The sequence below is a fragment of the Caulobacter sp. GW821-FHT09B11 genome (assembly GCF_059418205.1).
In genome coordinates this window covers 171,190-220,352 of record NZ_JBWKPK010000004.1, presented here as the reverse complement: position 1 = coordinate 220,352, position 49,163 = coordinate 171,190, and the positions used below count along the sequence as shown (strand labels likewise).

General features: G+C 69.5%; 55 protein-coding genes and 2 tRNA genes (1 of these 57 running past the window's edge). 22 read left to right on the top strand and 35 right to left on the bottom strand.

Features of this window, described 5'->3' with window-relative positions; genetic code table 11:
* Positions 1-76 precede the first annotated feature (76 nt).
* From AC07N1_RS04570 to AC07N1_RS04550, 5 genes are read right to left on the bottom strand one after another with little or no spacing between them, the layout of a single operon-like run.
* Positions 77-979 (bottom strand): polysaccharide deacetylase family protein, encoded by a 903-nt coding sequence (locus tag AC07N1_RS04570; protein WP_494670725.1) that lies wholly within the window; start codon positions 977-979, stop codon positions 77-79.
* A complete protein-coding gene (locus tag AC07N1_RS04565; RefSeq protein WP_494670724.1) occupies positions 966-1,910 on the bottom strand; it encodes a polysaccharide deacetylase family protein in 945 nt (314 codons plus the stop codon). The genes AC07N1_RS04570 and AC07N1_RS04565 overlap by 14 nt, the downstream gene beginning before the upstream one ends.
* 12 nt (positions 1,911-1,922) lie before the next feature.
* The gene (locus AC07N1_RS04560) at positions 1,923-2,783 is read right to left on the bottom strand and encodes an isocitrate lyase/PEP mutase family protein (protein ID WP_494670723.1); all 861 of its coding nucleotides are present in this window, start codon (positions 2,781-2,783) and stop codon (positions 1,923-1,925) included.
* Positions 2,780-3,268, bottom strand: a complete 489-nt coding sequence (locus AC07N1_RS04555) for a LeuD/DmdB family oxidoreductase small subunit (protein WP_232793070.1) — start codon at positions 3,266-3,268, stop codon at positions 2,780-2,782. The genes AC07N1_RS04560 and AC07N1_RS04555 overlap by 4 nt, the downstream gene beginning before the upstream one ends.
* Entirely contained in the window at positions 3,268-4,563 is a 1,296-nt protein-coding gene (locus AC07N1_RS04550; RefSeq protein ID WP_494670722.1) for an aconitase/3-isopropylmalate dehydratase large subunit family protein, read from the bottom strand. Before AC07N1_RS04550 ends, AC07N1_RS04555 begins: the two co-directional genes overlap by 1 nt.
* A 118-nt stretch (positions 4,564-4,681) precedes the next feature.
* On the opposite strand from AC07N1_RS04550, the gene AC07N1_RS04545 reads away from it, so the two are divergent.
* Both AC07N1_RS04545 and AC07N1_RS04540 read left to right on the top strand, forming a co-directional pair.
* A complete protein-coding gene (locus tag AC07N1_RS04545) occupies positions 4,682-5,872 on the top strand; it encodes an acyl-CoA dehydrogenase (RefSeq protein WP_494670721.1) in 1,191 nt (396 codons plus the stop codon).
* Positions 5,873-5,883: 11 nt separating this feature from the next.
* Positions 5,884-6,606 (top strand): hypothetical protein, encoded by a 723-nt coding sequence (locus AC07N1_RS04540; protein WP_494670720.1) that lies wholly within the window; start codon positions 5,884-5,886, stop codon positions 6,604-6,606.
* Positions 6,607-6,876: 270 nt separating this feature from the next.
* Here the strand turns inward: AC07N1_RS04540 and AC07N1_RS04535 are convergent, their stop codons facing one another.
* The 10 genes from AC07N1_RS04535 to AC07N1_RS04490 all read right to left on the bottom strand — a co-directional run bounded on the left by AC07N1_RS04535 (position 6,877) and on the right by AC07N1_RS04490 (position 17,911).
* Entirely contained in the window at positions 6,877-7,659 is a 783-nt protein-coding gene (locus tag AC07N1_RS04535) for an enoyl-CoA hydratase/isomerase family protein (protein WP_494670719.1), read from the bottom strand.
* Positions 7,656-8,987 carry an amidase gene (locus tag AC07N1_RS04530; protein ID WP_494670718.1) on the bottom strand — a complete coding sequence of 444 codons (1,332 nt, stop codon included), beginning with the start codon at positions 8,985-8,987 and terminating at the stop codon, positions 7,656-7,658. The genes AC07N1_RS04535 and AC07N1_RS04530 overlap by 4 nt, the downstream gene beginning before the upstream one ends.
* Before the next feature lies 1 nt (position 8,988).
* Positions 8,989-10,386, bottom strand: a complete 1,398-nt coding sequence (locus AC07N1_RS04525) for a phenylacetate--CoA ligase family protein (RefSeq protein WP_494670717.1) — start codon at positions 10,384-10,386, stop codon at positions 8,989-8,991.
* A gap of 18 nt (positions 10,387-10,404) precedes the next feature.
* The gene (locus AC07N1_RS04520; RefSeq protein ID WP_494670716.1) at positions 10,405-11,760 is read right to left on the bottom strand and encodes an MmgE/PrpD family protein; all 1,356 of its coding nucleotides are present in this window, start codon (positions 11,758-11,760) and stop codon (positions 10,405-10,407) included.
* A gap of 346 nt (positions 11,761-12,106) precedes the next feature.
* Entirely contained in the window at positions 12,107-13,216 is a 1,110-nt protein-coding gene (locus tag AC07N1_RS04515) for a CaiB/BaiF CoA transferase family protein (RefSeq protein WP_494670715.1), read from the bottom strand.
* Positions 13,213-14,370, bottom strand: coding sequence for a CaiB/BaiF CoA transferase family protein (locus AC07N1_RS04510; protein WP_494670714.1), 1,158 nt, complete (start codon positions 14,368-14,370; stop codon positions 13,213-13,215). Before AC07N1_RS04510 ends, AC07N1_RS04515 begins: the two co-directional genes overlap by 4 nt.
* Positions 14,370-15,551, bottom strand: coding sequence for an acyl-CoA dehydrogenase family protein (locus tag AC07N1_RS04505; RefSeq protein WP_494670713.1), 1,182 nt, complete (start codon positions 15,549-15,551; stop codon positions 14,370-14,372). Before AC07N1_RS04505 ends, AC07N1_RS04510 begins: the two co-directional genes overlap by 1 nt.
* 1 nt (position 15,552) lies before the next feature.
* Positions 15,553-16,074: a MaoC family dehydratase gene (locus AC07N1_RS04500; RefSeq protein WP_101715660.1), complete on the bottom strand. Its 522-nt coding sequence runs from the start codon at positions 16,072-16,074 to the stop codon at positions 15,553-15,555.
* Positions 16,075-16,170: 96 nt separating this feature from the next.
* The gene (locus tag AC07N1_RS04495; protein WP_494670712.1) at positions 16,171-16,974 is read right to left on the bottom strand and encodes an HpcH/HpaI aldolase/citrate lyase family protein; all 804 of its coding nucleotides are present in this window, start codon (positions 16,972-16,974) and stop codon (positions 16,171-16,173) included.
* Positions 16,975-17,026: 52 nt separating this feature from the next.
* Positions 17,027-17,911, bottom strand: a complete 885-nt coding sequence (locus AC07N1_RS04490; RefSeq protein ID WP_494670711.1) for a polysaccharide deacetylase family protein — start codon at positions 17,909-17,911, stop codon at positions 17,027-17,029.
* 120 nt (positions 17,912-18,031) lie between these two features.
* Here AC07N1_RS04490 and AC07N1_RS04485 point away from each other — a divergent pair, with 120 nt between their 5' ends.
* Positions 18,032-18,346, top strand: coding sequence for a RedY/HapK family protein (locus tag AC07N1_RS04485; protein WP_494670710.1), 315 nt, complete (start codon positions 18,032-18,034; stop codon positions 18,344-18,346).
* 2 nt (positions 18,347-18,348) lie between these two features.
* Entirely contained in the window at positions 18,349-19,188 is an 840-nt protein-coding gene (locus AC07N1_RS04480; RefSeq protein ID WP_494670709.1) for an SDR family NAD(P)-dependent oxidoreductase, read from the top strand.
* Between the two features lie 130 nt (positions 19,189-19,318).
* Here AC07N1_RS04480 and AC07N1_RS04475 read toward each other — a convergent pair whose 3' ends face one another.
* Positions 19,319-20,320 (bottom strand): zinc-binding dehydrogenase, encoded by a 1,002-nt coding sequence (locus tag AC07N1_RS04475; protein WP_494670708.1) that lies wholly within the window; start codon positions 20,318-20,320, stop codon positions 19,319-19,321.
* A complete protein-coding gene (locus tag AC07N1_RS04470) occupies positions 20,317-21,957 on the bottom strand; it encodes an FAD-binding oxidoreductase (RefSeq protein ID WP_494670707.1) in 1,641 nt (546 codons plus the stop codon). Before AC07N1_RS04470 ends, AC07N1_RS04475 begins: the two co-directional genes overlap by 4 nt.
* A gap of 82 nt (positions 21,958-22,039) precedes the next feature.
* Here AC07N1_RS04470 and AC07N1_RS04465 point away from each other — a divergent pair, with 82 nt between their 5' ends.
* Positions 22,040-23,038: a zinc-binding dehydrogenase gene (locus AC07N1_RS04465; protein ID WP_494670706.1), complete on the top strand. Its 999-nt coding sequence runs from the start codon at positions 22,040-22,042 to the stop codon at positions 23,036-23,038.
* A gap of 183 nt (positions 23,039-23,221) precedes the next feature.
* Here the strand turns inward: AC07N1_RS04465 and AC07N1_RS04460 are convergent, their stop codons facing one another.
* The 3 genes from AC07N1_RS04460 to AC07N1_RS04450 all read right to left on the bottom strand — a co-directional run bounded on the left by AC07N1_RS04460 (position 23,222) and on the right by AC07N1_RS04450 (position 25,084).
* The gene (locus AC07N1_RS04460) at positions 23,222-24,550 is read right to left on the bottom strand and encodes an MFS transporter (RefSeq protein ID WP_494670705.1); all 1,329 of its coding nucleotides are present in this window, start codon (positions 24,548-24,550) and stop codon (positions 23,222-23,224) included.
* Positions 24,551-24,744: 194 nt separating this feature from the next.
* Positions 24,745-24,820: transfer RNA gene (locus tag AC07N1_RS04455), tRNA-Lys, on the bottom strand.
* A gap of 188 nt (positions 24,821-25,008) precedes the next feature.
* A tRNA-Lys gene (locus AC07N1_RS04450) sits at positions 25,009-25,084 on the bottom strand.
* Positions 25,085-25,168: 84 nt separating this feature from the next.
* Between AC07N1_RS04450 and AC07N1_RS04445 the strand changes: the two genes are divergently transcribed.
* Positions 25,169-25,507, top strand: a complete 339-nt coding sequence (locus tag AC07N1_RS04445) for an Hpt domain-containing protein (RefSeq protein WP_487289511.1) — start codon at positions 25,169-25,171, stop codon at positions 25,505-25,507.
* 4 nt (positions 25,508-25,511) lie between these two features.
* On the opposite strand, the gene AC07N1_RS04440 is transcribed toward AC07N1_RS04445, so the two are convergent.
* On the bottom strand, positions 25,512-26,324 hold the full coding sequence (locus tag AC07N1_RS04440; RefSeq protein WP_494670704.1) for an AraC family transcriptional regulator: 813 nt from the start codon (positions 26,322-26,324) through the stop codon (positions 25,512-25,514).
* A 149-nt stretch (positions 26,325-26,473) separates the two neighbouring features.
* On the opposite strand from AC07N1_RS04440, the gene AC07N1_RS04435 reads away from it, so the two are divergent.
* Positions 26,474-27,208 (top strand): siderophore-interacting protein, encoded by a 735-nt coding sequence (locus tag AC07N1_RS04435; protein WP_494670703.1) that lies wholly within the window; start codon positions 26,474-26,476, stop codon positions 27,206-27,208.
* Positions 27,209-27,298: 90 nt separating this feature from the next.
* Here the strand turns inward: AC07N1_RS04435 and AC07N1_RS04430 are convergent, their stop codons facing one another.
* The 3 genes from AC07N1_RS04430 to gcvA are packed head-to-tail and all read right to left on the bottom strand — an operon-like array spanning position 27,299 to position 28,922.
* A complete protein-coding gene (locus AC07N1_RS04430; protein ID WP_494670702.1) occupies positions 27,299-27,583 on the bottom strand; it encodes a hypothetical protein in 285 nt (94 codons plus the stop codon).
* Positions 27,580-27,915, bottom strand: coding sequence for a chorismate mutase (locus AC07N1_RS04425; protein WP_492856157.1), 336 nt, complete (start codon positions 27,913-27,915; stop codon positions 27,580-27,582). The genes AC07N1_RS04430 and AC07N1_RS04425 overlap by 4 nt, the downstream gene beginning before the upstream one ends.
* A 50-nt stretch (positions 27,916-27,965) precedes the next feature.
* A complete protein-coding gene (gene gcvA / locus AC07N1_RS04420; RefSeq protein WP_110120251.1) occupies positions 27,966-28,922 on the bottom strand; it encodes a transcriptional regulator GcvA in 957 nt (318 codons plus the stop codon).
* 223 nt (positions 28,923-29,145) lie between these two features.
* On the opposite strand from gcvA, the gene cobA reads away from it, so the two are divergent.
* Genes cobA through AC07N1_RS04395 form a run of 5 tightly spaced genes read left to right on the top strand, consistent with a single transcriptional unit; the run spans position 29,146 to position 33,293 of the window.
* Positions 29,146-30,009, top strand: a complete 864-nt coding sequence (cobA, locus tag AC07N1_RS04415; protein ID WP_494670701.1) for a uroporphyrinogen-III C-methyltransferase — start codon at positions 29,146-29,148, stop codon at positions 30,007-30,009.
* Entirely contained in the window at positions 30,006-30,374 is a 369-nt protein-coding gene (locus AC07N1_RS04410; protein WP_494595535.1) for a DUF2849 domain-containing protein, read from the top strand. Before cobA ends, AC07N1_RS04410 begins: the two co-directional genes overlap by 4 nt.
* 9 nt (positions 30,375-30,383) lie before the next feature.
* Positions 30,384-32,042, top strand: a complete 1,659-nt coding sequence (locus AC07N1_RS04405) for a nitrite/sulfite reductase (protein ID WP_494670700.1) — start codon at positions 30,384-30,386, stop codon at positions 32,040-32,042.
* Positions 32,026-32,550 carry a DUF934 domain-containing protein gene (locus AC07N1_RS04400; protein ID WP_494670699.1) on the top strand — a complete coding sequence of 175 codons (525 nt, stop codon included), beginning with the start codon at positions 32,026-32,028 and terminating at the stop codon, positions 32,548-32,550. The genes AC07N1_RS04405 and AC07N1_RS04400 overlap by 17 nt, the downstream gene beginning before the upstream one ends.
* Positions 32,550-33,293 (top strand): phosphoadenylyl-sulfate reductase, encoded by a 744-nt coding sequence (locus tag AC07N1_RS04395; RefSeq protein WP_494670698.1) that lies wholly within the window; start codon positions 32,550-32,552, stop codon positions 33,291-33,293. Before AC07N1_RS04400 ends, AC07N1_RS04395 begins: the two co-directional genes overlap by 1 nt.
* Positions 33,294-33,296: 3 nt before the next feature.
* Here the strand turns inward: AC07N1_RS04395 and AC07N1_RS04390 are convergent, their stop codons facing one another.
* From AC07N1_RS04390 to AC07N1_RS04370, 5 genes are all read right to left on the bottom strand, one after another.
* Positions 33,297-34,730 (bottom strand): glycosyltransferase family 2 protein, encoded by a 1,434-nt coding sequence (locus AC07N1_RS04390; protein ID WP_494670697.1) that lies wholly within the window; start codon positions 34,728-34,730, stop codon positions 33,297-33,299.
* A gap of 2 nt (positions 34,731-34,732) precedes the next feature.
* Positions 34,733-35,776, bottom strand: a complete 1,044-nt coding sequence (locus AC07N1_RS04385) for a HEAT repeat domain-containing protein (protein ID WP_494670696.1) — start codon at positions 35,774-35,776, stop codon at positions 34,733-34,735.
* Positions 35,777-36,862 carry a YaiO family outer membrane beta-barrel protein gene (locus tag AC07N1_RS04380; RefSeq protein WP_494670695.1) on the bottom strand — a complete coding sequence of 362 codons (1,086 nt, stop codon included), beginning with the start codon at positions 36,860-36,862 and terminating at the stop codon, positions 35,777-35,779.
* Positions 36,859-37,266 carry a response regulator transcription factor gene (locus AC07N1_RS04375; RefSeq protein WP_494670694.1) on the bottom strand — a complete coding sequence of 136 codons (408 nt, stop codon included), beginning with the start codon at positions 37,264-37,266 and terminating at the stop codon, positions 36,859-36,861. Before AC07N1_RS04375 ends, AC07N1_RS04380 begins: the two co-directional genes overlap by 4 nt.
* Positions 37,267-37,455: 189 nt before the next feature.
* Positions 37,456-37,947 carry a 3D domain-containing protein gene (locus tag AC07N1_RS04370; protein WP_492856147.1) on the bottom strand — a complete coding sequence of 164 codons (492 nt, stop codon included), beginning with the start codon at positions 37,945-37,947 and terminating at the stop codon, positions 37,456-37,458.
* Positions 37,948-38,136: 189 nt separating this feature from the next.
* Between AC07N1_RS04370 and AC07N1_RS04365 the strand changes: the two genes are divergently transcribed.
* Genes AC07N1_RS04365 through AC07N1_RS04355 form a run of 3 tightly spaced genes read left to right on the top strand, consistent with a single transcriptional unit; the run spans position 38,137 to position 40,225 of the window.
* A complete protein-coding gene (locus tag AC07N1_RS04365) occupies positions 38,137-38,724 on the top strand; it encodes a glutathione S-transferase family protein (RefSeq protein ID WP_494670693.1) in 588 nt (195 codons plus the stop codon).
* Between the two features lie 17 nt (positions 38,725-38,741).
* Positions 38,742-39,773 carry a phospholipase C/P1 nuclease family protein gene (locus AC07N1_RS04360; protein WP_494670692.1) on the top strand — a complete coding sequence of 344 codons (1,032 nt, stop codon included), beginning with the start codon at positions 38,742-38,744 and terminating at the stop codon, positions 39,771-39,773.
* A 5-nt stretch (positions 39,774-39,778) separates the two neighbouring features.
* Positions 39,779-40,225 (top strand): NUDIX domain-containing protein, encoded by a 447-nt coding sequence (locus tag AC07N1_RS04355; RefSeq protein WP_494670691.1) that lies wholly within the window; start codon positions 39,779-39,781, stop codon positions 40,223-40,225.
* Between the two features lie 3 nt (positions 40,226-40,228).
* Here AC07N1_RS04355 and AC07N1_RS04350 read toward each other — a convergent pair whose 3' ends face one another.
* Entirely contained in the window at positions 40,229-40,645 is a 417-nt protein-coding gene (locus AC07N1_RS04350; RefSeq protein ID WP_494670690.1) for a hypothetical protein, read from the bottom strand.
* A gap of 3 nt (positions 40,646-40,648) precedes the next feature.
* On the bottom strand, positions 40,649-40,978 hold the full coding sequence (locus AC07N1_RS04345; protein WP_494670689.1) for a hypothetical protein: 330 nt from the start codon (positions 40,976-40,978) through the stop codon (positions 40,649-40,651).
* 102 nt (positions 40,979-41,080) lie between these two features.
* Between AC07N1_RS04345 and AC07N1_RS04340 the strand changes: the two genes are divergently transcribed.
* On the top strand, positions 41,081-41,434 hold the full coding sequence (locus AC07N1_RS04340) for a (2Fe-2S) ferredoxin domain-containing protein (protein ID WP_494670688.1): 354 nt from the start codon (positions 41,081-41,083) through the stop codon (positions 41,432-41,434).
* A gap of 24 nt (positions 41,435-41,458) precedes the next feature.
* Positions 41,459-42,190, top strand: coding sequence for a TlyA family RNA methyltransferase (locus AC07N1_RS04335; protein ID WP_494670687.1), 732 nt, complete (start codon positions 41,459-41,461; stop codon positions 42,188-42,190).
* Here the strand turns inward: AC07N1_RS04335 and phhA are convergent.
* Together phhA and hspQ are read right to left on the bottom strand one after the other, a co-directional pair.
* Positions 42,187-43,062, bottom strand: a complete 876-nt coding sequence (gene phhA, locus AC07N1_RS04330) for a phenylalanine 4-monooxygenase (protein ID WP_494670686.1) — start codon at positions 43,060-43,062, stop codon at positions 42,187-42,189. The genes AC07N1_RS04335 and phhA overlap by 4 nt on opposite strands.
* 81 nt (positions 43,063-43,143) lie before the next feature.
* Complete coding sequence (gene hspQ / locus AC07N1_RS04325) at positions 43,144-43,473, bottom strand: heat shock protein HspQ (RefSeq protein WP_494606580.1); 330 nt, start codon at positions 43,471-43,473, stop codon at positions 43,144-43,146.
* Between the two features lie 160 nt (positions 43,474-43,633).
* On the opposite strand from hspQ, the gene AC07N1_RS04320 reads away from it, so the two are divergent.
* Both AC07N1_RS04320 and AC07N1_RS04315 read left to right on the top strand, forming a co-directional pair.
* Complete coding sequence (locus AC07N1_RS04320) at positions 43,634-44,755, top strand: Ppx/GppA phosphatase family protein (protein WP_110120269.1); 1,122 nt, start codon at positions 43,634-43,636, stop codon at positions 44,753-44,755.
* The gene (locus AC07N1_RS04315) at positions 44,752-45,459 is read left to right on the top strand and encodes an RlmE family RNA methyltransferase (RefSeq protein ID WP_199228478.1); all 708 of its coding nucleotides are present in this window, start codon (positions 44,752-44,754) and stop codon (positions 45,457-45,459) included. The genes AC07N1_RS04320 and AC07N1_RS04315 overlap by 4 nt, the downstream gene beginning before the upstream one ends.
* 3 nt (positions 45,460-45,462) lie before the next feature.
* On the opposite strand, the gene AC07N1_RS04310 is transcribed toward AC07N1_RS04315, so the two are convergent.
* Both AC07N1_RS04310 and AC07N1_RS04305 read right to left on the bottom strand, forming a co-directional pair.
* Entirely contained in the window at positions 45,463-45,750 is a 288-nt protein-coding gene (locus AC07N1_RS04310) for a type II toxin-antitoxin system RelE/ParE family toxin (RefSeq protein ID WP_494670685.1), read from the bottom strand.
* Positions 45,747-46,022: a type II toxin-antitoxin system ParD family antitoxin gene (locus AC07N1_RS04305; RefSeq protein ID WP_494670684.1), complete on the bottom strand. Its 276-nt coding sequence runs from the start codon at positions 46,020-46,022 to the stop codon at positions 45,747-45,749. Before AC07N1_RS04305 ends, AC07N1_RS04310 begins: the two co-directional genes overlap by 4 nt.
* Positions 46,023-46,171: 149 nt before the next feature.
* Here AC07N1_RS04305 and guaB point away from each other — a divergent pair, with 149 nt between their 5' ends.
* The 3 genes in view from guaB to AC07N1_RS04290 are tightly spaced (at most 5 nt apart) and all read left to right on the top strand, a layout consistent with a single transcriptional unit that may run on beyond the window.
* Complete coding sequence (guaB, locus tag AC07N1_RS04300) at positions 46,172-47,635, top strand: IMP dehydrogenase (RefSeq protein ID WP_494670683.1); 1,464 nt, start codon at positions 46,172-46,174, stop codon at positions 47,633-47,635.
* A gap of 3 nt (positions 47,636-47,638) precedes the next feature.
* Complete coding sequence (locus AC07N1_RS04295) at positions 47,639-48,034, top strand: MAPEG family protein (RefSeq protein ID WP_494670682.1); 396 nt, start codon at positions 47,639-47,641, stop codon at positions 48,032-48,034.
* Positions 48,035-48,039: 5 nt separating this feature from the next.
* A protein-coding gene (locus AC07N1_RS04290) for an RsmB/NOP family class I SAM-dependent RNA methyltransferase (protein WP_494670681.1) crosses the window boundary here: on the top strand, positions 48,040-49,163 show its 5' portion. The gene runs 154 nt beyond the window's last position; only the first 1,124 of its 1,278 coding nucleotides appear in the window; it begins with the start codon at positions 48,040-48,042; the stop codon falls past the right edge of the window.

The following is a 49,163-nucleotide window of genomic DNA, read 5'->3' as shown; positions in this document are numbered from 1 at the left end:
GATCTAGTCAGCGGATCAAGATGCTCCCCCTCTGGGGGAGCTGTCGCGGAGCGACTGAGGGGGCCGCCGCAGGCGGCTACGCCCCGGCCATCTCGCTCGCCGTCATCGCCCGCACGCCCAAATCCCCCACCCCCGCCAACAACCGCCGCAAGGCCGAGATCCGGAACGGTTGCCCTGTCACATAAGGCGTCAGGGTGAACCCCAGCACCCGCCCGCCGAACCGTCCGGCGCCGTCGGCCAGATAAGAAGCCGCCTCAAGCACCTGACCCGCCCACTCGTCCTCCGTCTGGCGGCGGTCGATCATCAGCGCGCGGTCGTCGAGTTCGTTGGACAGCGGCAGGCCGATCACCTCGCCGGCGTCGGTCTTCATCGCCACCGGGACCTCGTCCTGTTCCCAGTCGAGGCAGATGTCGAAGCCGGCCGCGCGGATCAGGTCGAGCGTCGCGAACGACTGCTGCCGGGCCGGGCTCAGCCAGGCGCGCGGCTTCAAACCGGCGGCATCGAACCGCGCCCGGACCTCGGAGACCCAGGCGGCCTCCGTCTCGCGATCCAGCCCGCCCCAGTGGATGTGGGTGGTCGACAGGCCATAGGCGGCGATCTCGTGGCCGTCGGCCAGGATCGCCTCGACCAGCGGCTTCAACCGCTCCAGCTGGTCGGCGTTGATCGGGAAGGTCGCCTTCAGCCCAGCCGCCTTCAGGGCGTCGAGGATGCGGTAGACGCCCACCCGGTTGCCGTAGTCGCGCGTCGTGTAGTGGCGCAGGTCCGGATAGGGCGTGACCATCGCGCCGGGGTGCTTGAACGGCTTGCCGGGCGGATTGAGCGGATGGTGCTCGATCGGCACGACGATCATCGCCGCCACCGCCGCGCCGCTCGGTAGAGCGATTGGCGCGCGCGCGGTCGAGGGGCGCCAGGCGTAGCGGTCCTGGTCCATGCCATAGGAGCGGTGCGGATAGGTCAGGTGTTCGTCAGGCAGCGGCATGGGTAAACCCCGTTCCCGGCGTGGCCAGGCCGCGCGCGGCGATGTCGGCTACGGTCTGGTCGAAGTAGTTATCGCGATAGTGCTGCGCGATCTCGCGGGCCGTGGTGATCCACACCTCGTCGTGGCCGGCGATGTGGCGCAGGGCCTCCTCGAACGGCCGGATGCGGTGCGGCTGGCTGACGAGATAGGCGTGCAGCGGAATGCACATCACCGTGCCCGACTTTTCGCCTTCTTTCAGCAACTGGTCGAAGTGGCGCTTGAGCACATCGGCGTAGCGCCAGGGGCTCATCGACAGCGCGCCGTAGGTGATGACGTCGTTGACCTCGAGCGAATAGGGCATCGAGATCAGCTTGCCGGTCTTGGTCTTCACCGGCTGGGGCTGGTCGTCCTGGAAGAGGTCGCAGGTGTACCAGAAGTCGTTTTCGGCCAGCAGGTCGAAGGTCTTCTCGGTGTGGGTCAGGGCAGGGGCCAGGTAGCCCCGGATCCGCTGGCCGGTGGCGGCCTCGACCGAGCGGATCGAATCCTCGATCACCGCCCGCTCCTGAGCCTCGTCCATGCCGTATGAGAAGCGGGTGTTGTAGATGCCGTGGCTGAAGAACTCCCAGTTCCGCGCCACGCAGGCCTCGATGATCTCCGGATGGTGATCGAGCAGGCCCACCGACAGCGAGATCGAGCCGCGCATGCCGTACTTGTCGAGCAGCTCCATCAGCCGCCAGTGGCCGACCCGGTTGCCCCAGTCGCGCTGCGAGTAGCCGACCACGTCCGGCGAGGGCTTGGGCCAGCCGGGACGCTGCGGGTTCTTGGGCGGATCGAACTCGTAATATTCGATGTTGGGCGCGATCCAGAAGGCCAGCTTCTTGCCGTCCGGCCAGACGATCTTGGGCCGGTCGCGATAGGGCCAATGGTCGTAGAGGTTGGGATCGGCCTGCATCTGACGCTCCACTCAGCCGGCGGCGTAGGCCGCGCCGGTCCGGGCCATTTCAGCAAGCCCGATGCGGTCGTTCACCCCGCCCATGTCGATCATCCGCTCTGCGAATGGACGGGTCGCGCCATTGGCCTTCAGGCTGGCCAGGAAGGCCTCGGCCGTCGGCACCAGGGCGCGCACGAGGGCGCCGGGCGAGATCACCAGCTTGAAGCCGATATTGCCAAGCTCCGTCACGTCGAGCAGCGGGGTCTTGCCGCCCTCGACCATGTTGGCCAGCAGCGGCACCCGCCCGGCGAAGGCGTGGGCGATGGCGCTCATCTCGCCGATGGTGCGCGGGGCCTCGACGAACAGCACGTCAGCGCCGGCCTCGACATAGGCGTGGGCGCGGTCGAGCGCGGCCTCGAAGCCCTCGACGCCGATCGCATCGGTGCGGGCGATGATCAGGGTCTGGTCGCTGGCCCGCGCATCGAGCGCCGCGCGGATCTTGCCCGACATCTCCTGGGTCGAGACTAGGCCCTTGTCCGACAGGTGTCCGCACTTCTTGGGGAAGGTCTGGTCTTCCAGCTGGATGGCCGAAGCCCCCATGCGCTCGAATATCCGCACCGTTCGCTGCACGTTGACGGCGTTGCCGAAGCCGGTGTCGCCGTCGACGATCAAAGGCAGAGAGACGCGCTCGGACACCCGCCCGACCACGTCGGCCACGTGATCGAAAGACACCAAGCCGATGTCGGGCCGGCCCAGCTGGGTGTAGGCGATCGAGGCGCCGGAAAGGTAGATGGCCTCGAACCCGGCCTGCTCTATCAGCAGGGCCGACAGGGCGTCGTAGGCGCCGGGGGCCAGCAGCGGCGTGTCTTGGGCGAGGCGGTCGCGCAGGCTCATGCGGCGGCTCCCTTCAGGCGTCGTTTCAGGTGTGGGATCAGGCCGCCGTCGTCGATCATCGCCATCAAGTGCGGCGGGATCGGCGTCAAGGCGTAGGTCTTGCCCGTGGTGATGTTCTCGAGGCGTCCAGCGACCGGATCCAGAAGGATCCGATCGCCGTCCGTCATCTCGCCGACCTGGGGAAACACGAAGGCCGGCAAGCCGAGGTTGATGGCGTTGCGGTAGAAGATGCGGGCGAACGAAGTCGCCAGCACCGCAGAGACGCCAAGGAGTCGAAGGGAGACGGCCGCCTGCTCGCGCGACGAGCCGAGGCCGAAATTCGCGCCGGCGAACACCACGTCGCCGGGCCGCACGGTGCTGGCGAAGTCGGGCGCGATCGCCTTGAGGCAATGCTGCGCCAGCTCGGCCGGCGGCAGCTTCATCAGGTTGCCCGGGGCGAGCAGGTCGGTGTCGATGGCGTCGCCGAAGACGAAGGCGCGGGACATCAGGCGGCTCCCGTCAGATAGGGGCGGGGATCGACGATACGGCCGGCCGTGGCGGCGGCGGCCACGGCGTAGGGCGAGCCGAGATAGACGTTCGCCCCCGCATGGCCCATCCGGCCCTGGAAGTTGCGGTTGGTCGACGAGATGCAGGTCTCGCCCTCGGCGAGGATTCCCGCGCCCATGCCTGCGCAGGCCCCGCAGCCCGACGGCATCAGCACCGCGCCGGCCGCCAGCAGGGTCTCCATCACGCCTTCGCGCGCGGCGAGTTCTGCGGTGCGGGCCGAGCCCGGCGCCACCAGCAGCCGCACGCCGGGGGCCACGCGGCGCCCCCGCAGCACGTCGGCGGCCATTCGCAGGTCCTCGATCTTGGCCCCGACGCAGGCGCCGATATAGGCTTGGTCGATGCGGACCTCGCCGAACTCGGTGGCGTCGCGGGTGTTGGCCGGCGAGTGCGGGGCGGCGATCTGCGGCGAGAGGCTCGACGCGTCGAAGCGGTGGATGGCGGCGTAGGTCGCGTCGGGATCTGAATGCAGCGCCAGGGCCGCTGCCTCGTCGGTCACCGGCGCGCCGCGGGCGGCCAGATAGGCGAAGGTTACGGCGTCCGGCGCCACGACCCCAGTCTCGGCGCCCAGCTCGGCGGCCATGTTGGCCAGCACCATGCGCTCGGCCATCGGCATCGCCTTGACCAGCGGGCCGGCGAATTCCACCGCCTTGAAGGCGTTGTCCATGCCCAGTTCCCGGCACAGGAACAGCATGACGTCCTTGGCCGTCACCCCGGGCTGGAAAGCGCCGGTCCATTCGATGCGGATCGTCTCCGGCACGGCCAGCCAGGTCTCGCCGGTCGCGGCGATGGCGGCCATGTCGGTAGCGCCGTAGCCGGCCGCATAGGCCCCGAAGGCCCCGGCCGTCGGGGTGTGGCTGTCGCCGCCGGCGATGAAGGCGCCCGGCCGGATCAGGCCGTGCTCGGGAAGGACGAGGTGGCAGATGCCGACCATGTCGAAGAAGGCCGACACACCATAGTCGCGGGCGAAGTCGCGCGTCCCTTTCAGGATCGCAGCCGATTCCGCGTCCACGGCCGGCACGTAGTGGTCGGAGACGATGGCCACCTTGGACGGGTCCCATAGGCCCACGCCCAGCTCTTCCAGCAGCGGACGCCAGCGGCGCGGGCCGCTGCTGTCGTGCGCGAAGGCGAGATCCACCTTGGCCGTCACGAGGTCGCCGGCGCGCACGCTCGGCAGGCCCGCGGCCTTGGCGATCACCTTCTCGACGAGCGTCTTGCCGCCCACTTGGCCACCCAACCTAATCGCCTCCCGGTCAAATCCAGCGGCGACCGGGGTAGGCGCGAGGCCCCCGGCTAGAAAGGCGGAAGTTCAGATCAATTGCTGTGCGGTCATTTCCGGCCGCCGGAGGACTACGATGCCCCTCGACGCCGCTCCCCAGACCGCCGCCTTCGACTGGAAGGATCCGCTCGCCCTCGACGCCCGCCTGACCGAGGACGAGCGCCTGATCCGCGACGCCGCCCGCGCCTATGCGCAGGAGCAACTGCTGCCGCGCGTGGTCTCGGCCTATGCCGACGGCCGCTTCGATCGCCAGATCATGACCGAGATGGGCGAACTGGGCCTGCTCGGCTCGACCCTGCCTGAGGAATACGGCGGCGCTGGCGTCAGCCACGTGGCCTACGGCCTGGCCGCCGCCGAGATCGAGGCCGTCGACAGCGGCTATCGCTCGGCGATGAGCGTGCAGTCGTCGCTGGTCATGTACCCGATCTACGCTTTCGGTTCGGAAGAGCAGAAGCGCAAGTGGCTGCCGGGCATGGCGCGCGGTGAGCTGATCGGCTGTTTCGGCCTCACCGAAGCCGACGGCGGCTCCGACCCCGGCTCGATGCGCACCGTGGCCCGCAAGGTCGATGGCGGCTACGTGCTGAACGGCGCCAAGATGTGGATCACCAACAGCCCGATCTCCGACGTCGCCCTGGTCTGGGCCAAGCTCGACGGCGAAATCCGCGGCTTCCTCGTCGAGCGCGGGACCGAAGGCTTCACCACCCCGAAGATCGACGACAAGCTCAGCTTGCGCGCCTCGATCACCGGCGAGATCGTGCTGCAGGACGTGCTGGTGCCGGCTGACGCCATACTGCCGAACGTCAAGGGCCTGCGCGGGCCGTTCTCGTGCCTCAACAAGGCCCGCTACGGCATCGCCTGGGGGGCGATGGGCGCGGCGCGCTTCTGCCTGGAGACCAGCGCGGCCTATGTCGCCGATCGCGTCGTGTTCGGCCGTCCGCTGGCCGCCCGCCAGCTGATCCAGAAGAAGCTGGCCGACATGCAGACCGAGATCGCCCTGGGCTTCGAAGGCGCGCTGGCCCTGGGCCGCCGCCTCGACGCCGGCGACTGGGTGCCGGAAGCCATCAGCCTGCTGAAGCGCAACAACTGCGGCAAGGCCCTGATCATCGCCCGCGAGGCCCGCGACATCCACGGCGGGGCCGGCATTTCCGGCGCCAGCCACGTGATGCGCCACGCGGCCAACCTCGAGACGGTCAACACCTACGAAGGCGCGGCCGACGTCCACGCCTTGATCCTGGGCCGGGCGATCACCGGCCTGGCGGCGTTCTGAGGAGCGGGGCGATGAAGCACCAGACCATCCGCGGCAAGATCCTCTACACCTCGCGCAAGCCGGGCCGCGAAGGCCAGGAGCGGGGCCGCGAGCACTTCTCCATGACCCGCCACACCGACGGCAAGGTCACCATCCGCGCCCAGTGCGAGATCGAGGAGCCGGATCCCACCGTCCTGCGCGACGCCGTCTACTCCCTCGACGAGAACAACCGGCCGATGGATTTCCACCTGCGCCTGACGGTCGGGGACAAGTTCATGGGCTCGGGCTGGTTCCGCTTCGGCGAGGACTTCATCGAGTGCGAGAGCTACGGCCCGTCGATCGGCCGCCTGTCGCAGCGCGTGCCGATGAACGGCCATTTCGACGGCTTCGGCACCCACCCGATCATCGGCGACGCCTACATGTGCAAGGTGATCGACGTGTCCAAGGGCCCGCACAAGCGCAAGCTGCGGGTCTTCCTGCCCTCGGTCGATCACCGCGGCGCCACCCCGCCGCAGATCGTCGAGAGCGGCATCACGCTGGAATATGTCGGCGACGAGGAGGCGACGACGCCGGCCGGAACCTTCGCCTGCCGCCACTTCCGCTTCCTCGGCGAGGACGGCGGCATGGTCAGCAAGGACGGCGAGCACCCGACCTACGACATGTGGGTCACGGCCGACGATGACTCGCTGTTCGTCAAGGGTGGCGTCGGGGGGTACATGCAGACCTGGTACGAGCTGGTGGAGCTGCAGCGGTAGGGGCGCAAACCAAATCCCTCTCTCTTAGAGAGAGGGAGGGGCCCGCCGCGAAGCGGTGGGAGGGTGAGAGGTTTCACCGCTTGCAGGTAGATCCCAATGCGATGCGGCCGGCTTCAATAGAGCACCACATCGCTCTGAAAAGTCAAAGGTTCTGCCAGCCAGGAATACGCTGAACGACCGCGCCTCATCCGGTGAGAGTGTAACCTCTCACCCTCCCACGCCTGCGGCGCGGGCCCCTCCCTCTCTCGATGAGAGAGGGACGATAGGGGCTCACCGCTCCGGAAACACCGGCTTCCGCTTCGCCAGGAACGCCGTCCGGCCCTCGATGAAATCCGGCCCCGAAACCGAGGCCACGAAAGCCGCCCGTGTCGCCGCGTCGTCCTCGACGGCGCCGGCGAGGATCGCCCGGATCGTCGCCTTGATCGCCCGCACCGAATGCTGCGAGGCCGCCGCGATCTCGGTCGCCTTGGCCGCCACCGCCGCCGGAACATCCGCCTCGACCGCATCGATCAGGCCCAGCCGCAGCGCCTCCTGCGCCCCCAGCAGCCGTCCTGTGAACAGGATGTCCCTGGCCGCCGAGGCGCCGACGGCGTCCACCAGCCGCTTGGTGTCTTCCAGGCTGTAGGTCAGGCCGAGCTTGGCCGGGGTGATCGCCAGCCGTGCGTCCGAGGCGGCGATGCGCAGGTCGCAGGCCAGGGCCACGGCCAGGCCGCCGCCGACGCAGGCGCCTTCGATGGCGGCCAGCACCGGCTTTTCCAAGCCAGCGATCGCCCCGATCCCGGCCGCGATGGCGGCGTTGTAGTCGGCCGCGCTCTGCGGTGTTGCATAGACCGCCTCGAACTCGCCGATGTCGGCGCCGGCTGCGAAATGGCCGCCCCGACCGGTGATGATCAGCACCTTGGCGTCCGAGGCGGCGAAGGCCGCGCAGGCGTCGGTCAGGGCGCGCCACATGGCCAGGCTGATGGCGTTGCGCTTGGCCGGGCGGTCGAAGGCCAGGGTGGCGACGTCGCCGTCGATGGTCAGGGTCAGCGCCCCGTCGGCGAAAGCGGTCATCGGAAGGCCTCCGGAACGGCGGCTGAAGGCAGGGCTTCGGAAAGCCGTGCGGCCAGCGCCTGGGTAGCGCCGTCGGTCATACCGATCACCTGTAGAGACAGCGGCAAACCGTCGGCCTCGCCGGCCGGCAGGGCGAAGGCCGGCGCGCCCAGCACATTACCCAGCGCCGTCAGGTCGGCCTGGTTGGCGGGAACCGCGCCGTCGAAGGCGAAGGCCTGCTGCGGCGTCGTCGGCGTCAGAAGTCCGGCATAGGGCGCTGTCGCAGCGAGGATTTTTTGCCTGGTCTCAGTCAGCAGGCGATAGGCCTCGGCCAGCTTGGCCGGCGTCTGGCGCGCGCCCCAGGCCAGCAGCGAGCGGAGCTCTGGCGTAAAGCCCTCCGGGTCCAACGCCAGGGCGCGGCGATGCTCGACGCCGCCCTCGACCTCGCTGATCAGCAGGCCGGCGCGGCGCTGGGCGCCGAGGTCCAGGTCGTCGATCCGCAGCTTCTCCAGCCGCCAGCCGGCGGCCGTCAGGGCTTCCAGCGTGCGGGCGAAATTCTCCGCCACCGCCGGCTCCAGCTGCACCAGGCCGTCGAGGTCGAGCACCGCCAGCGGCCGCTCGTCTCGCGCTGGCGTGGCCTCCACGCCGCAGGCCTGGGCGACCAGGGCCGCGTCTGTCGCCGAGCGGGCGTGGACGCCCACGTGGTCCAGCGTCCAGGACAGGGCCGTGACCCCGTCGGTGGCGATCGCGCCCAGGGCCGGCTTATAGCCGACCACGCCGCAATAGGACGACGGCAGCCGCACGCTGCCCATGGTGTCGGTGCCCAGGGCCGCGGCGCACAGCCCCGCCGCCACGGCCGCGGCCGAGCCCCCCGACGAGCCGCCGGGCGTCAAGCCGGCGCGGTGCGGGTTCTCGCAGCGCCCCAGGAAGACGTTGTCGTTGGTCGCGCCCAGCGCGGCCTCGTGCATGTTCAGCGTGCCGAGGATCACCGCCCCGGCGGCCCGAAGCTGCGCGACGCAGGCCGCGTCAGCCGGCGCGACGTTGCGGGCGTAGGCCTTGATCCCGGCGCTGTGGACCAGACCCTCGACGGCGATATTGGCCTTCACGGCGACCGGTGCGCCGTCGATCGGCGACAGCGGCTTCCCCTCGGCCCAGCGCTTGGCGCTGGCCCGGGCCTCGGCGCGAGCGCCGGCGGGGTCCAGCTCGACCACGGCGTTGATCGCCGGGTTCAGCCGCTCGATGCGCGCAAGGTAGGCCTCGGTCACGTCGACGGGGCTGACGCCCGACGCATAGAGCGCCGGCAGGCCCGCCACGCCGGCCGCGAGGATGGGGTCGGAAAAGCCGGCCACCTCAGTAGCGCTCGTCGATCAGGCGGATCGGTTTCTGGCGCACGTCGATCTGGGTCAGGCCCGCCGTCGCGCCCTTGGGAGCTAGCTCGACCTCGACCTCGATGCCGATCTTGCGCTTGAGGATTTCGCCGTAGAAGCTTGCGATATCTCGCCATTCGGCCGTATCGGCCGTGGTCTCGGCGGTCACCGCGAAGCTGTCGCGGCCGGTGGCGTCGCGGCGGGCGCGGCAGATGAACTCGCCCGCGAAGGCGGGCGCGTGCTCCAGCATCGCCCCCACGCCCTGCGGGAAGATGTTGATCCCCCGGATCTTGACCATGTTGTCCGAGCGACCCAGGAAGCCCTCGATGCGCTGGAACACCACGTCGATCGACGAGAGCTTGGGGATCGCCCGGGTCACGTCGTGGGTGTTGAAGCGGATCAGTGGATAGAGGTCGTCCTTGAACAGGCAGGTGACGATCATGTCGCCCAGCTCGCCCGGGGCCACGGCCGCGCCGGTGTCGATGTCGCAGATCTCCAGGTAGTGGGCGTCCTCGTGCACATAGAGGCCGTCGCGGTCGGGGCCTTCGCCGGCGATCAGGCCGGTGTCTCCCACGCCGTACCAGTCGAAGCACTTGGCGCCGCCCCAAGCCTTCTCCATCGCCGCCCGGTCCTCGCGGCCCAGGTGCGCCGAGATCAGCCGCACGGGAATGTCGCGGCCCGGCTCGATGCCCATCTCCAGCGCCGTGTCGGCCAGCTTCTTGAGGTAGTCGCCGAAGCCGACCAGCACGGTGGCCCCGAAGCGCTTCATCACCTCGACCTGCTGGGCCGAGCGGGTCTCGACCCCGGTGCCGGCCGACAGGAAGGTGGCGCTGGTCCAGCGGGTGACGGCCTCGCGCACATAGTGGCCGCCGTTGATCATGCCGTGGCCGTAGACCGAGTGGATCACGTCGTCGGGGCGCAGGCCCTGGAACTGATAGTTGCGGGCCAGCAGCAGGTTCTGCACCTCGCGGCTCTTGGGGCCGAACAGCAGCACCTGGGGCGAGCCTGTGGTGCCCGAGGTGGTGTGCAGCATCACCGGCGGCCGCTGGCCTTCCGGATAGCTCTCGAAGCCGGCGAAGTCGCCGAACGGGGGCGCTCGCTCCAGCGAGGCCATGATGTCGGACTTGTCGAAGCTGGGCAGGCCCGGCAGATCGTCCAGCGAGCCGATGTCGCCGGGCTGGACGCCCGCCGCACCCCACAGACGCTGGTAGAAGGGCGTCTTCCAGGCCCGCTCGACGCAGCGCAGGAACAGGCGGTTCTGCCGCCAGCGCAGCTCGTCGCGGCTGGTGGTGGTGGCGAACTGGGTGAAGTCATCGCCGATCGGGTGGTCGGCGACGAGGGCGGGGTAGTCGAGCGACTGCCAGTAGGTCTGGTGGGACATGGATAACCTTGGGGGAGCTCAGCCGCCGCTGGCGAGGAGGAAGGCCTCGCGGGCGTCGGCCAGGGTGTCGAAGCGGTCGAAGAGGTCGGTCAGCGGGGCGTGGACGGCCTCCATGCCGACGAAGGCCAGGCACGAGCGGGCCTTTTCCAGGTGCTCGTTGCGGCTCATCGGGAAGTCGGGTGAGCCGAGCTGGGCGGTGACGTCGAGCACGATCTCTCGACCGTCCTTCAGCTTGGCGATGGCGCGGGCCGGCACGAAGGCGGCGGGATCGGGATTGCCGTCGCTCGTAACGACGATGCGGGCGGCCAGAGCCAGCACGTCGGCCTCGTTGAGGCGCTGCGGCGTGTAGTCGTCCAGGCCCACGCGGCCGCGGGTCAGCATGACGGCGGCCAGATAGGGCAGGCACAGGCGGGCGTAGGCAGTGTCCATCTCCGGCTTGGCGACGCGGCCCACCAGGTGGCGGATCAGCGGCGGGGCCGAATAGGTCAGGTTCTCCAGATCGTCCGGCCCGACGCCGTTTTCGGTCGTCAGCTTGCGCACGGCCACCAGCCCGCCGTGGCAGGCGCGGCCCGTGGGGAAGGGCTTGCAGGACACCTCGGCGATGCGGCGGCGGGTCTTCAGGTCGGCCAGCACGGGTTCCAGATCGAACCCGGCCTCGAACAGCGGCAGGTAGCCGAACGGCCCCTCCAGCCAGTCGCGCGGTCCGGGCAGGCCGATCTCTGCGATATCGATCGCTTGCAGGGCCGAGCGGGCGGCGGCGGCGATCTGGACGGGCAGGGCGGGCTTGCCCTCGGTGTGGGCCTGCATGGTGCCGCTGCTGAAGGCCAGGGCGTAGCCCATGGCGTCCAGAGCCGTCTCGCGCGGCAGGTGCTTCAGCCGCGCCAGCGCCGCCGTCGCCCCGAACACCCCCGCCGTCGCCGGCCGGAAGAAACGCAGGGCGGTCGTGGCGGCGACCCCCAGGGCGATGGCGACATCGACGCCCGCGACCATGGCCGCCAGCACCTCTTCGCCGCTGTAGGGACCCGAGCGGTCCAGCTCTGCGATCAGGGCCGGCACGATGGTCGGCAGTGGGTGCAGCACGGCCTTCTCGTGGACTGAGTCGTACTCCTGGCCGTGCAGCTGGAAGGCGTTGACGAAAGCGGCCTGGGCCGGCGGCAGGCGCACGCCAGGGCGGCCCAGAACAAGCCCCTGGCCTTCACCGCCCCAGCCGCGCGCGGCGGCCAGGATGGCGTCGGAATAGGCCGCGCCGGCCCCGGCGGCGCACACCGCCACGGCGTCGTGCAGCAGCCGGCGGGCGTCGGCCTGGACGGCGTCCGGCAGGGCGTCCCAGCGCAGGGAAAGGGCGTGGTCGACGAGGGCTTCGGCGGCGATCATGCGACGACGCTAGCAGCGGCGCCGGCCGCCTTTGGACGCGGCGTTCTGGTTTGCGCGCACAGCGGACAACGGTGCGGCTGTCCGCCAGTCGGCCAAACGCGAAATCCCCGTCGCGCGCGGCCGGGACGGGTTCAGCCTTCCTTTCGCGGACTGTCGGGGGACGGTTCGCGAGGCAGGAGAGCCGCCATGCTGATGCGTGTTCTGTTGTTACTGACCAGCGCGTTTCTGCTGATGGAAGCCGGACCGATGCTGCTCGACCAGATGGAGCGCGAGCGTACGGGTTCCTGACGTCTTCCGCGACTGAACGTCATCCCGGAGCTCTGGCCGGGATGACGTCCTTTGGCCGTCAGCGGTTCAGCCAGCCGGCAGGGCCGGCGCCCAGCGCGGGCGGGACCGGGTCGATCACCGCCGGTTCGTTGCTGAACAGGATCGGCGTACCGACAATCTCGGCGCCATCGGCGTCGCGCGACAGCATGCCCCGCACGGCCAGGGCCGGATCGTCGAAGGCCTCTTTCAGGGTCCGCACCGGCGCGAAGCAGACGTCGCGGCCGTCGAACCAGGTTTCCCATTCCGCCCGGGTCTTGGTGACGAAGGCCTCGCGCAGGAAGGCTCGGAGCGGCTCCTGGCCGGGGCCAGGCTGAAGCTCGGCGTAGGGCAGCAGGTCCAGGCGCTCCAGGCCCGCCAGCAGGTTGCGGGCGAACTTCACCTCCGAGCCGCCCAGGCAGATCCACGCTCCGTCGGCGCATTCGTAGAGGCCGTACATGGCGTTGCCGCCCCAGGAGCGTTCGTCCTTAGGCGCGTGAGCCTCGCCGGTGGCGAAGATCTTGCCGGTGACGTTGGGCGTCCAGGCCAGCACGCTGTCGTACATGGCGACATCCACATAGTCGCCCAGGCCCGTCTTCTCCCGTCGCAGCAGCGCCATCAGCACGCCCGACAGCGCGGTCAGCGAGGCCAGGGCGTCGGCGGCCGGCATGTTCGGCGGCGTCGGCTTGCCGTCGAAGCCTTCGCTCAACGACACCATGCCGGCCAGGGCCTGCACCGCGATGTCGTGGGCCGGCTTGTCGCGATAGGGGCCGGTCTGGCCGAAGGCCGAGATGGCGACATAGACGATGCCCGGATTGCGCGCCTTCACGGCCTCGTAGTCGAAGCCCAGCCGCTGGATGACGCCGGGCCGGAAAGCCTCGACCACCACGTCGGCCTGCGCGGCCAGGTCGAGCAGCAGGGCGCGGCCCTCGGCGGACTTCAGGTCCACCTGCAGGCTGCGCTTGCCGCGGCTGGTGTTGCGGAACCAGACGCTTGTCCCGTTCTTGCGATAGCCGATCTCGCGGGCCGGATCGCCTTCGCCGGGCGGCTCGATCTTCAGCACGTCCGCGCCGTGGTCGGCCATCATCAGGGTCAGCATCGGCCCTGGCAGGAAGAACGACAGGTCGAGGACGCGGACGCCTTCCAGCTTCACGAGATCGCTCCCAGCACTTCGTCGGTGTGTTCGCCGAGCTTCGGCGCGCGTGCGCCCGGCATCCGCTCCCCGTCGATCTTCACGGGGCAGGCCAGCATCGCCAAGCCTTCCGCGCGGTCAGGATGGGCGACGACGTCGCGCATGCCGACCTCGGCCACGAACGGGTTGTCGAGCGCGTCCATCATTTCCAGGATCGGCGCGAACGGAACCTTGCCGCCGAGCAGGGTGGTCCAGTCGGCCGTGGTCCGCGTCCCAAACAGCACGTCCATCGCCTCGCTCAGGGCCGGTCGGTTGGCGTGGCGGCTGGGGATGTCGGCGAAGCGCGGATCGGCCTTCAACTGCGCGGCGCCGGCGAGATCGCACAGCGCCTCCCAGAACTTCGGCGTCTGGCACATGACCAGGCCCCAGCCGTCGGCCGTCTTAACCGCCTGAGACGGCGCGATCGACGGGTGAGCGCCGCGCGGCAGGCGCTTGACCTTGTAGCCCTCGTTCATCGCCCAGACGGCCGGATAGGACAGCTGGTGCAAGGCGACGTCGAACAGCGAGACGTCGACGTCGCAGCCTTGCCCCGTCGTCCTCGCCGACAGCAGGGCGCTGACAACGCCGAAGGCCAGCATGGTCCCGGTCATGAAGTCGACCATCGACACGCCCAGCCGCGCGGGCGGCGCATCCGGCTCGCCGGTCAGGCTCATCAGCCCGGCCTCGGCCTGCATCAGGTAGTCGTAGCCCGGCCAGCCGGCCCGGCTGTTGCCGCGCCCGTAAGCGGAAAGGTGCCCGCAGACGATGGCCGGATTGACGGCCTTCAGGTCGTCATAGGTCAGCCGCATCTTGCCGGGCTGGTCGCCGCGCAGGTTGTCGACCACCATGTCGGCGGCGGCCACCAGACGCTCGAAGGCCGCGCGGCCCTCGCTTGTCTTGATGTCCACGGCGATGGACTTCTTCGACCGCGAGAAGGTCTGGAAGAACTGGCTGTCGGCCGCGCCCAGAAAGAACGGACCGGTGGCGCGGCTGACGTCGCCGCCCATGGCCGGAGCCTCGATCTTGACGACCTCGGCGCCCAGCTCGGCCATCAGCTGGGTGGCGTAGGGGCCGGCGCCGTATTGCTCGACGGCCAGCACCTTGATCCCGGCGAGCGGGCGGCGAACGTCAGCCATCAGACCGGGTTCCGAGCCACGAGCTGGCGGGCGATGATGATCCGCTGCATCTCGTTGGTGCCTTCGCCGATGCACATCAGCGGGGCGTCGCGGAACAGCCGCTCGATCGGATATTCCTTGGAATAGCCGTAGGCGCCGTGGATGCGCATGGCCTCGGTGGCCACCTCCAGCGCCGTCTCCGACGCGAAGTACTTGGCCATGCCGGCTTCCATGTCGACGCGCTCGCCGCGGTCGTAGGCCTTGGCGGCGTCTTCCACGAGCAGCTCCGAGGCGCGGGTCTTGGCCGCCATCTCGCCGAGCTTCAGCTGGATGGCCTGGTGCTGGGCTATAGGCTTGCCCATGGTCTTGCGCAGCTGGGCGTATTTGACGCTTTCCAGCAGCGCGCGCTTGGCGATGCCGACCGAGCGGGCCGCGACGTTGATGCGGCCGATCTCCAGGCCGCCGGTGGCCATGACGAAGCCCTGGCCTTCCTCGCCGCCGACCAGGCACAGCTCGGCGTCGCAGCGATAGTCCTCGAAGATGAACTCGCCGCTGTCGATGCCCTTGTAGCCCAGCTTCTCCAGCTTGCGGCCGTTCGTGACGCCGGCGATGGGCGCGCGGGTTTCGGGATCGATCTTCGGGGTGATGAGCATGCTCATCCCCTTGTGGCGCGGCTGGGCTTCCGGATCGGTCTTCACCAGCAGGGCCGAGACATGGCCCTCGATGGCGTTGGTGATCCAGGTCTTGGTGCCGTTGACCACGTAGTCGCCGCCGTCGCGCCTGGCGACGGTGCGGATGCCCTGCAGGTCGGTGCCGGCGTCCGGTTCGGTGAGGCCGAGGCACCCGCGCATCTCGCCGCTAGCGAAGCGGGGCAGCCAGAAATCCTTCTGCTTCTGCGTGCCGAACTTCTGGACCACCATGGCCATCATCAGGTGCGAGTTGAAGACGCCCGTCAGGCTCATCCATTCGGCGCTGATCTTGGTGACGATCCGCGAATAGGTCAGGGCCGACAGCCCCAGGCCGCCGTATTCCGGGTCGATCAGGGCCCCGAACAGACCCAGTTCCTTCATGTCCTCGACCAGGGCATGGGGATACTCGTCGTCGTGCTCGAGCTGCATCGCCACGGGGGCGACCTTCTTCTCCAGCCACTTGTCGATGGCGTCGAGGATGGCGCGTTCGTCGGCTTCCGAGATCTCGCTCATCCTAGTAGTTCCCGACCTTGTCCTCGACGGCGTGGCCGCGCGCCGGGATCAGCATGTTGCGCTTGAAGGTGCAGACGACCGTGCCGTCCTGGTTGATGCCCGTCGTCAGGATCGTGACGATCCCCTGGCCGGGGCGCGACTTGCTCTCGCGCTTGGCCAGCACTTCGCTCTCGCCATAGATCGTATCGCCGGCGAACACCGGGGCGCTGAACTTCACCTCGTCCATGCCGAGGTTGGCGATGGCCTTCTGCGAGACGTCGGTCACGCTCATGCCGATCAGCAGGGCCAGGGTGTAGGGGCTGACCACCAGGTTCTTCTTGAACTCCGAGGCCTTGGCGAACTCGGCGTCGAAGTGCATCGGGTGGGTGTTCAGCGTCAGCAGCGTGAACAGGTGGTTGTCGTACTCGGTCACCGTCTTGCCGGGACGGTGCTCGTAAACGTCGCCGACGATGAAGTCCTCGAAATAGCGGCCGAAGGTCTCGCGGTAGCGCTGCGGACCGACCTCTTTCCAGTTCTGCGACACGGGGGAGTCTCCTAGGTCTAAGCGCGGCAGGAATTTCCCGAAGGGAAATTCCCACCTAAAATTGAGCGTGGCGGACGCTGAAACCGGCATCCACTTTCAGCTGCCACGCTCCAGAACGCGCCGGGCGGCGCGGATGACCGGCAGTTCGATCAGCTTGCCGTCCAGCAGGGCGGCGGCCCCGCCGGCGGCGTCGAAAGCCTCGACCACGCGCCGGGCGCGCTCGATCTCGGCGGGCGAGGGGGTGTAGGCGGCGTTCACCGCGGCCACCTGGGCCGGGTGGATGCAGGACCGGCCGGTGAAGCCCAGGGCCTTGGCCCGCAGGGTCGAGGCGGCCAGGTTGTCCGGGTCGGAAAGGTTCAGGTGCGGTACGTCCAGCGAGGCGACGCCGGCGCGGGCGCAGGCGGCGACCAGCGTGCCGCGCCCCAGCAGCAGGGCGTCCCAGTCCATGGTCGAGCCGAGGTCGGCCGACATGTCCGCTCCGCCGAACAGGGCGCCGGCCACGCCCGGCGCGGCGCAGATCTCGAAGGCCCGGCGCAGGCCCTCGGCCGACTCGACCACCGGCCACAGCGCAAGGCCCGGCAGGATCTCGCCGGCGGTCAGCAGGTCTTCGGGCGCGGCGACCTTGGGGATCATCAGGAAGTCGGGACGGGCGCCGCTGTCGGCCAGGGCCACGAGGTCCTTCAGGCCCTCCAGCGTACGTACGCCGTTGATCCGCAAGCCGACCACGGCGGTGCGCGGCTGGCCCAGGAAGGCGAGGGCGGCTGCCCGCGCCTCGACCTTGCCGGCCGGCGGCACGGCGTCTTCCAGGTCGATGCAGACCGCGTCGGCGTCGGCGTCCAGCGCCTTGCCGAAGCGGTCCGGACGCGTGCCGGGCACGAAGAGCAGCGAGCGATAGGTCATGATCGGCTGGGCCGCCCGTGTCGTTGAAATGTCAGGACAATCGCCCTGGCCGTCAATCGCCGATCGGGACCCCTTGCGCGAACGCCTCGGCGATCTTTCTCCGACAGGCGATCCAAACGCCGTCGTGGGCGGCGACGTGATCCAGGAACTTGCGGAAGGCGCCGATGCGGCCCGGACGGCCGATGATCCGCAGGTGCAGCCCCAGGCTCATCATCCGCGCCCCGACTTCCTGGCTCTCGGCGTGCAGTTCGTCGAAGGTGGCCACGGCGTAGTCCAGCCAGTCCTTGGCGGTCAGCGACGGGGCCAGCCAGAACTTCATGTCGTTGGAGTCCATGGCGTAGGGCAGGATCACCATCGGCTTGCTCTGGCCGTCCGAGGTCTCGACCCGATCCCAGAACGGGAAGTCGTCGGAATAGTCGTCCATGTGATAGCTGAACCCGGCCTCGGCCAGCAGCCGGCGGGTGTGGTCGGTGTGCAGGTAGCGCGACAGCCAGCCGGAGGGACGCGTGCCGATCGTCCGTTCGATCGAGTCGGCGGCCTTGGTGATGAACTCGCGCTCCTTGGCCTCATCCATCCAGAACTGGTGGGTCCAGCGATAGCCGTGGGCGGCCACTTCGTCGCCGCGGGCGCGGATGGCGGCGGCCAGGTCCGGGGCGCGTTCCAGGGCGAGGGCGGCGGCCGTCCAGGTGGCCTCGATGCCGTGCTGGTCGAGGATCCGCAGGATGCGCGGCGCGCCGGCCTTGACGCCATACAGATAGTTGCTCTCGCTGCCGTGCATCCGCATCGGCTTCTTGGGAACCGCGCCCAGTTCGTCGACCGGCTCGGGGCCCTTGTCGCCGTCGCGGATGTTGTGCTCGGCGCCTTCCTCGACATTGACGACGATCGACAGGGCCAGGCGCGAGCCGTCCGGCCAGCGGAAATCTGCGGGAGCGGACATGGGGGCTTTCTCCAAGAGGCGAACAGTCTGAGCGCGGCGCTCGCGCCCATCGGGGCGGCGATCCAGCATGTGGCTTCAATCTTCACGGCGGCGCTGGAGCCGCAACGGAGGGAGCGCCCGATGGCCGTCACGCGGATTGTCGCCCTGTTCAACCTGAAGCCAGGCGTCTCGGCCGCCGATTACGAGGCCTGGGCCAAGGAACGCGACCTGCCCACCGTCAACGGCCTGGCGTCGATCGACAAGTTCGAGGTCTTCCGTTCGGCGGCCCTGCTGGGGACCGAGGCCGCGCCGCCCTACCAATATGTCGAGATCATCGACGTCGCCGACATGGACGCCTTCGGGGCCGAAGTGGCGAGCGCGACGATGCAGGCGATCGCCGCCGAATTCCAGGCCCTGGCCGACCCGATCTTCATCGTCACCGACAAGGTGGGCTGAGCATGACGGGACGTTTCGCGGGCAAGACGGCGGTCGTCACCGGGTCCGGTCGGCGCGGAGGCCTGGGGGAGGCCATCGCACGACGCCTGGCGCAGGAGGGAGCGGCGGTTGTCGTCTCCGATCTTGGTCGCCCCGTCGATCCTTCGACGCCAGCCGGGATGATCGGCGGGACCGAGGAGATGGAGGCGATCGCCGCCGATCTGCGCCAGTACGGCGGGTCGGCCAGCACCCAGCCCTGCGACGTGCGTCGCTGGGAGGAGGTCCGGGCGCTGGCCGACCATGCCGTGAGCACCCACGGCTCGCTCGACATCTGGGTCAACAACGCCGGCATTGGCTACATCATGAAGCCGCTGATGGAGGTGCGTCCCGAGGACTGGTCGGCCGTCATCGACGTCAACCTGACCGGCGCCTTCTTCGGCCTGAAGGCCGCCGCCGAGGCGATGATCGCCCAGGGCAAGGGCGGTCGGATCGTCAACATCGCCAGCCAGGCGGCCAAGTCGGGCTTCCCGCACGCCCAGGCCTACACCGCCTCCAAGCACGGCCTGGTCGGCCTGACCCGCTCTGCCGCCATCGAACTGGGCGCGCACCAGATCACTGTCAACAACGTCTGCCCCAACCACGTGACCACCGGTCTCGGGGCCTGGCAGAACGAATACTTCGCCAAGGTCACCGGTGCCGCCTCGGTCGAGGCCTACCTCGCCGCCATGGCCGCCCGCATCCCGCTGGGCCGCCCAGGCAAGGCCGAAGACACCGCCGACGCCGTGGCCTTCCTGTGCTCCGACGACGCCAAGTACATCACCGCCGAGAGCCTCAACGTCTCGGGCGGCGAGGAGCCGCACTAGACCCCCTCCGGCCCTCCGGGCCACCTCCCCCAAAGGGGGAGGATTTGGTCTTCCGTCTTGCCATGAAAATGCTCCCCCTTTGGGGGAGCTGTCGCGGAGCGACTGAGGGGGCGAGCGCCGAAGGCGCTCGCTACAGCCTCACCGTCACCTTGCCCATCGACCTGCCAGAGTTCAGCCAGTCCACCGCGTCGTAGATCGCGCCGACGCTCTCGAACGCCGTATCGTCGGCCACGGCCTTCAGCTTGCCGGCCGCCTTCAGCGCCGCGAGGTCCGCCCGGGCCGCCGGCCAGTGCTCGGTCAGCAGGCCGTTCATGAAGCCGCGGATCGAGGCGGCCTTGTAGTAGAGCTTGTGGGCGATGCGCGGGGCGCTGACGATCTCGGCGCCGCCGTCCATGTCCTGGGCGACGCCCGCCACGACCAGGCGGCCGTGGCGGGCCAGGTTGTCGGCGAAGGCGTCGAAGATCTCGCCGCCGACCGTGTCGATGGCGACGTCCAAGGCTTCGGGGAAGTCGCGGGCCAGGGCGGCGGCGACCGGTTCGGCGCGATAGTCGATGACCGCGTCGGCGCCGAGATCCCTCACGAACTGCGCCTTCTTCGGCTCGCCGCAGACGGCGATGACCTTGCAGCCGTGGGCCTTGGCGATCTGCACCAGGATGTGGCCCAGGCCCCCGGCCGCCGCCGAGATCGCCACGGTCTCGCCGGGCCTGGCCTGGCCGATCTGGTGAAAGGCCACGTGCGCCGAGACGCCGGTCGAGGCCAGGATCAGCGACTCCTGGTCGGCCGCCGGAACCTTCACGAAGGTGGAGGCGGCGGCGATGTTCATCTCGCGATAGCCGCCGCCGAAGCGGACGCTGGCCACCGCGTCGCCGACCGCCAGCTCTGTGACGCCGTCGCCCACCGCCTCGACGATCCCGACCGCCTCGACGCCCATCGGCATCGGCGGGGAGACTTTGACGTAGCTGACGGCGTTGCGGGCGATCTGCACGTCGAACAGGCCGTTGATCCCGCACCAGGCGTTGCGGACGGCCACCTCGCCGGGGCCGGGCGCGCGCATCGGGATCTCCACCACGTCGGCGGCCTCGCGCAGGGTGCGGGCGAAGCGGCGCAGTTCGAGGGCGCGGTAGGTGCTCATGGTTTGGCTCCGAGGCCGAGGACGCCGGGATTGACCAGGCCTTGCGGGTCGAGCGCGGCCTTCACCGCCTCCAGCAAAGCCCGGGAGGCTTCGTCGAGGCTGTCGGCATAAGGATAGACGCGGCCGATCTGCAGGTGGCCGGCGCCTTCGGCCTGGAAGATCGCCATCACCCGGGTGCGGGCCTGGCTGACCACCGCGAAGGCGGCCGGGTCGTGCGGCAGGGCCGGCAGCTTGGCCAGCAGGTGCGGCTCGATCGTCGCCTCGTGCAGGGCGTGGCGTGCGCCGGGCCAGTAGAAGGTGGGCTCGATGACGAAGGCGTTGGTCGACAACGCCGTGAACATGAAGGCCGTGTCGATCCCGTGCTCGGCGAAGGCGTCCGCCATCTCGGCATAGACCGCCTCGATCGCCGCGTGGATCGCGACGGCGCGCGACAGCGGCGCGACGCATTGCAGGGTCGCCCAACGCTCGCCGCCGGGACCGAGGATGGAGTTGGCCGCCGGGAACGGCTGGGCGCGGATGATGCGGGGAATGCTGTTCTCGATCTCACGGCCCGAGAAGCGCCTGGCGATGGCCTTGGCTTCGGCGAGATCGGCCTCGACGCCGGCCTTGCTGCGGCCTTCGCAGATCACGTGCAGCGGATAGTCGTCGGCCCCGACGAAGTCGCGGCCGGCCAAGGCGATCTTGGCCGCGGCCGCCACGCCCTTGATCAGCGAGCCCTGCTTGGCGGCTACGTCCTTCAGCACCTTGACGTCGCTCAGCAGCGACGAGCGGCGCAGGCGCACCTTGGTCAGGTTCGGATCGAAGCCGCACAGTTCGCTGGCGATCCCGGCCCGGGTCATCTCGGCCATGGCCTCGATGATCGAAGCGGCGTCGGCGAAGGCGAAGGAGGCGTAGGCCTCGTGCGCCGGCCGGCGGATCAGGCGCAGCGTCACCTCGGCCTTGATCCCCAGCGCCCCGCAGTCGCCGCCGAACAGCCCCGTCAGGTCCGGCCCGTAGAATCGCCAGAACGGATGCTCGCCGCCTTGCCCGCGCGCGCCGGTGCGCAGGATCCGGCCGTCGCCCGTCACCACGGTCAGGGCCACGACGCTTTCGCTGGTCGTGCCGTAATGGCCGGCGCCGAAGAAGGCGTTCTGCTGCGACAGGCCGCCGCCGATGGTCGAGGTCAGGCCCGACATCGGCCCCCAGAACGGCGCGCGCAGGCCCAGCGGCGCCAGGGCGTCGTCGAGGGTCTTCCAGGTGCAGCCGGCCTGGACGGTGGCGACCATGTCGCCCGCGTCGATGCGCACGATCTGGTCGAGCCTGGAGAGATCCAGGCTCAGCGTGCCGGCGCGGGCGGGGATGTAGCCCTTGGTGTAGCTCATGCCGCCGCCGCGCGGGGCCAGGGCCATGCCCTCGCGCGCGGCCAGCGCGGCGACGGCCGCCAGCTGCTCCACGCTGGTCGGCGCGACCACGGCCAGCACGGTCTCGTCGGCGATGGCGAAGATGTCCTGGCTGTAGAGGACGCGGGCGGCCTCGTCGTCGCGGACGCCGGTTTCGCCGACGATCTCCCGCAGGGCGGCGAGCGCGGAAGTTCGGCTGGCGGATGGATCGAATTCGGCGGCGGCCACGGGCAGGTCCGGAAAGCTAGGGTCGCCCATCGATAGTCCCAACCGCGGGGCGGCCGGGCAGGGGGCGCAGGCTCTCTCCGACAGGCGGCGCCCGCTGGAGCGAAAGCCGACCATGAGCAAGACCCTGGAAGTCGTCCTCAAGCGCACGATCGAGGACGTGCCCGTCGCCGCCGATTTCGAGGTGATCGAGCGCGCCGCGCCGACCGAAGCCCCGGCCGGCCAGCTGCTGGTGCGGGTGCTCTACCTGTCGCTCGACCCCTATCTCGGCTCGCGCTTCCGCGGCCGGCACATGGGCGAGCCGCGCCCGGCGCCGGGCGAGACCCTGCCGGGTTCGTCGGTCGCCGAGGTCATCGCCTCGGGCCATCCGGACTTCGCGCCGGGCGACCACGTGGTCGGCGACGCCGGCTGGGCGCAGATCGGCCTGATGGACGCTAAGTTCGCCCGTAAGGTCGACGCCTCTCTGGGCGTCTCCAATCACCTGGGCGTGCTGGGCATGCCGGGCCTGACCGCCTGGGCCGGCGTCACCCAGCTGGCCAAGGTGGGCGCGGGCGACGTCTTCACGGTCGACGCGGCCGCCGGCAGCGTCGGCGGCACGGCCGGCCAGATTGCCAAGATCCTCGGCGCCAAGGCCGTCGGCATCGCCGGCGGGGCCGACAAGGTCGCCCAGGTGGTCGAGCGCTACGGCTTCGACGGCGCCGTCGACTACCGCAACGAAGGCTGGGTCGACGAACTGAAGGCCCTGACCGACGGCGGCCCCACCGTTCACTTCGAGAACGTCGGCCTGCCGATCCTCAATCCGGTGTTCGGCCTGCTGAAGACCTACGGCCGCGTGGTGATCTGCGGGCTGTCGGCCCACTACCACGCCGACGGCCCGCCGCCGCAGTTCGGCCTGGGTCCCATCGTCGGCAAGCGCGCCGCGGTCATGGGCCTGGTGGTCTACGACTTCTATCCGCGCTGGAACGAGTGGGTGAAGACCGCCGAGCCCTGGCTCAAGGAAGGCCGCCTGGTGCAGGTCGAGGACCTGGGCGAGGGCATCGAGTCGGCCCCGGCCCAGTTCGAGCGCCTGATGAAGGGCGCCAACGCCGGCAAGACGCTGGTGAAGGTGGGCTGAGGCGCTCGCCTTCAATAAGTACGTCATCCCGGAAAGCCCGCAGGGCTTATCCGGGACCCAGGGGCCGGCGCATTGCGTCGGCCCCTTTTCGTTTGCTAGCCTGACGGTCGCGCCCGGTCCCCTGGGTCCCGGCTCTACGCTTCGCTTCGGCCGGGATGACGAGCTGGGTGGGGCGCGGAGAGCCTAAGCCCTCCCGAACCGCGCATAGAGCGCCGCCGCCGCCAGGTTGAAGGCCGCCGGCGCATAGGCGAACGCCACGGCCACGCCGACCAGCGCCGAACCCGGCTGGGCCGCGCCGGTCACCGCCAGGGCGCTGGAGAAGCCGAAGGCCGACAGAACGAGGCCCGTCAGCAGGGTGCCGCCCAGGGCGAAGCCGATCTTGTCGGCGCCGGTCCACAGCGCCGAGAACACGCCAGCCCGGCTTTCGCCATGCTCGGCCTCGTCCTTGGCGATGACGTCCGACAGCAGGCTGTAGCCCATCAGGCTCCAGCCCGAATTGAACAGGGCGAACAGCACCACCACGGCGTAGATCGCCGGTAGCGGCGCGCCGGCCATCACGCCCCAGGCGGCCTGGACAACGGCGTGGCCGAGGGCGGCGGCGATGTAGACGCGCTTGCGGCCGAAGGCGGTCGATAGCTTGATCCACAGCGGCTGGGCGGCGATGACCACGGCGCTCATCACCAGCACGATCATGCCGATCTGGGTCAGGGCGTCCGCGCGGCCCATGTTGTAGCTGAGGAAGTAGACCATGGCCGCATAGCCCAGGCCCGAGCCGATCAGCTGCAGCACATAGGCGCCCAGCAGCGGGCGGAAGGTAGGATCGGCCACGGCGCTGAGGATCGCCTTCAGCCGCATGGCCGGCTGGCCGGCCGCCTGCACGACGGGGCGCGGCGAAGCCAGGAAGGCGATCAGCAGGCTGACCGAGCAGGTCGCCGCCAGCACCAGCGACATCTGCGAATAGGCCGGCCGGCCGCCGCCCCAGGTCTGCACCAGCACCGGCGCCAGGGCGCTGCCGACCAGCAGGCCGATGGCCGAGAAGCCCATCCGCCAGGCCATGACCACCGTGCGCTCCTTGGGATCGTCGGACAACTCCGTGCCGATCGCCAGGTAAGGCACCGAGAAGGCCCCGAACACGATCATGTAGACGCTGAAGGCGGCGGCCACGTAGCCGGCCTTCAGAGCCGGCGTTCCTTCCGGCACATGGAACAGCAGGATCAGCGCCGCCGGCGCCAGCAGCGCCCCGACCAGCAGCCACAGGCGACGCGGAACCCGGGCCTTCCAGCGGTCCGAGACGAGGCCGACCGTCAGGTCCGAGATCAGGCCCCAGAACAGCTTGGGAAAGAAGATCGCCGCCCCGGCCAGCGCCGGCTCGACGCCCAGCGCATTGGTCATGAAGAACAGCAGCAGCAGCGAGGGGGCGTCGCGGAACACCTGGCCGGCGATCTGGCCCGCGCCATAGCCGGCGTGGACGAGCAGGGGCAGGCGGGGCGAGGGCGGCTTGGCGACGGTCATGGCGCGGATCCGATGAGAGGGATCGGCGACGCTAGGCGCGAAACGACGGTTCAAGGGGGCGGGAGGCGCGGCGCCCGACTGTCGGACACTGACAGGTCAAAACAGCGTGCGGCTGCGCGAAGCCTCGGCGCCGGCCGCTTTCGCGGCCGTCTGGCGCGGCCATCCGGTTTCAGATCATGAGTTCTGAGAGAGAATGGTGGGTGTAGTAGGATTCGAACCTACGACCCGCTGATTAAGAGTCAGCTGCTCTACCAACTGAGCTATACACCCGTTCGCGTTTCGAAGTCGCTTTCACGTCCCCGACGGCGAGGCGCGATACATACGCCAAGGCGCGGTAAGTGCAATCCACTTCAGAACATTAGGTGTGGATATATTCGTCGCACCTGAAGCCAGACGCGCGAACGCAGCAAGGGGACCCCAGGAGGGGAATTCTTTACTAGATCAAGTTTTGAGGAGAATGGTGGGTGTAGTAGGATTCGAACCTACGACCCGCTGATTAAGAGTCAGCTGCTCTACCAACTGAGCTATACACCCATTCGCGATTCCGAAGCGCTGAAGCGTCCCGGCGGCGAGGCGCGGAACATACGCAATGAATTTGAGAGCGCAAGGACTTTTTCGATGGCCAGGCGAGATATCAGCGGAGCCGTGGATTTCGCCTATCTGGAAGGGTTCGCGGCCGGTGACGCCACGGTGATCGAGGAGGTCCTGGCCCTGTTCCGCGAACAGGCCGCGCTGTGGACCCCGATGCTGTCGCCCGACCATCCCGGCTGGCGCGACGCGGTCCATACGGTCAAGGGCGCGGCGCGCGGCGTGGGGGCCAATGCGCTGGGCGACGTCTGCCAGCGCGCCGAGGCCGGCGAGGCCGGTCTGGACGAAGTGATCACCGCCTTGGATGCGGTGCTGCTGGATATCGCCGCCTATGTCCACGAGCAGGCGCTGCGCTCGCTGAAGGGCTAGCCTTCTAGGCGCGCCCCGGGTGGCGTTCGGCCATGTAGCGGCCGGGCGAGGCGCCCAGCGCCTTGCGGAACATGGTCACGAAGCTGGGCGTGCTCTCGTAGCCGAGGTCGGCGGCGACGCTCTGGATCGACGCGCCCGCCGCCAGCCATTTGACGGCCAGCACCACGCAGAGCTGCTGGCGCCAGCGCCCGAAGCTCATGCCGGTCTCGCGGTCTATCAGGCGCATCAGGGTGCGCTCGCTCATGCCGGCGCGCTTAGCCCAGGCGGCGAGGCTGCCTCGCGCCGCTGGCGCGGCCATCATCTCGTCGACGATCCTGCGCAGGCGCGGATCGGCGGGCATCGGCAGGTGCAGGTCCTCGACATGGGCGGCGGCCACCTCGTCCAGCAGAACCGACACCAGGCGAGAATTGGCCCCGCTCTCGTCGTAGAGATAGGGCAGGTGCGCGGCCCGGGCCAGAAGCTCCCTCAGAAGCGGCGTCACCGACACCGCGCAGCAGGCCTTGGGCAGGCGCGCGTCGATCTGCGGGTCGATGAAGGCGTTGTAGCCTTCCAGCGCGCCGCTGGCCCTGATGGCGTGCAGCGCGCCGCCGGGGATCCAGATGGCGCTTCGCGGCGGCACGACCCAAAGCCCGCCCTCGACCTCGCAGCTCAGCGCGCCGCGCTGCACCAGGATGATCTGACCCTTCCGGTGACGGTGAGGGTCCAGCTCGATGCCGCCGACCTCGTCCATCATCGCGCCGAACACCACGATCGGCCGGGGAACCTCGTCGGGTTCGATCCAGTCGTCCTTGGCCGTCAGGTCGCTGATGATGGGCACGGCCGGCTCCGGACGAGGGTGTGGCGAAATTCGATAATATTCTGGCGATCCTTCGGAATGACGCCATCGCTGCTTCTGGCTATCCGATCACTGGAAGCAAGTCGAGATCGGTTCGGCTTCGCGTTCGAGAAGGAAGGAGCGCCTCGACCATGTCGATCAACGCACGCACGGATCCGACGCCGGGCGGTCTCGGCCAGGCCCTGATCCGCCTGATGATGCGGCCGGCCATGATCGCCGCCTGCCGGCCGCTCGGAGACCACTTCCGGCTCGTCACGCTGGAGGGCGCGGCCCTGAAGGGCGTCTCCTGGATCCCGGGGCAGAAGATCCAGATCGCCATGGGCTCGGCCTTCGTGGCGCGCACCTACACGCCGATGGACTGGGACGCAGGGCAAGGCAGGGCGCGCATTCTGGGCTATGCGCACGGCGAGGGGCCGGGCAGCGACTGGCTGCGGTCGCTCGCGCCCGGCGCGCAGTGCGATCTCTTCGGACCGCGGGCCTCGCTGAACGCGGCGCCTCTGGCCGGGCCGCTGGTGGTGTTCGGCGACGAGACCTCGATCGGCCTGGCCTTCGCCCTGGCCGCACAGGATCCCGCACGGAGCATCTCCTGCATCTTCGAGGTCGACGACCTCGGCGAGGCGGAGGCCGTCGTGGAGACGTTGGGGCTTTCGAAGGCCGCGCTGTTCAGGAAGGCTGCCGACGACGCCCATCTCGACACGATAGGCGAGGCGCTCTCGTCGCTGGCCGGCGTCGGCGCGTCCTTCGTCCTGACGGGAAGGGCGGCGGCCGTCCAGAGGCTGCGGCACGGCCTGAAGCGGCGCGCGGTCGAGCCCAGGCGAATCCTCACCAAGGCCTACTGGGCCCAGGGCAAGACGGGGCTGGATTGATGTCGATCACCTGGCGCACAGTCGGGCTGTTCCTGGCGGATGCCGGCGCGCCGCGGAACGACCGCCCGAAAGACGGACCGGAGCGTGGGCCTATGTCGGGTTCGGAATCGACTCCGTCAGGTCCTCGAACTCGCCGACCTCCAGGCCGGCCGTCTCCTTGCGGGTGACGACCTTGGTATCGTAGCTGCGCGAGACGAACACCCGCACGCCGCGATAGCGCTGGCCTCGCTTGGCCGAGACGGTCTCGGTGCGCAGCTCCGTGCCGTACGCCTTGTCGTTCAGGTAGATCAGCCCCGGACGCAGGTCGTCGTCGCCCTTGGCCACGGCCTCGGCGGCCATGTCGTCGAGCAGCTTGTCGATCTCTTCCTTGGTCACGCGGCGCCCTTGGTCCGGTCCCAGCTGTCGTGCTCGTAGGCGATGCAGCGATCGATCAGGGTGCGCCACACCGGCTCGGCGATGGCTTCGGACAGGCCGGCGTCGCGCGCGGCGGCCTTCACCTTGTCGACCACGTCCTCGATGCGGGCGCGGTCGAACACCTTGCTGCGGTCGGTCTTGATGCGGGCGGCGGCGTCCATGTAGCCCTGGCGCTCGGCGAGCAGGGCCACCAGGGCCCGGTCCAGGGCGTCGACGCCCTGGCGCACGTCGACCATGGTCTGGCAGTCGGCCGGCGCGAGGCGCTCGTCGACGTTGAGAGTCGTCTTGATCATGAGCCCCTTTAAGCCGGTTTGGCGGGGCTGTTCCAGCCTAGATGCCCGACCTAGATGCCGGCCCCGTTGTCGATGGTCAGCAGGGCCGCTTCGTGGGCGGCCGCCTCGTCCTTAAGCCAGCCGACGAAGGCCTTAACCTGCGGCAGGCGGCCCTTGGCCTTGGGGTGGACGACGTAATAGGCGAAGTCGACCGAGGTGGCGATGTCGAACGGGATCACCAGCCGTCCGGCGTCCAGGTCGGCCTGGGCCAGGGTGCGCTTGGCCAGGGCGATGCCGCGGCCGTTGGCGGCGGCCTCGATCACTAGGCTCGACTGGTTGAAGCGCGGGCCGCGGGCGCCGTCGACGCCCTTGATGCCGCGCGCGGCCAGCCACATCGCCCAGTCGGGGCACGAATCGTCGGCGTCGGGCGAGCCGTCGTGCAGCAGGATGTGTCGCGACAGGTCTTCGGGGCTTTCCAGCGGCGTCTCGGCCAGCAGCTCGGGGCTGGCGACGGGCACGACCGTCTCGTTGAGCAGGCGGATGACTTCCAGGCCGGGATAGCGGCCCGAGCCGTAGCGGATGGCCAGATCCACCTCGCCGGCGGCGAAGTCGACCACTTCCATGCCGGCCGACAGCCAGACGTCGACCTGCGGCTGGGCCTGCTCGAACTTGCCCAGGCGCGGCACCAGCCACTTGGCGGCGAAGGAGGGAGCGGCGGTCAGCGTGAGGCGCCGGCCGTCGACGGCGGCGGTCAGCAGGGACGCGGCTTCGGCCAGACGGTCGAAAGCTTCGCGCAGGGCGGGCAGGGCGGTCTGGGCCGCGTCGGTCAGCAGCAGGCCCTTGGGCGTGCGCTTGAACAGGGCCGCGCCGACATAGTCTTCCAGGTTCTGGATCTGCTGGCTCACGGCGCCGGGCGTCACCGACAGTTCGTCGGCGGCGCGGCTGAAGTTCAGATGGCGCGCCGCCGCCTCGAAAGCCCGCAGGGCGTTGAGAGGCGGAAGTCGGCGCCGTTCGTTCTGTCGTTCCATGAGTTTTACTGAACGCCCCGGCAGAAGTCCTTGTTTGCGAATTGGCCTGCCCGCGCCCAGTTTGCAAGCGTTCGCTGACGGATTGGCCCTTTTCGTCGGCGGGCAAGAGCGGGGCGAGCTTTCGGGTTCGCCCCGTATTTCATTGGGTTTGGACGGCGAGGGTCGATCGGCTCGCGCCGCTTTCGCGCGTCCATGGACGCTTTTAGAGGACCTGGGATCGCGCATGGCGTCGCCCTCGGATGGCAAGGCTGAACCCCGTCTGATCGCTCTGCGCGGCGGCGAGGGCGTGCGGCCGGCTCCGGGACGGGTGACCCTCGTCGGCGCTGGTCCCGGCGATCCCGACCTGCTGACGATCAAGGCGCTGAAGGCGCTGCAGGCCGCCGACGTGCTGGTGCACGACGGCCTGGTCTCGGCCGAGATCCTCGATCTTGCGCCCCAGGCCCGCCGCATCGACGTGGCTAAGCGCAAGTCGCGCCACACCCTGCCCCAGGACGACATCAACCAACTGCTGGTCGCTCTGGCCCGTGAAGGCCTGGAGGTCGTGCGCCTGAAGGGCGGCGATCCCTTCCTGTTCGGCCGTGGCGGCGAGGAGCTTTCCGCCTGCCGTGAGGCCGGCGTCGACTGCACCGTGGTGCCCGGCGTCACCGCCGCCCTGGCCGCCAGCGCCGGCGCCGGCGCGCCCCTGACCCATCGCGGCAGCGCCCAGGCGGTCACCTTCGTCACCGGCCACGCCGCCCACGGCGAGCCGGACCTCGACTGGACCGCCCTGGCGCGTCCAAACCAGACCGTCGTCGTCTATATGGGCGTCTCGACCGCGGGCTTCATCGCCCAGCGCCTGACCGCCGCCGGCCGCGCCGGCTCGACGCCCGCCCTGGTCGTCGAGAACGCCAGCCGTTCGGACGAGCGCCGCATCCTCACCACCTTGGCCGGTCTCGCAACGGCCGCCGAGGGGCTGAAAGGGCCGGCCCTGCTGATGGTCGGCGAGGCCATGGCCATGGCTGAAATCCCCACCATATCGGGGCAAGTTCCCGGCAGCGTCGCAACCGCCGCCGTCTTCGAAGTTCAAAACGTGAGTTCGGGCCAATGAAAGCCGTGACCGCCAATCGCCTGATCGACGGGGAGGTCGTCTTCTGGAAGGAAGGCGCATGGGTGGACGGCTTCGGCGACGCCCAGCTGTTCGACGATGCGCAAGGCGAGCAAGTCGAGGCCGCCGTCGCCGCCGGCAAGGCCGCCCCGACCGTGATCGTCGATCCCTATCCGATCGACCTGATCACCGTCGAAGGTCTGGGCCTGGCCCCGGTCAGCTACCGCGAGCGCATCCGCGCGCTTGGTCCGACCAACGAGCTTCTCCACGGCAAGCAGGCTGAAGGCGGCGCCGTCGTCGAGGCCATCCGCCACGCTTCCGGCGCCGCCCGCTCGACGGGCCGCGTCGACCTGATCCGCCGCAAGTAGGCCGACCCTATGTATCAGTACGACGTCATCGACCGTGAATTCCTGACGGACCGCTCCAACGAGTTCCGTCATCAGGTGGCCCGCCGCCTGGCCGGCGACCTCACCGAGGACCAGTTCAAGCCGCTGCGCCTGATGAACGGTCTCTACCTGCAGCTCCACGCCTACATGCTGCGGGTCGCCATTCCGTACGGCTCGCTCAACGCCCGCCAGGCTCGCCGCCTGGCCTGGATCGCCCGCACCTACGACAAGGGCTACGGGCACATGACCACGCGTCAGAACGTCCAGTTCAACTGGATCAAGCTGAAGGACGCGCCGGACATCCTGGACGCCCTGGCCGAGGTCGACCTGCACGCCATCCAGACCAGCGGCAACTGCATTCGCAACACCACGGCCGATCCCTATGCCGGCGCCACCGCCGAGGAGATCGACGATCCGCGCGTGTGGTCCGAAGTGATCCGCCAGTGGTCGACCCTGCACCCGGAATTCAGCTACCTGCCGCGCAAGTTCAAGATCGCCATCACCGGCGCCCTGACCGACCGCGCGGCTGTGAAGGTGCACGACATCGGCCTGATCCTGCGCCGGGCCCGCGACGGCTCGCTGGGCTTCGAGGTGATCGTCGGCGGCGGGCAGGGGCGCACGCCCTATGTCGGCCCGACCATCAAGCAGCACCTGCCGGCCTCGAGCCTGCTGAGCTACCTGGAAGCCGTCCTGCGCGTCTACAACCGCCACGGCCGCCGCGACAACATCTACAAGGCCCGCATCAAGATCCTGGTCGCCGCCCTCGGCGCCGAGGAGTTCGGCCGCCAGGTCGAGGAAGAGTGGACCAAGATCGACCAGTCGCGCGCTGACGTGGGCGACGTGGAACTGGCCCGCATCCGCGGCGCCTTCGCCCAGACGCCGTTCGAGACCCTGCCGGCCCGCTCGGAAGCCTTCGAGGCCGCCAAGGCCGCCAGCCCGTCGCTGGCCCGCTTCGCGCGCAACAACGTCAAGCCGCACAAGAAGCCGGGCTACGCCATCGTCGAGGTCTCGCTGAAGGCCATCGGCCAGACGCCGGGCGACGCCACCGCCGACCAGCTGGACGTCGTGGCCGATCTCGCCGAGCGCTACGGCCTGGACGACCTGCGCGTGACCCACGCCCAGAACCTCGTCCTGCCGCACATCAAGCTCGACGACCTGCCGGCGGTGCACGCCATCCTCGAGGCCAACGGCCTGGCCACGGCCAATATCGATCTAGTCAGCGACATCATCGCCTGCCCGGGCCTCGACTACTGCGCGCTCGCCAACGCCCGCGCCATCCCGATCGCCCAGGACATCGCCAAGACCTTCGCCGACCCTGACCGGGCCGAGACGATCGGCGAGCTGAAGATCAAGATCAGCGGCTGCATCAACGCCTGCGGCCACCACCACGTGGCCCACATCGGCATCCTGGGCGTCGACAAGAAGGGCGAGGAATTCTACCAGCTCTCGCTCGGCGGTTCGGGCGCGGAAGACGCCACCATCGGCAAGATCCTCGGCCCGGCCCTGCCGGCCGACAAGGTCGCTCCCGCCATCGACACCCTGGTCGACACCTATCTGGCCGCGCGCCAAGGCGAGGAACGCTTCCTCGACACCTATCGCCGCGTCGGCCTCGAGCCCTTCAAGGAAGCGGTCTATGCCCAAGCTGATTAAGCTCGCCGGCGAGCAGGCCCAATGGGCTGAAAACACCTTCGTCAACGTCGCCGACGAGGACGCCATCCCGGACGCCGGCGACGTCATCCTGTCGCTGACCCGCTTCCAGGCCGAGGGCGACGCGCTGCTGTCGTCCAACAGCCGCCGCGTCGGCGTGCGCATCGAGCCGGCCGAAGAGGTCGAGGCCCTGGCCTACGACCTGCCGCGCCTGTCGGTGGTGGCCCTGGCCTTCCCGAAGTACCGCGACGGCCGCGCCTACACCTCGGCCCGCCTGCTGCGCGAGCGCTTCAAGTACCAGGGCGAGATCCGCGCCGTGGGCGACGTGCTGCAGGAGCAGGCCGGCTTCATGGTCCGGGTCGGCTTCGACGCCTTCGAACCCAACGACGGCGCCACGCCGGAGGCCTGGGCCAAGGCCGCCAATCGCTTCCGCCACGTCTACCAGCGCGCCGTCGACGCCCGCCCGATCGCGGCGGACGAGCGCGCGCAACACAAGGAAGGCGCTCTCTGATGGCCTACGACCAGACCGACGCCGCGCCGACCCTGGCGGCGCGGCTGGACGCCGAACTGCGCGACGCCCATCCGCTGACCATCCTGCGCAAGGCCTACGAGACCTTCGGCGACAAGCTGGCCCTGGTCAGTTCGTTCGGCGCGGAGTCGGCGGTGCTGCTGCATCTGGCCGCGCAGGTCTCGAAAGACATCCCGGTGCTGTTCCTCGACACCGGCATGCTGTTCGGCCAGACCCTGGACTATCGCAAGAGCCTGGCCGCCAGGCTCGGCCTGACCGACGTGCGCGACCTGCGCCCGGCCTTCGCCGACCTGGCCGTGACCGATCCCAAGTCGGACCTCTGGCGCACCGACACCGACGCCTGCTGCCATATCCGCAAGGTGCTGCCGCTGGATCGCGCCATCGAGGGCTTCTCGGCCTGGTGCACCGGTCGCAAGCGCTTCCATGGCGGCGACCGCCTGCGCCTGGCCGTGGTCGAGGACGCCGACGGAAAGCTGAAGTTCAACCCGCTGGCCAACTGGAGCAAGGCCGAGCTCGACGCCTATGTCGCCGAGCACCAGCTGCCGACCCACCCGCTGGTCGCCCAGGGCTTCCCCTCGATCGGTTGCTGGCCGTGCACCAAGCCGGTGGACGACCCCAACGCCGACGTCCGCGCCGGGCGCTGGCAAGGCCAGGACAAGACCGAGTGCGGCATCCACGTCGCCCGCGCTCCGGGCGTCGCCCCCAACGTCGGCGGCGACATCTGAGGCTCAGGTCTCCGACGAGAAGCCCTTGCGGGTCATCTTGCCCCAGCCCTGGGCGCCGGTCAGGAACTGCCAGGTGCCGCGCAACCGCCAGAAATTGTTGATCTGGCGGTAGCCGAAATTCTCCAGGATCGCCGCGCCCATCAGCACGGCGAGGCTGCGGGCGTTGGGAAAGCGCCGAAGCTCGGTCTCTTCCAGCGCCAGGGCGCCGACGCTGATGACGATGCCGAAGCCGAAGGTCACCGCCAGCAGCGCCCACAGATAGTCGATGTCCAGCACGCCCAGCAGCCAGAAGGCCGGGATCAGCACGTAGCCGAAGATCTCGATCAGCGGCCCCAGCACGTCGACCACCAGGATGTGGCCGAAACCGATCAGTCCGATGCGGCCGTAGCGCGGGTTCAGAATCATGTCCCGGTGCCGGAAGAAGGTCTCCAGCGCCCCGCGATGCCAGCGCGCCCTCTGGCGGGACAGCACGGCCATGGTCTCGGGCGCTTCGGTCCAGCACACCGGCTCGGGCGTGAAGGCCACGCGATAGGGCTTGCCGAGGCGCCGGTAGTGCTTGTGCAGCTTGACCACCAGCTCCATGTCCTCGCCGACCGTGCCGTGGCTGTATCCGCCGACGTCGAGCACGGCCTGGCGGCGGAACAGGCCGAAGGCGCCGGAGATGATGGTCAGGGCCGAGATGCGGCTCCAGGCCAGGCGCGCCATCAGGAAGGCGCGCAGATATTCGACCGTCTGCAGCCGGGCCAGCAGGTTCTTGGGCACCCCCACCTCGACCACCCGCCCGAACGAGATCTTGCAGCCGTTGGCGATGCGGATCGTGCCGCCCACCGCCACCGTGCGGTCGGGATCCTCGACGAATGGCGCCACCGCCCGCAGCAGGGCGTCGACCTCCAGCAGGGAGTCGGCGTCCATCGAGCAGACGATCGGCGAGCGCGACAGGTTGATGGCAGCGTTCAGGGCGTCGGCCTTGCCGCCGTTGTCCTTGTCGACCACCAGCAGGCGGGGCTGGTTGGCGGCGGCGTAGAGGCCGCGGATGCGCTGGCACGAGGCGGCCAGGTCGTAGTGGCGCTCGACGGGATGCAGCTCGAAGGCGTCGATCAGCACCTGCAGCGTCTCGTCCTTGGAGCCGTCGTTGACCACCACCACCTCGAAGTGGGGGTATTGCAGGGCCAGCAGCGAGCGCACGCTTTCGACGATGGTCAGGGCCTCGTTGTAGGCCGGGGCCATCAGGGTGATCGGCGGGGCGGCCTCGGCGTAGCGCCGCCAGAGCAGGGCGGCCTGGTTGACCGGCGGGGCCTGCGACAGCGCGCGGGCCGCCAGGATCAGCTGATAGAGATAGAGCGCGTTCTGCAGCAGGCCGGTGGCGATCACCGCCCAGGCGATGGTCTCGGCGAAGCGGACGACCACGAGGGCCAGGACTTCCAGTTCGGGCAACATGGTCAGGCGCCTTCCGCCAGGGCGCGCTCGGCCGCCCGCTGGGCCACGGGGCGCGTGTCGTCGCTCGCGGCGGCCTCCAGCAGGGCGCGGCCGGTCTTGCCGAGCTTTCCCAGGGCGTCGCCGGCGCGGAAACGCACCCACCATTCCGGGTCGTCCAGCAGCGCGGCCATCGGGGCGGCGAGCTTGGCCAGCCCAGCGGCGCCGACGGCCTCGGCCGCCGCCGAGCGTACGGTCCAGGCCTCGTCGGTGAGCGCGGCGGTCAGGGGCGCGGCGGCGGCGGGGTGCTGCAGCCGGCCAAGACCCCGCACCGCCGCCGTCCGCACGTCGAGGTCGGGATCGCTCGCCGCCGCCGACAGCGCCGGCACCGCCTCGTAGGCGCCCGATCGGCCCAGGGCGTCGAGCAGCAGCGCCCGCATCAGCGGCGTCAGGCCCTGGCGGTCGAGCGCCAGCAGGCCGTCGGCCGGCCGCGCCGCCACCGCCTGGCGCATCAGTTCGGCATAGACCCGCGACGGCGCCAGCTCGCCCGAGCCGGCATAGTCGAGCAGGCGCGAGGCCGAGGGCGGGGCGCCGGCGGCCGCCAGGCCCTTCACGGCGGCCATGCGCACGTTCGGGTCCTTGGAGCCGATGGCGCGGCGCAGGGCGGCCTTGGCTTCCTCGCCGCCTAGGGCGGCCAGCGCCTCGACGCTGGTCAGGCGCTCGTCGCGCGATCCGCGGGTCGCGCGCTTTTCCAGCGCCGCGACGAGGCCCAGGCGCTTCAGGGCGGCCATGGCGCGATCCTGGTCGGCGCCGCGGATCATGCCCTGGAAGTCGAGTATGGCCTCGGCCAGCACCTCGGGCCGTCTCAGGAACCGGCCCAGCTCGTCCGCCGCCTCGACCTGGCCGCGCAGCAGGCCGGACAGGGCCTGGATGATGATCCGGCGGTCGCCGGCGCGATCGGCCGCGCCGGCTTCCTTGAACAGGCGCGCGACGATCAGCGCGCTCATCCAGGTCAGCGCCCCGGCGATCAGGACGAGGGCGATGACCCAGATCAGCGTCAGCGACGACATCTAGAACCGTCGGGTGACGGCGACGCCGATCTCGTCGCGGTCATAGGCCGTGCGCTTTTCGTGGGCGCCGGCGATCTGCACCGTCCAGCGCGGCGCAAGGTCGAAGGCGACCCCCGCCGACACCGCCTCGACGGGCACGGTGGCGCCGTCGGCGCTCTCGGGCGCGTCGGCCCAGCCCAGCCGCAGGCGCAGGCGCTCGGTCGCCGACCACTCGCCGTTCAGGGTGTAGCCGGACTGATGCTTGCCGCGCTCGTCCTCGGTGTTGATCGAGCGGGCCGTCAGCGACACCGGCCCGGCCGCCAGCACCAGATAGGGCTGCAGGCTCTTGACCTCGCCGACAGCATAGCGCGACCAGACGCCGTCCAGGCCCAGCCGCGCCCGGAAGGCTCCGGTCGTCCGCAGCCCGGCCGAGCCGCCGGCCCGCACGGTGAACTCCGGCCGATAGTCGGCGTCCGGCGCGCCGCCGACGGCGATGAAGCCGTCCCAGCGGGGCGAGAAGGTTCGCGCCGCCAGCACCTCGCCATAGGTGTCGGAAACGCCGAACCGCTCGGTGTGCTCGATCGAGCCGCCGATCGTCGTGCGCGGATCGAGGCGGCGGGAGAGGGCGAGGGTGGCCGAACTCCAGTGGCCCAGGTCCTTGCTGAGTTCGCTTCGGGCGTAGGCGACGTCCAGCCGCCAGCTCGGTTCCCCCGGCATGGCCAGGGTGGCGGAAATCTGCTGGTCGAGCCCGCGGGCCTCCGCGTCGTCGGATCCGCCGGCCAGCAGGGGCGCGAGCCGGCGCCTGGCCAGTTCGGGACGCCCCGCGAACAGGGCCGAGCGGGCGTAGGCGATGCGGGCGTCGCGATAGTCGGGCGCCAGTGCGAGGGTGGTCTCGAAGGCCCGGTCGGCCTCGGCGTAGCGCTGGGCGGCCATCCGTGCGAGGCCGAGGTTCAGCCAGACGTCGGGGTCCTTGGGACGTTGTTTGGACAGAAGATCGAAGGCTGCGATCGCTTCACCCGTGCGTCCGGCCTGGCGCGCAGACACGGCCGCGGCATAGGCCGGATCGGCCGCCTGGGCTTGCTGGGCTTCCTGGATCGCCTCAATCACGCAGCCACCGGGGCGATGCGGAACAGCCGGGCCAGCAACTCGTCCGGATCGAACGGCTTGGGCAGGTAGTCGGCGGCGCCGAGGTTGAGGGCGGTGACGATGTCGTTGCGGCCTTTCAGGGCCGTCAGCATGACCACGGGTATGTCGCGCAGGGCGTCGTCGCCCTTCATGCGCCGCAGCACCTCGAAGCCGTCGATGATCGGCATCATGCCGTCCAGCACCACGACCTGCGGCCGGGCGGCGCGGGCCGCCTCCAGCACGGCGCGGCCGTCCTCGAAGACGCTCACCTCGTAGCCGGCCATGCTGAGCTTGTGCTCGAGGATCTCGCGAAGCAGGGCGTCGTCGTCCGCTATCAGGACCGAAGGCGAGGACGCTTGATTACTTTCGGATCGCCTCGATGCCATGCCACGCCTGCAAGCTAAGCTTTAAGGGAGTCGTCGAGCGCTATCCAGAGTGGTGCAGAACCGCGTGCGAGGCCAGCGCGAACATCACGCGCTTGGTTAACCGGGGCGGCGTTGCACGTCAGGCGCGCAAGCGAAAGCCGGCGCGGAAAGCGCCGGCGTCCTTGAGACTTTGTTTGGGGAGGCCGAAGCCTATTCGGGCGGGCAGCCCTTGAACTCGCCGACCTTGGTCACCGAGAGATTGGCCAGGTTCAGGTCCGCCAGCGGCTTCATCGAGCCGGCGCCCTGGCCGCTGAACATGTCGATCTTGTTGCCCTTGATCGCCCCGCCGATGTCGGAGGCGTACCAGTAGCCGTCGTGCTTCTCGCCGTTGGGCATCGGCAGGCCGACGGTCTCCTTGATGAAGACCACGGTGCGGCGCGGGATCACCTTGGTGTCGACGGCCAGGGTGCGCATGGCCACCACCTTGCAGCCGAGGCTGTCGAGGGCGCGGATGCCCCGGGCGCCGGCATGGTAGAGCGTGGCCTTCATCTTGTATTCGATGGAGCCGGGCAGGCTGCCGGTGAGGGCGCCGGCGATCAGTTCGCCCAGGGGGTCCTTGCGCTCGGAGTCAGGACCCGCGGCGGCGGGGAGGGCGGCGAACATGGCCATGAAGGCCAAAATTCCGGCGAGCGTGCGTCGCATCGAGGTTGTCCTCTTATCGGCGTATCTGTCGGTTCGGCGGTCTCCTTAAGCCGATCACGGCTCCGTGACAACCCGCTTAAAACCGCCCAAATGGGCCGGAATCGGATGAAAACTTCTGGTCAAGCTCGGAACTCGGTTGGAAATTCAATCGTTTAGCGCGCCGTTTGAAATGTGGAGGAGGGCGACGGAATGACGCTGCGGATCTTCGGCGACGGCAAGTCGGGCAACTGCCTGAAGGTGAAGTGGACCGCCGAGCGGCTGCGTCTCCCTTACGAATGGATCGAGGTCGATATCCTCAAGGGCGAGTCGCGCACGGAGGACTTCCTGGCCATGAACCCGGCCGGGCAGGTGCCGGCCGTGGTGCTGGAGGACGGCCGCTTCCTGGCCCAGTCCAACGCCATCATGCTGCACCTGGCAGAGGACTCGGTGCTGATCCCGGCCGATCCCTATCTGAAGGCCAAGATGTACGAGTGGCTGTTCTGGGAGCAGTACAGCCACGAGCCCTATGTCGCGGTGGCGAGGTTCCAGGTCGCCTACATGGGCAAGCCGGTCGAGTCGCTGGACGGAAAGATCGTCGAGCGGGGCCACGCGGCGCTGGCCCGCCTGGAAAACGGCCTTTCCGGCAGCGGTTTCCTGGTCGGCGACCGCCTGACCCTGGCGGACGTCGCGCTGGTGGCCTACACCCGTGTCGCCCACGAGGGCGGTTTCGATCTGTCGCGCTATCCGGCCGTCAAGGCCTGGGTCGGCCGGGTCGAGACGGCTCTCGGCATCGATTGAAACGCCTCGGAGCGCGCATGACGTCGCCGTCTTCCACCGTCAAGATTCTCGTCCTCGCCGCCGCCCTGGCCGCGCCCGCCCAGTCGGCCCTGGCCTGGGGAGCCTCGGGCCACCGCATGGTCGGGGTGCTCGGCGCCTCGACCCTGCCGGACGACGTGCCGGCCTTCGTGCGCAGCCCCTACGGCGTGGCCGCCATCGGCGAATACGCCCGCGAGCCGGACCGCTGGAAGGGCTCGGGCAAGGTGCATGACACCGACCGCGACGCCGCCCACTTCCTCGACCTCGACGACGAGGGCCGCATGTTCGGCGGGCCGAAGTTCACGGTCGAGACCCTGCCGGCCACCCGCGCCGACTACGAGACCGCCCTGCGCGCCGCCGGCCAGGACAGCTGGAAGGCCGGCTACCTGCCCTACGCCATCATCGACGGCTATCAGCAGCTGGTGAAGGACTTCACTTACTGGCGCATCCTGGTGGCGGCCGAGAAGGCGACCACCGACGCCCAGAAGAAGGCCTGGTACGCCGCCGACCTCAAGCGCCGCGAGGAACTGCTGCTGCGCGACCTGGGCGTATGGGCCCACTATGTCGGCGACGGCAGCCAGCCGCTGCACATGAGCGTGCACTACAACGGCTGGGGCGACTATCCGAACCCCAACAACTACACCCAGAGCAAAGGCACCCACGGCGCCTTCGAAGGCCCGCTGGTCAAGGCCGTGGCCAAGGACGACGAGGTCAAGGCGCTGATGCCGGCCCCGGTCGACTGCCAGTGCAGCATCGAGGCCCGCATGGTCGGCTACCTGACCACGACCTGGAAGCAGACCGAGCCGCTGTACCAGCTGGAAAAGGCCGGCGGCATGGTCGAGACTGATCCGCGCGCCAAGGCCTTCGTCGACGCCCGCCTGGCCGCCGGCGCCGCCGAACTGCGCGACGTCGTGACCATGGCCTGGAAGGCCAGCGCCAACGGCAAGATCGGCTACCGTCCGGAGATCAGCGTCGCCGACGTCGAGTCCGGCAAGGCCGATCCGTGGAACGACCTGTTCGGCAAGGACTGACATCCTTGATCGCGTTTTACGCCCCCGACGCGTCCCTGGCCTACAAGGACCGTCACGCCGCCTTCGGCGTCGCCGAGGACACGCAGGGGCGGATCGCCCTGGTCGAAGTGACCAAGCCCGGCAAGGCGCCTTACTTCGACCTGCCGGGCGGCGCCGTCGATGGCGACGAGACGGAGAGCGAGGCCCTGGTCCGTGAGTTCGGGGAGGAGACCGGCCTCGTCGTCGAGGTCGGCGCGCGCGTGGTCGACGTCTCCCAGCCGTTCCTAAAGTCCGACGGCGAGCCCGTGCGCAATTACGGCGGGATCTACGCGGTGAGGGCCGTGGGCGAGCGCCCCGAGCTCAAGGTCGAGGACGACCACAAGCTGGTCTGGCTCGACCCTCGCGACGCCGTCGTCGCCCTGCGCCACGACGCCCACTCCTGGGCGGTCGCGGCGTGGATGCGCAAGGGCTGACGCTCAGTGGGCCGAAGCCGCGCGGGCGATCAGGTCTTGGACGGACTTGTCGCCCAGCCGGCGGTCGGCGGGGCGGGCGCTCTCGCAGGCGATTCTCATCTCCAGGGCCTGGGGCGAGCCGGCCTTCGGTCGTCGCGCTGGAAAGCCCGTCGTCGTTTGGCCGCCCGCCGGTCCGGACAGCCGCCAGACGATCTCGTACAGCCCGGCCAGGCAGTCGAAGCGGACCTTTTCCGTCGTCGGCCCCGCCGCGCCGAAGCCGCGCACCTCGCCCAGGCGGGCGCCTTCGCCGTCGCCGACCAGGGCCTCGACGTCGATGACCCGAATGCGGCCGCCGCCGCTGTCCGTCAGATAGAAGTCGGCCGCCGACGCCTGGGCCGGCGCCAGCGCCGCGAGACCGAAGGCGATCAGCAGCGCCCGCATGGCCTAGTTCGCCTTCTTCTTCAGCAGCGCCTTGGCCTCGGCCGGGGCGACCTGATCGAACAGCATCGACAGGTGCTGGTCCTTGGCGTGGTCGTTGTGCAGGTCCCAGGCCAGCGAGATCGGCAGGCGCAGGCGGCCGCTGTCGGGCAGGCGGGCCACCAGCACGCGCCAGCTGAAGCCGTCGCCCGGATCGCCCAGCGGGCCGAATTCCAGCGGAGCCGGGTCGCGCAGGCGGAAGGCGCGGTCGGCCTTGGCGGCGAACCAGGCCAGGTCCTCGGCGGCGGTCGGGTCGGCGACGGGCGGCGCGAGCTTGCCCTTGAGATTGCGGACCATTGCGGCCTCCGAAGCGTTGAAGCGGGCGTCTCTAGCACTTTGCGCGGCGACTTCCCATGTCCAAGCCTCGGGCTGGGCAGTCCGAACGTAACGAGGCTCAAGGTGAGCAAAGGCTCCAGCAACGATAGGCCGATCAAGCGCGTGCGCGCCGACTGGAACGAGGTGATCCTCGTCTGCCGCAAGTGCTCGCGCAAGCTGGACGGCGGTTTCGGCAAGGGCGGCGAGCAGAGCTTCGCCAAGGCCCTGCGCAAGGCCTCCGGCGGCGGCAAGGGCAAGGACCGCAAGGCGCCGCTGGCGGTGATCGAGGTCGACTGCTTCGACGTCTGTCCGAAGGACGCGGTCGTCGCGGTCAACGCCTCCAGGCCCCGAGAATGGGTCGTCGTCCCGCGCGGCGCGCCGATGGAGGCCGTCACGGCGCGGCTGGGTCTGGCCGCCAACGACGCCGAAGCGGCGTAAGCGCGAGTCTGCTATCAGCCTCGCATGAGCCGCAAACGCGCCGACATCCTGCTGGTCGAGAAGGGTCTGTTCGACAGCCGCGCCAAGGCCCGCGCCGCCATCGAGGCCGGCCGTGTCACGGCCGACGGCAAAGTCCTGGCCAAGGCTTCGGAAGCCATAGACGAGGCCGCCGACATCGTCGCCGAGGCCGCCCATCCCTGGGTCGGCCGAGGCGCGCTGAAGCTGGTCCGCGCCCTGGAGCTTTGGCCGGTCGCCGTCGAGGGGCGGATCGCCATTGATGTGGGCGCGTCGACGGGAGGCTTCACCGAGGTGCTGCTGTCGAAGGGCGCGGTCCGCGTCCTGGCCGTCGATGTCGGCCGCGACCAGCTGCATGCGAGCCTCAAGGCCGATCCCCGTGTCGAAGACCTGTCGCCGCTCGACGCCCGCGCCCTGACCGCCGAGCACGCGCCGGACAGCGTCGGCCTGGTCGTCACCGACGTCAGTTTCATCTCGCTGGAGAAGGCCCTGCCGGCGGCGCTGGCCCTTGCGCGGCCCGGTTCGGACCTCGTCGCCCTGGTCAAGCCGCAGTTCGAGGCCGGCCGGGAGAACGTCGGCAAGGGGGGGCTGGTCAAGGATCCCGAGATCATCGGCGTCTGCGTCGAGCGCGTGTCGGCCTTCCTGGAGGCTTCGGGCTGGACGGTGCGCGAGCACGCCGACAGCCCCATCGCCGGCGGCGAGGGGCAGGTCGAGAAGCTGCTCTGGGCGGTGAAGCGCTAAGCCGAAGCCAACCGCCCGCCGGCCTTCGCATAGGCCTGGCTGCCTCGCGTCAGCACCTGGTCGCCGCCGACGATCTCGGCGATGCCGATGTCGCGCGCGCCGGCCAGCCGCTCGTAGAGCGCGGCGAAGTCGCGCAGGGTCACTTCCTGCAAGGTCTGGATCGACGGGATGACGAAATAGACCTGCTGGAAGTCGTCGATGCGGTAGGGCGTGCGCATCACCCGCTCCAGGTCGAAGCCGATGCGGTTGGGGGAGGGGTCTTCGAGGGCGAAGATCGACTCCGTCCGCGACGAGACGATGCCCGCGCCATAGATGCGCAGCCCCGCCGGCGTCGCCATCAGCCCGAACTCGACGGTGTACCAGTAGAGCCGCGCAAGATTGGCCAGCCGCCCCAGGCCAAGCGCCCGCTGTCCGCCCTGGCCATAGGCCTGCATGTAGTCGGCGAAGACCGGATCGGTCAGCATCGGCACGTGGCCGAAGACGTCATGGAAGACGTCCGGCTCCTGCAGGTAGTCCAGCTCATGCGGCTTGCGGATGAACTGGCCGGCCGGAAAGCGGCGATTGGCCAGGTGGTCGAAGAACACGTCGTCGGGCACCAGGCCCGGCACGGCCACGACGCTCCAGCCGGTCAGGCGCTGGAGTTCCTCGTTGATACGGTTGAAGTCGGGGATGCCGGTGCGGTGCAGGTCCAGCGCGTCGAGCCCGCGCAGGAACTCGTCGCAGGCGCGGCCTTGCAGCACCTTGGCCTGGCGTTCGTAGAGGGTGATCCAGACGTCGTGCTCGGCCTGGCTATAGGCTTCCCAGCCCTGGTCGATCGTCCAATCGGGCCGCGCCCCTGGGGGCGGCCCGCCGCTGAAACCGTCTGCGCTCATGAAACGACGTTACGCCTGCCGAGCGGCAAGTTCCGTTCGATTTTTGCGCGCAACCGCCGTTCGGGCGGATAGGCATGCCCGTCAGTGTGAAATCCGGGGGCGAAGCTTGTAGGCGCCGTGATCGAAGGACTCGAAGATCAGCGCGGCTTGCGGATGGTGCACGGGCTCGCCGGTCTCGTCGGCCAGCAGGTTCTGCTCGGAGACATAGGCGACGTAGGTGTTGTCGTCGTTCTCGGCCAGCAGGTGGTAGAACGGCTGGTCCTTGGACGGCCGGATGTCCTCGGGGATGGACTCCCACCACTCGTCCGTATTGGCGAATACGGGATCGACGTCGAACACCACGCCCCGGAAAGGGAAGATGCGGTGCTTGACGATCTGGCCGATCGCGAATTTGGCGAGTCTCTCGTTCATGATGAAGAGATTACGACGAGTCTCCTGACTGAATCCTGAACGTAAACGACGCCCCTTGTCGCGCAACGCCATGCTTCCGAGAGGCGAACTCGATTGCTATGGTCGGCGACGAAGTGAGGCGGTTCGTCACGAATCGCCTGCGAGACAAGGTGGAAAGACCATGTCGGAGGCGCCGAGAGCGCCCGGCGCATCCCAGGCCCAGGACGGCCGGGAACGACGCCGGCCTCCGGGCGAGCAGCCGTGCTACGCGGCGCTCGATCTCGGAACCAACAACTGCCGCCTGCTGGTGGCGACGCCTTCGCCGCGCGGATTCCGCGTCGTCGAGGCCTATTCCCGCATTGTCCGGCTGGGCGAGGGGCTTTCCCAGACGGGCCAGCTGTCCGATGCGGCGATGGAGCGGTCGATGGCCGCCCTCAAGGTCTGCGCCGAGAAGATCCGCCGCCGCAAGGCCATCCGGGTCAAGGCCGTGGCCACCCAGGCCTGTCGCGGCGCGACCAACGGCACGGAGTTCGTTCGCCGCGTGGCCGAGGAGACCGGTCTGCGGCTCCAGATCATCACCCCGCGCGAAGAGGCGCAGCTTTCGGTCGCCGGCTGCATGAGCCTGTTCGATCGCCAGGCCGACGCGGCGCTGGTGGTCGATGTCGGCGGCGGCTCGACGGAGCTGTCGTGGGTCGATCTCAAGGCCGGCGGTCTCGACGCCAAGCCGCGCCAGTTCGAGGCCTGGAAGCTGCCCATCCGCGCCTGGCTGTCGATCCCGATCGGCGTCGTCACCCTGGCCGAGCGCTTTCCCGAGGGCGAGCGGGCCGACGACGGCTGGTTCCGCGCCATGGTCGAGGAAGTGAAGTCCAAGATCGCGGCCTTTCCGCACGCCGCCCCGATGCGCAAGACCTTCGACGCCGGCCGGGCCCACCTGGTCGGCACCTCGGGCGCGATCACCAGCCTGGCGGGCCTGCATCTGGGCCTGCCGCGCTACGACCGCAACGTCGTCGACGGGCTGTGGATGCAGCGCACCGACTGCGAGGCGGCGGCCGACCGGCTGCTGCAACTGACCGCCAAGGAGCGGGCGCTGGAGCCCTGCATCGGCGCCGACCGGGCCGACCTCGTCCTTGCCGGCGCGGCCATTCTTCAAGCCGTTCAAGAGCTTTGGCCATGTTCGCGCGTGCGAGTCGCCGATCGAGGGCTTAGAGAGGGGCTCCTGATGTCTCTGATGTCGGATCGGCAGAAGCGCCCCCGCCGTCGGCGGCGCGGCGGGGCCGGTTCGGCCCGAACGGTGAACGCATGAACGACGAGCCCCCCAGACGCCGGATGGTCAAGCCGCCCACGGGCGGCAACGCCGACGGTCGCGCCAAGCCCGCGCGCCTGAAGACCGCCGACGGCCGCACGCCCAGCCAGCAGGCCTGGCTGGAGCGTCAGATCAACGATCCGTTCTCGGCCAAGGCCCGGGCGCTCGGCTATCGCAGCCGCGCCGCCTTCAAGATCAGCGAGATCGACGAGAAGTTCCGCTTCTTCAAGAAGGGGGCGCGCGTCATCGACCTCGGCTGCGCTCCCGGCGGCTGGCTGCAGATCGCGGTCGAGCGCGGCGTGACCCAGCTGGTTGGCGTCGATCTGCTGCACGTCGACCCGGTCGAGCCGGCCCACATCATCGAGATGGACTTCACGGATCCTGCCTGTCCGCCCAAGCTGCTCGAGCTGCTGGGCGGCGCGCCGGACCTCGTCATGTCGGACATGGCTCCCAACACCGTCGGCCACCGCGAGACCGACCACCTGCGCATCGTCGGCCTGATCGAGATCGGAGCGGAGTTCGCCATCGAGACCCTGCGTCCCGGCGGCGCCTTCGTCGCCAAGGCCTTCCAGGGCGGCGAGACCTCCGAGGTCATCGCCCGGCTGAAGAAGAACTTCGAGAAGGTCCAGCACTTCAAGCCCAAGGCCAGCCGTCAGGACAGCTCCGAGGTCTTCCTCGTGGCGACGGGGTTCAAGGGGCGGTAGGGGCTACAGGTGCGCCGTGATGTCTTGCGCACTGTCCAGTATGCGCAGGATTTCCACGCTGCCCGACAGGACGCGATAGCAGATCGCGTAGCGGCCCAGCGGCATCCGTCGCACACCTTTATCCTCGCGGTCGGCCAGCAATGGATGGGCGTAAGGATGATCGGCCAAGTTCACGCAGGCCGCCTTCAGCTTCGCGACGACCTTCTTTGCGGCGTTGGGTCTGTCGGCGGCTATCCAGCGAGCTATGTCCTTGAGATCTCGGATGGAGAGCGGAGTGAGCCGGGTCTTCATTCCTCGGCAAAGCCGGATGGGCGCGCCAGCAACAGGTCGAGTTCGGCCTCGACTTGGCCGAAGGCCTCTTCCATCGAGACCGTAAGCCCGGCTTCGGCTTCCGCCAGCCCCGCATCGACGGCTGCGTAGAACGCCGCCAGCCGGGCCTCGCGCTCCTGAACGAGCCGAACCCCTTCGCGGAGCACCTCGCTCTTCGAGCCGTATCGGCCCTTTTCGATCAGTTCGCCGACCACGGCTTCGAGTTGCGGACCCAAATCGACACTGATGGCCATCCGGAACTCTCCTTTGTCGGCAATATCTATTATTGGGCGGCCACCGGCAAACTGGAAGAGGGCAGGGTGGGAGTCGCGAAATCGCGCTCTCCATGCCTCGACAAACGCCCGCCTCGCGACTATACCCGCGCCGCAAAATGGAGAATCCGATGGAGATTCGCGAAGGGCTCACCTTCGACGACGTTTTGCTCGAACCTGGTCCGTCCGACGTCATGCCGACGCAAGTGACGACCGAGACCAAGTTCACGCGTGAAATCAGTCTGAACATCCCGCTCGTGTCCGCCGCCATGGACACGGTCACCGAAAGCCGCCTCGCCATCGCCATGGCGCAGGCCGGCGGCCTGGGCATCCTGCACCGCAACCTCTCCAATGAGGAGCAGGCCGACCACGTCCGCGAGGTGAAGCGGTACGAAAGCGGCATGGTCATCAATCCGCTGACCATCAACCCCGACACCACCCTGGCCGAGGTCCGCGAGATCACGGCCCGCCGCAAGATCTCGGGCTTCCCCGTGGTCGAGCGCGAGACGGGCAAGCTGGTCGGCATCCTGACTAACCGCGACATGCGCTTCGAGGGCGACGCCAGCGTCCCGGCCTCGGCGCTGATGACCCGAGAGAACCTGATCACGGTGGGCGAGGGCGTCGATAGCCGCGAAGCCCGCGAGCTGCTGCGCAAGCACAAGATCGAACGCCTGATCGTCGTCGACGATGCCTACCGCGCCGTCGGCCTGATCACGGTGAAGGACATCGAGAAGGCCCAGGCTCACCCCCTGGCCGCCAAGGACGACAAGGGCCGCCTGCTGGTCGGCGCGGCCTCGACCGTCGGCGACGCCGGCTTCGAGCGCTCGATGGGCCTGGTTGACGCCGGCGTCGACGTCGTCGTCATCGACACCGCCCACGGCCACTCCAGCCAGGTCGCCGCGGCGGTCTCGCGCCTGAAGCGCGAAGCCAACCGTGTCCAGATCGTGGCCGGCAACATCGCCACCTACGACGCCGCCCGCGCCCTGATCGACGCCGGCGCCGACGCGGTGAAGGTGGGCATTGGTCCCGGCTCGATCTGCACCACCCGCATCGTCGCGGGCGTGGGCGTGCCGCAGCTGACCGCGATCATGGAAGCCGTCCGCGCCGGTCGCGAGAGCGGCGTGCCGGTGATCGCCGACGGCGGCATCAAGTTCTCGGGCGACCTGGCCAAGGCCATCGCCGCGGGCGCTTCGACCGCCATGATGGGCTCGATGTTCGCCGGCACCGAAGAGGCGCCCGGCGAGGTGTTCCTGTACCAGGGTCGCTCGTACAAGAGCTATCGCGGCATGGGCTCGGTGGGCGCCATGGCCCGTGGCTCGGCCGACCGCTACTTCCAGAAGGAAGTGACCGACAGCTTCAAGCTGGTGCCGGAAGGCATCGAGGGCCAGACCCCGTTCAAGGGTCCGATCTCGCCGGTTCTGCACCAGCTGGTCGGCGGCCTGCGCGCCGCCATGGGCTATGTCGGCGCGGCCACGATCCAAGACCTGCAGGAGCGCGCGCGCTTCGTGCGGATCACGGGCGCGGGCCTGCGTGAAAGCCACGTCCACGACGTGATGATCACGCGCGAAGCTCCGAACTATCCGAGCGCGGTCTAGGCCATGCAGATGGCCTTCGAGCTGAAGATGCTGGCGGCCGCGGTCGTCATCGGGCTGGTCCACCTGCTGTGGGCCAGCGCGGCGGCCCAGCCCCAGCGCGGCTTGAAGTGGAATGTCGGCTCCCGCGAGACCCCCGTCGTGCTGACCGGCATGGCGGGCCGTCTCGAACGGGCGTTCGCCAACTTTCGCGAGACCTTCGCGTTCTTCGTCGCCGCCGTGCTGGTCGCCTATCTGGGCGGCCGGCTCGGCGCGCTGACCGCCGTCGGAACCGCGCTCTATGTCGGCGCCCGGGCGGTCTACATCTTTCTCTATGCGTTCGGCGTGCCGGTCGTTCGCAGCCTGGTCTGGGTCGCCTCGATGGCGGGCCTGGGCCTCGTTCTCCTGGCCTTGGTGATATAGCTCACATGCGTGACGGAGGACGGGTTTCCGCGGCGATCGAGGTTCTGACCGAGATCGAGACGCGGCATTTTCCGGTGAAGATGGCGCTCAAGCGCTGGGGCGAGGCCGCGCGCTACGCCGGCTCCAAGGACCGGGCCTTCGTCTCGGGCCTGGTGCTCGACGCCCTGCGCCGCAAGCGTTCGCTGGGCTGGGCGATGGGCGATCCCGCCGCGCGCGGCGTCGTGCTCGGCGTGCTGGCCTTCGTCTGGAAGTGGCCGGCCGAGCGTATCGCCGAGGCGGCCTCGGAAGAGCACGGCTTCGGCGCGCTCTCCGAGACCGAACAGGCCCGCCTGAAGGATCCCGTCTCGCTGGACGGCGCGCCCGCGCCGGTGGCCGGCGACTATCCCGACTGGCTGGAACCGCACCTGGCTCGCGCCCTGGGCGTCGACCAGGCCGCCGAGATGGCGGCCCTGTCCGAACGCGCGCCTGTCGACCTGCGCATCAACACCCTGAAGACCGACGCCGAGCGCGGCGCCAAGGCCCTGGCCCCGATCAACGCCGCCCCGGCGGGCATCCTGCCCACGGCCTTCCGCATTCCCGCGCCGGCCGCCGCCGACCGCACGCCGTCGGTCGAGGCCGTGCCGGCCTTCTCCAAGGGCTGGTTCGAGGTCCAGGACCTGGGCTCGCAGATCGCCGCCGCCGTGGCCGGCGAGGTCAAGGGCAAGCAGGTGCTCGACTTCTGCGCCGGCGGCGGGGGCAAGACGCTCGCGCTCGCGGCCGCCATGGGCAACAGCGGCCAGATCTTCGCCCACGACAGCGACGCCCGCCGCCTGGCCGACACCATCCGTCGCGGCCAGAGGGCAGGGGTCCGCAACCTGCAGATCCGCTCGCCGATCGAGGCCCAGCCGCTCAAGGGCCTGGAAGGCAAGATCGACGTCGTCTTCGTCGATGCCCCCTGCACCGGCGCCGGCACCTGGCGCCGCCATCCCGATGCGAAATGGCGCCTGTCGCCCGACCAGCTGGCCAAGCGCCAGATCGAGCAGGACAGCGTCATCGAGGACGCCTCGACCTTCGTGAAGGCCGGCGGCCGCATGGTCTACGTCACCTGCTCGCTGCTTGCCGAGGAGAACGAGGATCGCGTGGCGGCCTT

Bases quoted from the DNA above. Each gene is read 5' to 3' on its own strand.
- AC07N1_RS04395 (WP_494670698.1), top strand. From the start codon at position 32,550: ATGGCCTACGACCAGACCGACGCCGCGCCGACCCTGGCGGCGCGGCTG.
- AC07N1_RS04510 (WP_494670714.1), bottom strand. From the start codon at position 14,370: ATGGCTGACGTTCGCCGCCCGCTCGCCGGGATCAAGGTGCTGGCCGTC.
- AC07N1_RS04495 (WP_494670712.1), bottom strand. From the start codon at position 16,974: ATGACCTATCGCTCGCTGCTCTTCGTGCCCGGCACGCGTCCGGACCGC.
- cobA (WP_494670701.1), top strand. From the start codon at position 29,146: ATGGCGTCGCCCTCGGATGGCAAGGCTGAACCCCGTCTGATCGCTCTG.
- AC07N1_RS04310 (WP_494670685.1), bottom strand. From the start codon at position 45,750: ATGAAGACCCGGCTCACTCCGCTCTCCATCCGAGATCTCAAGGACATA.
- AC07N1_RS04460 (WP_494670705.1), bottom strand. From the start codon at position 24,550: ATGACCGTCGCCAAGCCGCCCTCGCCCCGCCTGCCCCTGCTCGTCCAC.
- AC07N1_RS04545 (WP_494670721.1), top strand. From the start codon at position 4,682: ATGCCCCTCGACGCCGCTCCCCAGACCGCCGCCTTCGACTGGAAGGAT.
- AC07N1_RS04560 (WP_494670723.1), bottom strand. From the start codon at position 2,783: ATGAGCCTGCGCGACCGCCTCGCCCAAGACACGCCGCTGCTGGCCCCC.
- AC07N1_RS04475 (WP_494670708.1), bottom strand. From the start codon at position 20,320: ATGAGCACCTACCGCGCCCTCGAACTGCGCCGCTTCGCCCGCACCCTG.
- AC07N1_RS04295 (WP_494670682.1), top strand. From the start codon at position 47,639: ATGCAGATGGCCTTCGAGCTGAAGATGCTGGCGGCCGCGGTCGTCATC.
- AC07N1_RS04360 (WP_494670692.1), top strand. From the start codon at position 38,742: ATGACGTCGCCGTCTTCCACCGTCAAGATTCTCGTCCTCGCCGCCGCC.
- AC07N1_RS04555 (WP_232793070.1), bottom strand. From the start codon at position 3,268: ATGTCCCGCGCCTTCGTCTTCGGCGACGCCATCGACACCGACCTGCTC.
- phhA (WP_494670686.1), bottom strand. From the start codon at position 43,062: ATGAGCGCAGACGGTTTCAGCGGCGGGCCGCCCCCAGGGGCGCGGCCC.
- AC07N1_RS04445 (WP_487289511.1), top strand. From the start codon at position 25,169: ATGGCCAGGCGAGATATCAGCGGAGCCGTGGATTTCGCCTATCTGGAA.
- AC07N1_RS04405 (WP_494670700.1), top strand. From the start codon at position 30,384: ATGTATCAGTACGACGTCATCGACCGTGAATTCCTGACGGACCGCTCC.
- guaB (WP_494670683.1), top strand. From the start codon at position 46,172: ATGGAGATTCGCGAAGGGCTCACCTTCGACGACGTTTTGCTCGAACCT.
- AC07N1_RS04470 (WP_494670707.1), bottom strand. From the start codon at position 21,957: ATGGGCGACCCTAGCTTTCCGGACCTGCCCGTGGCCGCCGCCGAATTC.
- AC07N1_RS04520 (WP_494670716.1), bottom strand. From the start codon at position 11,760: ATGATCGCCGCCGAAGCCCTCGTCGACCACGCCCTTTCCCTGCGCTGG.
- AC07N1_RS04465 (WP_494670706.1), top strand. From the start codon at position 22,040: ATGAGCAAGACCCTGGAAGTCGTCCTCAAGCGCACGATCGAGGACGTG.
- AC07N1_RS04435 (WP_494670703.1), top strand. From the start codon at position 26,474: ATGTCGATCAACGCACGCACGGATCCGACGCCGGGCGGTCTCGGCCAG.
- AC07N1_RS04350 (WP_494670690.1), bottom strand. From the start codon at position 40,645: ATGCGGGCGCTGCTGATCGCCTTCGGTCTCGCGGCGCTGGCGCCGGCC.
- gcvA (WP_110120251.1), bottom strand. From the start codon at position 28,922: ATGGAACGACAGAACGAACGGCGCCGACTTCCGCCTCTCAACGCCCTG.
- AC07N1_RS04535 (WP_494670719.1), bottom strand. From the start codon at position 7,659: ATGACCGCTTTCGCCGACGGGGCGCTGACCCTGACCATCGACGGCGAC.
- AC07N1_RS04410 (WP_494595535.1), top strand. From the start codon at position 30,006: ATGAAAGCCGTGACCGCCAATCGCCTGATCGACGGGGAGGTCGTCTTC.
- AC07N1_RS04565 (WP_494670724.1), bottom strand. From the start codon at position 1,910: ATGCAGGCCGATCCCAACCTCTACGACCATTGGCCCTATCGCGACCGG.
- AC07N1_RS04485 (WP_494670710.1), top strand. From the start codon at position 18,032: ATGGCCGTCACGCGGATTGTCGCCCTGTTCAACCTGAAGCCAGGCGTC.
- AC07N1_RS04320 (WP_110120269.1), top strand. From the start codon at position 43,634: ATGTCGGAGGCGCCGAGAGCGCCCGGCGCATCCCAGGCCCAGGACGGC.
- AC07N1_RS04425 (WP_492856157.1), bottom strand. From the start codon at position 27,915: ATGATCAAGACGACTCTCAACGTCGACGAGCGCCTCGCGCCGGCCGAC.
- AC07N1_RS04315 (WP_199228478.1), top strand. From the start codon at position 44,752: ATGAACGACGAGCCCCCCAGACGCCGGATGGTCAAGCCGCCCACGGGC.
- AC07N1_RS04490 (WP_494670711.1), bottom strand. From the start codon at position 17,911: ATGTCCGCTCCCGCAGATTTCCGCTGGCCGGACGGCTCGCGCCTGGCC.
- AC07N1_RS04400 (WP_494670699.1), top strand. From the start codon at position 32,026: ATGCCCAAGCTGATTAAGCTCGCCGGCGAGCAGGCCCAATGGGCTGAA.
- hspQ (WP_494606580.1), bottom strand. From the start codon at position 43,473: ATGAACGAGAGACTCGCCAAATTCGCGATCGGCCAGATCGTCAAGCAC.
- AC07N1_RS04345 (WP_494670689.1), bottom strand. From the start codon at position 40,978: ATGGTCCGCAATCTCAAGGGCAAGCTCGCGCCGCCCGTCGCCGACCCG.
- AC07N1_RS04525 (WP_494670717.1), bottom strand. From the start codon at position 10,386: ATGTCCCACCAGACCTACTGGCAGTCGCTCGACTACCCCGCCCTCGTC.
- AC07N1_RS04365 (WP_494670693.1), top strand. From the start codon at position 38,137: ATGACGCTGCGGATCTTCGGCGACGGCAAGTCGGGCAACTGCCTGAAG.
- AC07N1_RS04480 (WP_494670709.1), top strand. From the start codon at position 18,349: ATGACGGGACGTTTCGCGGGCAAGACGGCGGTCGTCACCGGGTCCGGT.
- AC07N1_RS04540 (WP_494670720.1), top strand. From the start codon at position 5,884: ATGAAGCACCAGACCATCCGCGGCAAGATCCTCTACACCTCGCGCAAG.
- AC07N1_RS04305 (WP_494670684.1), bottom strand. From the start codon at position 46,022: ATGGCCATCAGTGTCGATTTGGGTCCGCAACTCGAAGCCGTGGTCGGC.
- AC07N1_RS04505 (WP_494670713.1), bottom strand. From the start codon at position 15,551: ATGAGCGAGATCTCGGAAGCCGACGAACGCGCCATCCTCGACGCCATC.
- AC07N1_RS04385 (WP_494670696.1), bottom strand. From the start codon at position 35,776: ATGTCGTCGCTGACGCTGATCTGGGTCATCGCCCTCGTCCTGATCGCC.
- AC07N1_RS04570 (WP_494670725.1), bottom strand. From the start codon at position 979: ATGCCGCTGCCTGACGAACACCTGACCTATCCGCACCGCTCCTATGGC.
- AC07N1_RS04370 (WP_492856147.1), bottom strand. From the start codon at position 37,947: ATGCGACGCACGCTCGCCGGAATTTTGGCCTTCATGGCCATGTTCGCC.
- AC07N1_RS04390 (WP_494670697.1), bottom strand. From the start codon at position 34,730: ATGTTGCCCGAACTGGAAGTCCTGGCCCTCGTGGTCGTCCGCTTCGCC.
- AC07N1_RS04375 (WP_494670694.1), bottom strand. From the start codon at position 37,266: ATGGCATCGAGGCGATCCGAAAGTAATCAAGCGTCCTCGCCTTCGGTC.
- AC07N1_RS04335 (WP_494670687.1), top strand. From the start codon at position 41,459: ATGAGCCGCAAACGCGCCGACATCCTGCTGGTCGAGAAGGGTCTGTTC.